Annotated in this window: 51 protein-coding genes, 1 tRNA gene and 2 pseudogenes (2 of these 54 cut by a window edge); 25 read left to right on the forward strand and 29 right to left on the reverse strand. The window is 63.6% G+C overall.

The genetic code is table 11. The annotated features are described in order from the left end of the window. Window positions 1–219, reverse strand: the 5' portion of a protein-coding gene (locus tag NX02_RS05605) for a hypothetical protein (protein ID WP_039996424.1). It extends 216 nt beyond the left edge of the window; only the first 219 of its 435 coding nucleotides appear in the window; its start codon is at window positions 217–219; its stop codon lies off the left edge, out of view. 23 nt (window positions 220–242) lie between these two features. Beyond that, window positions 243–797, reverse strand: a complete 555-nt coding sequence (gene dcd, locus NX02_RS05610; protein WP_025291217.1) for a dCTP deaminase — start codon at window positions 795–797, stop codon at window positions 243–245. Between the two features lie 127 nt (window positions 798–924). On the opposite strand from dcd, the gene NX02_RS05615 reads away from it, so the two are divergent. Together NX02_RS05615 and NX02_RS05620 are read left to right on the forward strand one after the other, a co-directional pair. Continuing rightward, entirely contained in the window at window positions 925–3,132 is a 2,208-nt protein-coding gene (locus tag NX02_RS05615; RefSeq protein WP_025291218.1) for a putative bifunctional diguanylate cyclase/phosphodiesterase, read from the forward strand. Between the two features lie 64 nt (window positions 3,133–3,196). Beyond that, window positions 3,197–3,273, forward strand: a tRNA-Arg gene (locus NX02_RS05620). Between the two features lie 465 nt (window positions 3,274–3,738). On the opposite strand, the gene NX02_RS05625 is transcribed toward NX02_RS05620, so the two are convergent. Continuing rightward, window positions 3,739–6,465, reverse strand: coding sequence for an ATP-binding protein (locus NX02_RS05625; RefSeq protein ID WP_025291219.1), 2,727 nt, complete (start codon window positions 6,463–6,465; stop codon window positions 3,739–3,741). Between the two features lie 313 nt (window positions 6,466–6,778). On the opposite strand from NX02_RS05625, the gene NX02_RS05630 reads away from it, so the two are divergent. From NX02_RS05630 to NX02_RS05650, 5 genes are read left to right on the forward strand one after another with little or no spacing between them, the layout of a single operon-like run. Then, window positions 6,779–7,210, forward strand: coding sequence for a GlcG/HbpS family heme-binding protein (locus NX02_RS05630; protein WP_025291220.1), 432 nt, complete (start codon window positions 6,779–6,781; stop codon window positions 7,208–7,210). 12 nt (window positions 7,211–7,222) lie between these two features. Continuing rightward, a complete protein-coding gene (locus tag NX02_RS05635) occupies window positions 7,223–8,278 on the forward strand; it encodes an NAD(P)-dependent alcohol dehydrogenase (RefSeq protein ID WP_025291221.1) in 1,056 nt (351 codons plus the stop codon). A 39-nt stretch (window positions 8,279–8,317) separates the two neighbouring features. Beyond that, window positions 8,318–9,037, forward strand: coding sequence for a type 1 glutamine amidotransferase domain-containing protein (locus tag NX02_RS05640; RefSeq protein ID WP_211258291.1), 720 nt, complete (start codon window positions 8,318–8,320; stop codon window positions 9,035–9,037). 30 nt (window positions 9,038–9,067) lie between these two features. After that, entirely contained in the window at window positions 9,068–9,367 is a 300-nt protein-coding gene (locus tag NX02_RS05645) for a putative quinol monooxygenase (protein WP_025291223.1), read from the forward strand. A 27-nt stretch (window positions 9,368–9,394) separates the two neighbouring features. Continuing rightward, on the forward strand, window positions 9,395–10,771 hold the full coding sequence (locus tag NX02_RS05650) for an aldehyde dehydrogenase family protein (RefSeq protein ID WP_025291224.1): 1,377 nt from the start codon (window positions 9,395–9,397) through the stop codon (window positions 10,769–10,771). A 461-nt stretch (window positions 10,772–11,232) separates the two neighbouring features. Here the strand turns inward: NX02_RS05650 and NX02_RS05655 are convergent, their stop codons facing one another. Continuing rightward, window positions 11,233–11,781: a fasciclin domain-containing protein gene (locus NX02_RS05655; protein ID WP_025291225.1), complete on the reverse strand. Its 549-nt coding sequence runs from the start codon at window positions 11,779–11,781 to the stop codon at window positions 11,233–11,235. 238 nt (window positions 11,782–12,019) lie between these two features. On the opposite strand from NX02_RS05655, the gene NX02_RS05660 reads away from it, so the two are divergent. Beyond that, window positions 12,020–12,475, forward strand: a complete 456-nt coding sequence (locus NX02_RS05660; protein ID WP_245648769.1) for a fasciclin domain-containing protein — start codon at window positions 12,020–12,022, stop codon at window positions 12,473–12,475. A 78-nt stretch (window positions 12,476–12,553) separates the two neighbouring features. Beyond that, window positions 12,554–13,489, forward strand: a complete 936-nt coding sequence (locus NX02_RS05665; RefSeq protein ID WP_025291227.1) for an NAD(P)/FAD-dependent oxidoreductase — start codon at window positions 12,554–12,556, stop codon at window positions 13,487–13,489. Here NX02_RS05665 and crtI read toward each other — a convergent pair. The 5 genes from crtI to NX02_RS05690 all read right to left on the reverse strand — a co-directional run bounded on the left by crtI (window position 13,486) and on the right by NX02_RS05690 (window position 19,039). Beyond that, window positions 13,486–15,105, reverse strand: coding sequence for a phytoene desaturase family protein (crtI, locus tag NX02_RS05670; RefSeq protein WP_025291228.1), 1,620 nt, complete (start codon window positions 15,103–15,105; stop codon window positions 13,486–13,488). The two genes, NX02_RS05665 and crtI, sit on opposite strands and share 4 nt — an antisense overlap. Continuing rightward, on the reverse strand, window positions 15,102–16,043 hold the full coding sequence (locus tag NX02_RS05675; protein WP_025291229.1) for a Brp/Blh family beta-carotene 15,15'-dioxygenase: 942 nt from the start codon (window positions 16,041–16,043) through the stop codon (window positions 15,102–15,104). Before NX02_RS05675 ends, crtI begins: the two co-directional genes overlap by 4 nt. A 4-nt stretch (window positions 16,044–16,047) precedes the next feature. Next, on the reverse strand, window positions 16,048–16,851 hold the full coding sequence (locus NX02_RS05680) for a bacteriorhodopsin-like (protein ID WP_281178307.1): 804 nt from the start codon (window positions 16,849–16,851) through the stop codon (window positions 16,048–16,050). 219 nt (window positions 16,852–17,070) lie between these two features. Further along, window positions 17,071–17,694 carry a LuxR C-terminal-related transcriptional regulator gene (locus NX02_RS05685; protein WP_025291231.1) on the reverse strand — a complete coding sequence of 208 codons (624 nt, stop codon included), beginning with the start codon at window positions 17,692–17,694 and terminating at the stop codon, window positions 17,071–17,073. 331 nt (window positions 17,695–18,025) lie between these two features. After that, window positions 18,026–19,039, reverse strand: a complete 1,014-nt coding sequence (locus tag NX02_RS05690; RefSeq protein WP_025291232.1) for a hypothetical protein — start codon at window positions 19,037–19,039, stop codon at window positions 18,026–18,028. A 162-nt stretch (window positions 19,040–19,201) separates the two neighbouring features. Here NX02_RS05690 and NX02_RS05695 point away from each other — a divergent pair, with 162 nt between their 5' ends. The 3 genes from NX02_RS05695 to NX02_RS05705 are packed head-to-tail and all read left to right on the forward strand — an operon-like array spanning window position 19,202 to window position 20,787. Further along, on the forward strand, window positions 19,202–19,747 hold the full coding sequence (locus NX02_RS05695) for a TetR/AcrR family transcriptional regulator (protein WP_039996426.1): 546 nt from the start codon (window positions 19,202–19,204) through the stop codon (window positions 19,745–19,747). Window positions 19,748–19,771: 24 nt separating this feature from the next. Beyond that, complete coding sequence (locus NX02_RS05700) at window positions 19,772–20,011, forward strand: nuclear transport factor 2 family protein (protein WP_158013931.1); 240 nt, start codon at window positions 19,772–19,774, stop codon at window positions 20,009–20,011. Next, window positions 20,008–20,787: a DJ-1/PfpI family protein gene (locus NX02_RS05705; protein ID WP_211258292.1), complete on the forward strand. Its 780-nt coding sequence runs from the start codon at window positions 20,008–20,010 to the stop codon at window positions 20,785–20,787. The genes NX02_RS05700 and NX02_RS05705 overlap by 4 nt, the downstream gene beginning before the upstream one ends. A 220-nt stretch (window positions 20,788–21,007) precedes the next feature. Here NX02_RS05705 and NX02_RS05710 read toward each other — a convergent pair whose 3' ends face one another. The 3 genes from NX02_RS05710 to NX02_RS05720 all read right to left on the reverse strand — a co-directional run bounded on the left by NX02_RS05710 (window position 21,008) and on the right by NX02_RS05720 (window position 23,266). Next, window positions 21,008–21,406 carry a nuclear transport factor 2 family protein gene (locus NX02_RS05710; RefSeq protein WP_025291236.1) on the reverse strand — a complete coding sequence of 133 codons (399 nt, stop codon included), beginning with the start codon at window positions 21,404–21,406 and terminating at the stop codon, window positions 21,008–21,010. Window positions 21,407–21,476: 70 nt separating this feature from the next. Continuing rightward, entirely contained in the window at window positions 21,477–22,499 is a 1,023-nt protein-coding gene (locus tag NX02_RS05715; RefSeq protein WP_084717621.1) for an NmrA/HSCARG family protein, read from the reverse strand. Between the two features lie 2 nt (window positions 22,500–22,501). Next, entirely contained in the window at window positions 22,502–23,266 is a 765-nt protein-coding gene (locus NX02_RS05720) for an alpha/beta hydrolase (protein WP_025291238.1), read from the reverse strand. 152 nt (window positions 23,267–23,418) lie between these two features. Between NX02_RS05720 and NX02_RS05725 the strand changes: the two genes are divergently transcribed. After that, complete coding sequence (locus NX02_RS05725) at window positions 23,419–24,348, forward strand: LysR family transcriptional regulator (protein WP_025291239.1); 930 nt, start codon at window positions 23,419–23,421, stop codon at window positions 24,346–24,348. A 657-nt stretch (window positions 24,349–25,005) separates the two neighbouring features. Then, a complete protein-coding gene (locus NX02_RS05730; protein WP_025291240.1) occupies window positions 25,006–28,380 on the forward strand; it encodes a beta strand repeat-containing protein in 3,375 nt (1,124 codons plus the stop codon). A 322-nt stretch (window positions 28,381–28,702) separates the two neighbouring features. Here the strand turns inward: NX02_RS05730 and NX02_RS05735 are convergent, their stop codons facing one another. From NX02_RS05735 to NX02_RS05745, 3 genes are all read right to left on the reverse strand, one after another. Beyond that, window positions 28,703–30,508: an amidohydrolase gene (locus NX02_RS05735; protein WP_025291241.1), complete on the reverse strand. Its 1,806-nt coding sequence runs from the start codon at window positions 30,506–30,508 to the stop codon at window positions 28,703–28,705. Window positions 30,509–30,663: 155 nt separating this feature from the next. Further along, a complete protein-coding gene (locus NX02_RS05740) occupies window positions 30,664–30,969 on the reverse strand; it encodes a GNAT family N-acetyltransferase (RefSeq protein WP_025291242.1) in 306 nt (101 codons plus the stop codon). Window positions 30,970–31,018: 49 nt separating this feature from the next. Further along, window positions 31,019–32,503, reverse strand: a complete 1,485-nt coding sequence (locus tag NX02_RS05745; RefSeq protein ID WP_084717624.1) for an alginate export family protein — start codon at window positions 32,501–32,503, stop codon at window positions 31,019–31,021. Window positions 32,504–32,855: 352 nt separating this feature from the next. On the opposite strand from NX02_RS05745, the gene NX02_RS05750 reads away from it, so the two are divergent. Then, the gene (locus NX02_RS05750; protein ID WP_025291244.1) at window positions 32,856–33,752 is read left to right on the forward strand and encodes a LysR family transcriptional regulator; all 897 of its coding nucleotides are present in this window, start codon (window positions 32,856–32,858) and stop codon (window positions 33,750–33,752) included. Window positions 33,753–34,125: 373 nt separating this feature from the next. Continuing rightward, window positions 34,126–34,734, forward strand: a complete 609-nt coding sequence (locus tag NX02_RS05755; protein ID WP_211258293.1) for an esterase/lipase family protein — start codon at window positions 34,126–34,128, stop codon at window positions 34,732–34,734. Here the strand turns inward: NX02_RS05755 and NX02_RS05760 are convergent. Continuing rightward, window positions 34,723–35,802 (reverse strand): IS630 family transposase, encoded by a 1,080-nt coding sequence (locus tag NX02_RS05760; protein ID WP_025290714.1) that lies wholly within the window; start codon window positions 35,800–35,802, stop codon window positions 34,723–34,725. The two genes, NX02_RS05755 and NX02_RS05760, sit on opposite strands and share 12 nt — an antisense overlap. A gap of 101 nt (window positions 35,803–35,903) precedes the next feature. Here NX02_RS05760 and NX02_RS31320 point away from each other — a divergent pair, with 101 nt between their 5' ends. Beyond that, window positions 35,904–36,065: a hypothetical protein gene (locus NX02_RS31320; RefSeq protein ID WP_211258294.1), complete on the forward strand. Its 162-nt coding sequence runs from the start codon at window positions 35,904–35,906 to the stop codon at window positions 36,063–36,065. Window positions 36,066–36,280: 215 nt separating this feature from the next. After that, window positions 36,281–37,374: pseudogene (locus tag NX02_RS31325) on the forward strand (IS5 family transposase); the annotation flags it as partial. A 30-nt stretch (window positions 37,375–37,404) separates the two neighbouring features. Here the strand turns inward: NX02_RS31325 and NX02_RS05770 are convergent. From NX02_RS05770 to NX02_RS05800, 7 genes and pseudogenes are all read right to left on the reverse strand, one after another. Beyond that, window positions 37,405–38,031, reverse strand: coding sequence for an IS3 family transposase (locus tag NX02_RS05770; RefSeq protein WP_158013932.1), 627 nt, complete (start codon window positions 38,029–38,031; stop codon window positions 37,405–37,407). A gap of 29 nt (window positions 38,032–38,060) precedes the next feature. Continuing rightward, entirely contained in the window at window positions 38,061–39,584 is a 1,524-nt protein-coding gene (gene tnpC / locus NX02_RS05775; protein WP_025290617.1) for an IS66 family transposase, read from the reverse strand. Between the two features lie 31 nt (window positions 39,585–39,615). Then, complete coding sequence (gene tnpB, locus NX02_RS05780) at window positions 39,616–39,942, reverse strand: IS66 family insertion sequence element accessory protein TnpB (protein ID WP_245648858.1); 327 nt, start codon at window positions 39,940–39,942, stop codon at window positions 39,616–39,618. 26 nt (window positions 39,943–39,968) lie between these two features. Continuing rightward, complete coding sequence (gene tnpA, locus NX02_RS05785) at window positions 39,969–40,403, reverse strand: IS66-like element accessory protein TnpA (protein WP_025290615.1); 435 nt, start codon at window positions 40,401–40,403, stop codon at window positions 39,969–39,971. A gap of 92 nt (window positions 40,404–40,495) precedes the next feature. Continuing rightward, window positions 40,496–40,747, reverse strand: a pseudogene (locus NX02_RS05790) (IS3 family transposase); the annotation flags it as partial. Beyond that, window positions 40,744–41,154, reverse strand: a complete 411-nt coding sequence (locus NX02_RS05795) for a helix-turn-helix domain-containing protein (RefSeq protein ID WP_025291248.1) — start codon at window positions 41,152–41,154, stop codon at window positions 40,744–40,746. The pseudogene NX02_RS05790 and the gene NX02_RS05795, both read right to left, overlap by 4 nt. 200 nt (window positions 41,155–41,354) lie before the next feature. Continuing rightward, window positions 41,355–41,645: a transposase gene (locus NX02_RS05800; RefSeq protein WP_047099744.1), complete on the reverse strand. Its 291-nt coding sequence runs from the start codon at window positions 41,643–41,645 to the stop codon at window positions 41,355–41,357. 145 nt (window positions 41,646–41,790) lie between these two features. On the opposite strand from NX02_RS05800, the gene NX02_RS05805 reads away from it, so the two are divergent. After that, entirely contained in the window at window positions 41,791–42,783 is a 993-nt protein-coding gene (locus tag NX02_RS05805) for an IS481 family transposase (protein WP_025291249.1), read from the forward strand. Here NX02_RS05805 and NX02_RS05810 read toward each other — a convergent pair. The 5 genes from NX02_RS05810 to NX02_RS05830 form a co-directional block, all read right to left on the reverse strand. Continuing rightward, window positions 42,780–43,697, reverse strand: coding sequence for a formylglycine-generating enzyme family protein (locus tag NX02_RS05810; RefSeq protein ID WP_025291250.1), 918 nt, complete (start codon window positions 43,695–43,697; stop codon window positions 42,780–42,782). The two genes, NX02_RS05805 and NX02_RS05810, sit on opposite strands and share 4 nt — an antisense overlap. 46 nt (window positions 43,698–43,743) lie before the next feature. Next, entirely contained in the window at window positions 43,744–45,639 is a 1,896-nt protein-coding gene (locus tag NX02_RS05815) for a sulfatase-like hydrolase/transferase (protein WP_025291251.1), read from the reverse strand. Further along, complete coding sequence (locus NX02_RS05820; RefSeq protein ID WP_025291252.1) at window positions 45,636–47,366, reverse strand: sulfatase family protein; 1,731 nt, start codon at window positions 47,364–47,366, stop codon at window positions 45,636–45,638. Before NX02_RS05820 ends, NX02_RS05815 begins: the two co-directional genes overlap by 4 nt. Window positions 47,367–47,461: 95 nt before the next feature. Further along, window positions 47,462–48,949, reverse strand: coding sequence for a sulfatase family protein (locus tag NX02_RS05825; protein WP_025291253.1), 1,488 nt, complete (start codon window positions 48,947–48,949; stop codon window positions 47,462–47,464). Window positions 48,950–48,976: 27 nt separating this feature from the next. Continuing rightward, the gene (locus NX02_RS05830; protein ID WP_158013933.1) at window positions 48,977–50,251 is read right to left on the reverse strand and encodes a spinster family MFS transporter; all 1,275 of its coding nucleotides are present in this window, start codon (window positions 50,249–50,251) and stop codon (window positions 48,977–48,979) included. Here NX02_RS05830 and NX02_RS32245 point away from each other — a divergent pair. From NX02_RS32245 to maiA, 6 genes are all read left to right on the forward strand, one after another. Continuing rightward, complete coding sequence (locus tag NX02_RS32245) at window positions 50,250–50,597, forward strand: hypothetical protein (RefSeq protein WP_158013934.1); 348 nt, start codon at window positions 50,250–50,252, stop codon at window positions 50,595–50,597. The genes NX02_RS05830 and NX02_RS32245 overlap by 2 nt on opposite strands. 71 nt (window positions 50,598–50,668) lie before the next feature. Beyond that, the gene (locus tag NX02_RS05835) at window positions 50,669–52,984 is read left to right on the forward strand and encodes a TonB-dependent receptor (RefSeq protein WP_245648772.1); all 2,316 of its coding nucleotides are present in this window, start codon (window positions 50,669–50,671) and stop codon (window positions 52,982–52,984) included. A 115-nt stretch (window positions 52,985–53,099) separates the two neighbouring features. After that, complete coding sequence (locus NX02_RS05840; protein WP_039996430.1) at window positions 53,100–54,779, forward strand: glycoside hydrolase family 3 protein; 1,680 nt, start codon at window positions 53,100–53,102, stop codon at window positions 54,777–54,779. A gap of 10 nt (window positions 54,780–54,789) precedes the next feature. Beyond that, window positions 54,790–55,854 (forward strand): gentisate 1,2-dioxygenase, encoded by a 1,065-nt coding sequence (gtdA, locus tag NX02_RS05845; protein ID WP_025291257.1) that lies wholly within the window; start codon window positions 54,790–54,792, stop codon window positions 55,852–55,854. After that, the gene (locus NX02_RS05850; RefSeq protein WP_025291258.1) at window positions 55,851–56,546 is read left to right on the forward strand and encodes a fumarylacetoacetate hydrolase family protein; all 696 of its coding nucleotides are present in this window, start codon (window positions 55,851–55,853) and stop codon (window positions 56,544–56,546) included. Before gtdA ends, NX02_RS05850 begins: the two co-directional genes overlap by 4 nt. Next, window positions 56,539–57,174 carry a maleylacetoacetate isomerase gene (gene maiA / locus NX02_RS05855; protein ID WP_025291259.1) on the forward strand — a complete coding sequence of 212 codons (636 nt, stop codon included), beginning with the start codon at window positions 56,539–56,541 and terminating at the stop codon, window positions 57,172–57,174. Before NX02_RS05850 ends, maiA begins: the two co-directional genes overlap by 8 nt. A 21-nt stretch (window positions 57,175–57,195) precedes the next feature. Here the strand turns inward: maiA and NX02_RS05860 are convergent, their stop codons facing one another. Then, window positions 57,196–57,241, reverse strand: partial view of a LacI family DNA-binding transcriptional regulator gene (locus NX02_RS05860; RefSeq protein ID WP_053000605.1) — the 3' end only. 1,004 nt of this gene lie beyond the right edge of the window; the window shows 46 of its 1,050 coding nt (coding positions 1,005–1,050); the start codon falls outside the window, past its right edge; it ends in the stop codon at window positions 57,196–57,198.

Here is a 57,241-nt window from a genome sequence, read left to right on the forward strand (position 1 = left end):
GATGCGATAGCGTTCGGTTTCCGGCTGGCGCGCGCAGACGACGATCTCGTCGGGCGCGCCTTGCGGGCAGGCATCGTTGCCATAGACGGTGACGTTGATCGTCCGCGACGACGACGCGTCTTCCTCGGCGTGCGCCGGCAGGGCGAGGAACAGGGGGGCGACGGCGAGGGCGAGGGCGAAACGCAGGCGGTGCATGCGCGGACTATCGCCCCGGCGCATGAACCCAGCCTGTCCGATGGCATTCACAGCCGCGGCAGGGTGACGCCCTTCTGCCCCATATATTTGCCGGCGCGGTCGGCATAGCTGACCTCGCAGGGCTCGTTGCCCTGCAGGAACAGGAACTGGCAGGCGCCTTCGTTGGCGTAGATCTTGGCGGGCAGCGGCGTGGTGTTGGAGAACTCCAACGTCACATGCCCTTCCCAGCCGGGCTCGAGCGGGGTGACGTTCACGATGATGCCGCAGCGGGCATAGGTGGATTTGCCCAGGCAGATCACCAGCACGTCGCGCGGCACCCGGAAATATTCCACCGTCCGCGCCAGCGCGAAGCTGTTGGGCGGGATGATGCATACGGCGGTCTTGCGGTCGACGAAGCTGTTCGCGGCGAAATCCTTGGGATCGACCGTCGCCGAATCGACATTGGTGAAGATCTTGAACTCGTCGGCGACGCGGGCATCATAGCCGTAGGAGGAGAGCCCGAAGCTGATGCACCCATCCCGCCGCTGGCTTTCGACGAACGGCTCGATCATGCCGTTCGTCACCGCCTGCTCGCGGATCCACCTGTCCGACATGATCGACACGCGTCTCGTCTCCTGCTTCAATCGCCACCCGGCTGCGGGCGGATAAAGGACCGGGGCGGGCCCGTCCATCATGCTTTCCCGTTTCGATGGCAACACATCGTTAAGGCTATCCGGCGAGAAGGGGAGCATGCTGTCTCTGGTCCACGCGTTGACGCGATTGCGCCGGAATCTGCCAGCGCAGTATGTGGCGCCGGTAGTGGCGCTGCTCGTCACCTGTTTCGGATGCATCTTCGCGCTGCTGATCCTCACCAGCGAGGCGCAGGACGACCAGCAGCGGCTGCGCGAGGAACAGACACTGCAGATCGCGCTGCAGACCAGCCTCGACCTGATCGGCCGTGACCTGCGCGACTATGCGAAGTGGGACGACGCGGTCCGCAACATCTCCCGGGATGTGCGGCCCGAATGGATGGCGGACAATGTCACCGCCTATCTCAGCGGCGCGCAGGGCTATCACCACATCTTCGTGCTCGATGGTCGGGATCGCACGGTCTATGTTAATGATGGCCCCGGTCGGGTGCGGGACGCGCTGGCGATGCTGGGGCCGCAATTCGGCCGCTCGGTGGCGGCAGTGCGCGGCATGCCGACCGACGGCGAGCCGATCGCCACGGGCTTCGCGCGGCAGGGCGACTCCGTCTATATCTATTCGGTCGGCGCCGTCGTGCCGCTGACGAACAAGGTGACGCTGCCGCCGGGGCCAACGGCGATGCTGGTGATCGCCGACCGTTTCGACCGGCGCTATTTCGATCGCATGGCCGAGCAATATCATCTGCGCGACCTCAAGCTCGTGCTGACGCCGCCGGCGGAGGAGGATGCGGCCGCGCCGCTGCTCGACCGGGACGGGCAGGCGATCGCCTGGCTGCGCTGGACGCCGAATCATCCTGGCAGCGAGGTGCGGCGGCAGGTGCTGCCCGCGCTGCTGCTGGTGGGCCTGATCGCACTGGTCGTCGCGCAACTCATCGTCAGCCGCGGCAATCGCACGATCCGCGCGCTCCAGCGCAGCGAGGCGCGCGCGACGCGCCATGCCAATCACGATCCGCTGACCGGGCTGCCCAACCGGCGCAAGCTCATCACCCACATCAACGAGATGGGCAAGGACGGCAGCCAGCTCTCGCTGCTCTACATGGATCTCGACGGGTTCAAGGGCGCCAACGACGTCTATGGCCATGCCGTGGGCGACATGCTGCTGCGCAACGCCGCGCGCCGGATCGAGCGCGCCGCGCGGGGGGCCTTCGTGGCGCGCGCCGGCGGCGACGAGTTCGCGATGCTGCTCATCGATACGCCGCAGGCGGAGGTGGAGGCGATCGCCGAGGCGGTGGTCGCGGCGCTGCAGCCGCCCTTCGCGGTGGATACCTACAGCATCAATCTGGGCGTCAGCGTCGGCCTGGCCCACGATACCGGCGAACCCGACCATGACGGGATCGCCGGCGAAGGGGAGGGCGGGCTGATGCGCCGCGCCGACGTGGCGATGTATGCCGCCAAGGCGGACGGCAAGAATCGCTGGCGTGCCTACCATCCCGACATGGACAAGATCCACCATCTGCGCATGCTGATGGAAGCCAATCTGCGCGCCGCGGTGGAGAATGGCGAGATCGCGGTGCTCTACCAGCCGATCATCGATGCGCGCAGCGGCGAGGTGACGGCGGTGGAGGCGCTGGCGCGCTGGACGCACCCCGCGCATGGCGACGTTCCGCCGGACACCTTCGTGCCGCTCGCCGAGATGACCGGGCTGATCAGCCCGCTGGGCCGCCATGTGCTGCACACTGCCTGCACGGCCGCACGCCGCTGGGAGGTCGATGTCGCGGTCAACCTGTCGCCGGCGCAATTCTGGGATCGCAACCTAGCGGGCGATATCCGCGAGGTGCTCGACCAGACCGGCTTCCCCGCGGACCGCCTGGAACTGGAAATCACCGAAAGCTTCCTGCTGCGCCGGCCGGATGCCGCCGCCGCGGTGATCAACGAGTTGCGGAGCCTCGGCATCCGCATTGCGCTCGACGATTTCGGCACGGGGTTCGCCAGCATCGGCTATCTGCGCAAGCTCAGCTTCGACCGGCTGAAGATCGATCGTTCCTTCATCGATCCGCTCGACAAGGATCCGGATGCCGAGGAACTGGTCGCCGCCATCGTCGGGCTCGCCAAGTCGCTCGGTCTCTCGATCACCGCCGAGGGCGTCGAAACCGAGGTTCAGGCGCAAAAGGCCCGCGCCGCCGGCTGCGCGCGGTTGCAGGGCTGGCTCTATGGCAAGGCCGAATCGGCGGAGGCGATGACGGCCCGCCTGTTTCCGGCCGAGCATGCCGTCGTCGGCGAACTGGAACGCGCGACCGATAATCAAGGGTAGATCGGGGAAGGGCAAGATCGGGGCTGGCGGACCCGCTCCGGCTTTGCTAGGGCACCGCCCCTAGGCACCCGTAGCTCAGCTGGATAGAGCGCTGCCCTCCGAAGGCAGAGGCCAGGGGTTCGAATCCCTTCGGGTGCGCCAAATTTTCAGTGACTTAGAGCGATCCGCCCAAGCCCGTACGGAAAACGTACGGAAGAACATCCTGGGACGAGATTCGTGAGATTTCAGGATCTTTCCGCAGCGCTTGAAGAGGTTGCGCGGCTCTCCGACGTCGAACTGTTTGCCAGCGCAGAACTGCTCGCCGGCGGCTAGGCAACCACACAGCAGGTACTCCATGGTCCGCGACAGTTGAGGGAGGGCAGTGATTTTGTGAAGTCGCGCGTCAGGCGCCTCGTGCACGATGCTCGTCATATGGCGGCTGGCGGATGGAGGTCACTGGCGCGATGATGATCTGCAATTCGCCTTCCACGAAAGATCGCTTCGCCGCTCGACCATTGGTGCTGGTGTGCCACCGATTAAAAGGCGAAATGAAGCTGCACCGATCATCGGAAAAAAAAGCGAGCGACGATCGCTGTGAACGAAAGGCGCGATCCACGCTTCGTCAGCTTAAATGCCCAACGTCGCGATGGTATTGATCATGCGCGATTCGAAGCTGGCGGCTCCAGAGCATTTTACGATCTGCAGCGCGCGTTGGAGCATTTGGCCGGCACCGAGAGCGTCACCCTCTTGCCATCGAACAAGGCCGCGGATGCGTAGCAGCTCGCCATCATACCAATGCTCGCCGTGACGCTTTGCATGGTCCAGTCCCTGCGCGACGGCACTGTGTGCGATATCAGGGCGACCATGCGACAGTGCAGACCGGGCGAGCATTGCCATCCGCATCGGGAAATGAAGAAGCAACGCGCCGCGAACAAGCCGGTCAATTGCCGACTGCATGCGATCGAGGGCCGTGTGATCGCCGCTTTCGGCGTCGATCGTGGCGCGATAAAACTGGGCAAACGGCTCCCAGGTGCCGATCTCGTAGCGGTCAAGAGCTACGAACAACGCCGAGATGTGCTGCTCCGCTAAATCCAGAAGCCCGGACTCGATAGCGACCGGGATCGCCCCCACACACAGTGCATAGGCATTCGAAAGGACGTGGTCCAAAGTCACCGCGCCGGCGACTGCGTCTTCGGATGCGTCCAGGGCCTGGCGCTGATCGCCGATCATCCATGCGCTGAGGGCCAGCAAAGTCCGGATACTCACGCAGCGGTCGACCACCAGGCGAGACATCCCGGAGCGATGGGCAACGGTCGGATGTTCAGCAGAAAGCTTCGTCAGGCCGCGATGCGCGCGCCGAACCTCCCCGCAACACAGGCGACTGCTAAATTCCACTTTTTGCAGATCCGGGCCCAATGGGTGGGTGGCCGCCGTGTCCAGAATGTCTCGCGTCCGCCTGATCGTCGCAAGCGCTTCACGCGACCGGCCGGAAAGCCAAAGATTGCCTGCGACAAGATAGGTCAGGCGGATACGATATTCGGCCGCGTTCAATTCCGTGGCCATGCGCATGCCCGTTGTCAGTGCGGCATTCAGCGACGGTCTGGAGGCTCCGTCAAAGCGAAGGTTGACGATGTGCGCCACGATCAATTTCAACTTCAGCAAGTCGTCGCGGAGCGGCAGCGTCTCGATTGCCTCCAGGGCCCGATCGACGCGCGTGCGATTTTCAGCGAAGGACGATAACTCATGCCACAGCGGAATTCCGGCCGCCGTCAGTCTGATGCCGAGTTGCATATCACCGTCGGCCCCGAATGCCCATTCGATCGCGCGCCGCAGTTCGATTCCGCGGTAGCCATAGAGGGCAATCCAGTCCTCTCGCGCGCGCCAGTACCACTCCCCTTCGGCGCGGTTGAACAGCGCGAGCAGATAGTACGCGTAGCCTGCCATCGCCTTTGGCTGTTCGCCGTGCACCAGCAGCCGCTGCGCGGCGAAATGGCGCGAACTGTCCAGAAGGCGATAGCGCAACTGCCCACCCTGATAGGTAGTAGAGAGCAGCGATTTCGCGGCAAGGTTTTCGAGCCATGCGGCAATATCCTCCGTCCTCAGGACATGGCCACAGGTGCCGACGACGTCATCAAGCGCGAACGCGCCGCCGAACACCGACAGATGGCGGAACAAATACGCTTCGTTTGGAGAAAGCAGTCGGTAGCTCCAGTGGAGCGTGGCGGTCAGCGTCCGATGCCGGGGCGCCCCGGCATCCGTGTGCCCGACAAGGGATTCGAAGCTGGTCTTGAGAAGCGCGAGCAGCCGGGATGGGCCACCGGACGCGAGGTGCGGCGCCGCCAGTTCGATCGCGAGCGCAATACCCTCCAAGCGGCGGCTGATGGCAGCGAGTTGGGGAAGGTCAGCCTCCGCCATGCGATAGCCTTGGCTTTCGGCCCTGCGGGCCAGAAGCTCCACGGCCGCAAAGCTCAGCGCGGTCGCCGGTCGGTCCAACTCCTCCTGAACAGGATAGTTGAGCGCCGCCAGGCGAAAAACGGACTCCCATCGGCATCGAAGCGGCTCACGGCTCGTCGCGAGAACCGTAAGCTTGGGCAAGGCGTGCGTGAGGTGATCTGCAACGGTGGCGGCCGCGTTGAGCAGATGCTCGCAATTATCGAGCACGAGCAGCAAGCGCCGGTCGTGCAAGGATTCGACGATCCCGGACAGGATATTGGTTCGATCGATGTCCAGGCCGAGTCCAAAGGCGATCGCGGGAACGATGAGCTGCGGATCCTCGATGGGAGCGAAGTCGATGAAGAAAAGTTCATCGCGCAACCGCTCGTCGGAACGCTGCGCTGCGGCGATCGCAAGGCTCGTCTTGCCGACGCCCGGAGAGCCGACAATTGTCAGCAGCCGCACTTCGTTCAGTGCATCAATGATCTCCGCCAATGCCTCGTCGCGACCGATGAGCATCGGGATGGAGGGCAACTCCCCAGTAACGCCCCTGATCGTATCAGGGATTATCGTGCCGCCGGCCCGACCCAGGATTTGAAGCGACGCGACGAACTTGTACCCTCGTCCTGGAATGGTAGCGATGATCGGCAGATCGGTACCGGCCTGCAAAGCGCGCCGCAACGCCGAGATGTTGACCTTCAGGTTGCTCTCTTCGACGAAGATATTTGGCCAGGCTGCGCGAAAGAGTTCGTCCTTACTGACAACCTCCCCCGGGCGGCGCACAAGCGCATGAAGCAGATCCATCGCGCGGCCACCCACGCGGATTGGCACTTCGCCGCGAAGCAAGGATTGGCGCGCGGGCGTGAAGCGATAGTCGCCGAAACAATAAGTCGTCACGTCGAACGCTTCGGCCCCTGCCACCGCACCCCTTTCCACGACTGCAGTTGTGAAAGCACGATATGCCGCGCAACGCGCCCACGCAATCTTGATGCACCGAACGAATGTCGGTTCCTTTCGGATATCGTCTCTATACCAGCAGATTCTCCTTTTTTTACCGGTTATGCCGGCGCCTCGATGCTAATCGGGTGACGGCAGACTTTGCGAAAGCGATCAGACGCGAACCCGCAAGTCCGCCCGTATGAGCAGGTTCGAGCTTCCTGTGGTCCGTTAAGGCTACGAACGCTCGCGCCTTGGCTTGAACGGTCGAGGGACCATCGGACCAGGGACACAAGGCATGCCGCGTGCGCTCACCACATTGACCCTTTCGGACGCCAAGCAAATGCTTGAGGCAGCTGAAGCGAAGGCCGCCGACATCGGCATTCCCTACAACATTGCCGTCGTCGATGCGGGCGGCGCATTGATCGCGTTCGCGCGCCAGGACGGCGCGCTCGAGGGGAGCATCGACCTCGCCATCGGCAAGGCAAAGACGGCACGGATGTTCGACAAGACGACCGAATATCTCGCCGAGCTCGCGCAACCGGGCGCGCCTCTTTTCGGGATAGAGCAGAGCAACGGCGGACATATCGTGATTTTCGGTGGCGGCCTGCCGATCACGATCGACGACGAGATCGTCGGTGCGGTCGGCACGAGCGCCGGCTCGGTCGAGCAGGACATCGCGGTCGCCTGGGCGGCGGCCGCTGCCATTCCATCAAACTCAGCATCGTGAAGGAGACCTGCGATGAAGGCGGCTCGAATCCTAGAGTATCACAAGCCCCTCGTCCTCGAGGACATTCCCGTTCCTGACATTCAGGCGGACGAGGTTCTGATCAAGGTCGCCGCATGCGGCATGTGCCGCTCCGACGTATTGCTGATTGACGGATTTTTCCAAGGCTATGGCGACATCCCGCCGCCGGTCATTCCCGGTCATGAGATTACCGGCACGATCGAAAAGGTGGGGAGTGTCGTATCGAAGGCCGCTGGTCTCGAGGAAGGCGATCACGTCGTCGTGTCGCCGGGCTGGGGCGACGGAGTCTGCAAACATTGTCAGGTCGGCAACACGCATATCTGCCCGAATGTCCGCTGGCCGGGCTTTGGTCCCTATGGGGGCTTTGCGGAGTATATTCCGGTTCCGGCCCGCTATGTGATCAAGGTTGCCAAACACCTCAAGTTCGAAGAGTTGGCGCCGCTTACCGATGCGGGCCTCACACCCTATCGCGGCCTCAAGAAGATCCGCGATGCCGGGGGCCTCGGACCGGACCGGGTGATCGGTGTATTCGGCATCGGCGGACTCGGCGCCTACGCTGTCCAATATGCCAAACTGCTCGGCGCTGGCGGTCCTGTCGTCGCGTTGGCGCGCAATGAGGAAAAGCTGCAAGTCGCACGGAGATACGGCGCCGATCACATCATCGCCGTCGAGGGTAAATCGTCCGAGGACGTCGGCAAGGAACTTAAAAAGGCCACTGGCCAGGACAAGTTCGACGCAATAATCGACTGTTCTGGTGCAACTGAAATGATGCAGCTCGCATTTTCCCGACTCGCAATCGGCGGACATTATGCGGACGTCGGCTTCATCGGCGATCGGATCGATGTTCCATTATTTCCACGCGTGCATGGCGAGCAGACATTCCACGGCTCATTCTGGGGCAATAATGCCGACCTCATGGAGGTCATGGCCCTCGCCGCCGAAGGCAAGATCCAGCATACCATCGAGACCATCTCTCTGGAAGACATCAACGAGAATATCGATCTTATGCGCGACAACAAAATTGTCGGGCGCGCGGTCGTCAAGTTCTAGCGGCTTGACGCGCGCCAAGCGCAATTCAGGTACTTGGCGATGTCGGTCATCATCGGCTTACGTGTGGAGGAAGTAATGACCCAGCATGTCCTGTTCATCGTTACGAACGCCGCTGTCATCGGCCCACATAATCGCAAGACCGGCTTCTTCTTTGCCGAGGTTGCCCATCCCTTCGAAGCGCTCGACAAAGCGGGGATCGCAGTGGAATTTGCGTCCCCCGCGGGTGGATGGACACCCCACGACGCCTATGAGGAGTCGGACCCGGCGCAAAAGGCGTTCATGGAGAGCAAGGCCTTCCGCCGGCTGAATCATAGCCGCAAATTGTCGGACGTGGACGCGGCGGATTATGACGCCATTCTGATACCCGGAGGGCTTGGACCCATGGTCGATATTCAGCACGACGCTGACGTCCAGAAGGCAGTCGTCCGCGCCTGGACCACGGGCAAGCTGGTTACCGCGGTCTGCCACGGTCCGTGCGCCTTGCTCGGCGTCGATCTCGGTGACGGCACACCGTTCGTCCAGGGCAAGAAACTCACCTCATTCTCGAAGGCAGAAGAATATGACTATGCCCGAGAGGATGTGCCCTATGAGCTCGAGGACGCGCTGAGAGCGGAAGGGGCGGAATACTCGTCCGCGGCCAACTGGGAGCCTCATGTCATCGTCGATGGCAGGCTCATTACGGGCCAAAATCCAGCGTCAGCGGGGCTCCTCGGGCAAAAGTTGGTTGACGCTCTGGCGCAGGCCGCTGCGCATGCTTGAAGGAACGAAGCTCAGCCGGGAGCCATGCGCATGAGCCAGCCACAGGCCAAGATCACAGCTATCCTCACGGCTCACCCCGGGAAGGCCGCAGACGTGCAATCCCTGCTGGTCGGCATGGCGCCGCATTGCAGGGCGGAGCCTGGCAATCTGCGCTGGGACATCTGGCAGGATCCATCCCACGACGGGCGTTACGTGATCGACGAACTCTATGTCGATATCGCCGGCCTGGAAGCGCACAGGACAACGCCGCACTATCTGGACTATCTCGGCAGGATACCGGACCTTGCGGATCGCATGGCCTTCATCGTGGGGCCGGTCGACGTGCGCTGATTGCGCCGGCAGGAGCGGAGAAACAGCATGATAGAGGTTGTGCAAGCCTATGATAGCGCGCGCATCGCCGAACTTCCGACAGATGATGCCGCCGCTCTGGAAAAGAAGCTGACGATCGCGCAAGCGCGATTCCAGGACCGGTCGGGATGGCTTGCTCCGTACAAGAGGATCGCAGTCCTTCATAAGCTGGCGCTTCTGGTCGAGCAGCAGCGTGAGGCGTTCGGCATGCTGATCGCCCGTGAAGGCGGCAAACCCTATAGCGACGCGCTGGTCGAGACGGATCGTGCGATCGACGGCATTCGCAATGCCGCAGACCTACTACGCACGCGAGCGGGCGTGGAAATCCCGATGGGCCTCACACCCGCCAGCGAGAACCGGCGCGCATGGACGATCCAGGAGCCGATCGGCGTGGTGGCAGCCATATCGGCCTTCAATCATCCGCTCAACCTCATCGTCCATCAGGTCGCGCCGGCAATCGCCACGGGATGTCCTGTAATCGTCAAGCCTGCGATGGCGACGCCGCTTTGCTGCCAAGAACTGGTGAAGCTTGTCCTTGAGGCGGGCATGCCCGAAGGATGGGTGCAGACGCTGATTCCGGAAAGTCGACCCTTGTCCGAAGCGTTTGCGGCAGACCCGCGGATTGCGTTCCTGAGTTTCATCGGCTCGGCGGAGGTCGGCTGGCGTCTGCGCTCGATGCTGGCGCCCGGAACGCGATGCGCGCTCGAGCATGGCGGTGTCGCCCCTGTCATCGTGGACGGGAGCGCCGATCTCGATGCGATCATCGAGCCGATCGTGAAGGGCGGCTATTATCATGCGGGTCAGGTCTGCGTCTCGGTGCAGCGCATTTACGTGCATGCCGCGCTCAAGCAGGATTTCGTCGAGCGGATGTCCGAACGCGTTGCGCGGCTGCGCACAGGTGATCCCAGGCTTCCCGAGACCGAGGTCGGCCCCCTGATCAAGCCCGCCGAGGCGGATCGGGTCGAAGGCTGGATCGAGGAAGCCGCCTCTGGCGGTGCACGCCGGATCGGGGGCGGACGCATCAGCGATACCACGCTCAGGCCGGCAATCCTGGTCGATCCGCCACGCGATGCGAAGGTTTCGACCAAGGAGATTTTCGGCCCGGTCACCTGCATCTATAGCTTCGAGCATCTCGATGACGCAATCGGCGCGGCCAACGCGCTGCCAGTGGCGTTCCAGGCCAGCATCTTCACGCGCGATCTCACCGTCGCGCTCGATGCCGCGGAGCGGCTCGACGCCTCGGCCGTGATGGTTAACGATCACAGCGCATTTCGGACCGATTGGATGCCATTCGCCGGCAGGCGAGTATCCGGCTACGGGGTGGGGGGTATTCCCTTCACCGCTCGTGAAATGACTGCGGAGAAGATGATCGTCTTCAGGCGATGAGACCGGTTCCCGTTAGCCTTATGCCTGCTCATTGTCGTGCATGACGGCACAGCTTTGCGCCCCAAACCCCATCATTCATCGGTTCGATCGACTGTACCATAAGCTGCCTTTGATGGAGCCGCGCACCGCATTTGATGATAGACTGCGTCTGGGAGCTTCCTGTCGTTTGGACAGTAACGGCGAATAGAATTTTCTGTCAGGAGCATAAGTCAAACTAAAGAAACCGAGTTCTGTGCCGCAGACGCACAGACTGGCCGGCAATTGGGCTTCCCGTCGGCGCCCGGGCTGACGATTGGATCGCTCAAGCGCTCGACCCGGAGCGTGACCCCTGTTCCGGCGTTATTGGAGAAGACCGCTTAAGCGTGGCTCAAATATCCGGCTGCGCTTGATCAGTTGGCAGCCGCCGAGCGATCGAAGCCGGCCCGGCCGCGGTTTATCTTGGCGGGCCGGCGCCGTCGCCATCAGGCTGGAAGCGACACAGCTTCGGTTACATGGATTACGCCGTTGGATTGCATCATGTCGGCGGCAGTCACCGTCGCGGTTCCGCCAGCTTCATCGCGAAGCATCACTTTGCCGTCCGAGATGGTTGCGGTGAGAGTGCCGCCCTGGACCGTCATGAGCACAGCCTGGCCGCCGCCGGCGCGTATCTGATCCACGAGCATGGTCGCAGTCACCTTGCCGGGCACGACATGATACGTAAGGATCGAGGCCAGCTTGGCCTTGTTCTCGGGCTTCAGGAGGGTATCGACCGTGCCCGCAGGCAGCTTGGCGAATGCCGCATCGGTCGGCGCGAACAGCGTGAACGGGCCGGCCGATGTTAGGGTGTCGACCAGCCCGGCCGCCTTGACCGCGGCAACCAGCGTCTTGTGCTGCGGCGAAGCCATCGCGCCCTCGACGATCGTGCCGGAGGATGCAACGGCTTGCTTTTGATCTTGCGCGGAGCCCGGGGCCGCAGCAAGCGGCATGGCCGCGGCGGCAAGCACCAGATAGGCGAAGCGATTAGAGCGCATGTCCTGTTTCCTTTTTAGCCCCCGCAGAACGAAGGGTAGAAGAGGCGCCGGCACGCGGTCGATACGGGCTTTAGCCGGTATTCGGAGGCCGGCTGCCACCGGGATGGCCATCTGTGATTTCAAGGTGACCCAAAGGCCGTATTGGGCATGAAGTTCGGCAATGCGACGGCGGTTCGTGGGAACTGAAAGCCGGCTAGCGCCACCCCCCCATGCTAGAAATTGGCCATTCTTCAGCCCCATGAGCCATCGCTATTTTAGAGGACGCGAAATGACCGATTCCTTACATGATATCTTAGACACAGCCGTTGCCGCCGGCTCCTTCTCGACTCTCGTTGCTGCCGTGACCGCCGCCGACCTTGTCGATACCCTGAAGGGAGAGGGCCCGTTCACCGTGTTCGCGCCGTCGGACGACGCTTTTGCGGCGCTTCCGGAGGGCACTGTCGAGACGCTCGTCAAGCCGGAGAATAAGGATCGGCTGACAGCGATCCTGCTGCTCCACGTCTTGCCGGGCAAGGTAATGGCCGCGGATGTCGCTGGACAGGTGCTCGACCCGGGCACCGCTGGCGGCGCGACGGTGCATATTGATGGCAGCAACGGCGTGACGGTAAACGCCGCCAACGTCGTTACCGCCGATATCGAATGCACGAACGGCGTGATCCATGTGATCGACGCCGTTCTGCTGCCCAGCGGCTGACCCGAGATGCCAGCGACCGGGGGTATCGCTGCCCTCGGTCGCTGGCGCGAAATGACGTCGAACCGGACTGGACGACACATGAGGATCGGCATTGTCGGCGCGGGAATTGCGGGGCTTTCGTGCGCCGAGCTGCTGCAGGCAGCCGGGCACGCGGTCACGGTGTTCGACAAGGGGCGCGGCGCTGGCGGGCGTATGGCGACGCGGCGTGTACCGACGCCATCGGGCGACGTGGCGTTCGACCATGGCGCGCAATACTTCACTGTTCGCGACCCGGTCTTCGCGGCGTCTGTGGCGGGCTGGCAAGCATCCGGGATGGTGGCACCCTGGCCCAGCGCCGGCGATGACGCGTGGGTTGGAACCCCTGGAATGAACGCGGTGGTGAAAGGGTTGTCCCGGTCTCTGGCGGTCCAGTGGAACAGTCGCGTCGATGCGCTTCGCCGCGTCGACCGGTCATGGTTTGCCGAGTCGGTTGCTGACGAACCGTTCGACGCGGTGATCGTCGCGACCCCCGCCGAGCAGGCGGCACCGTTGCTGGTGCCGCACGACCCGGCAATGGCCGCGATGGCGCAAGCCTGCCCGTCCGCACCATGCTGGGCGGCGATGGTGGCGTTCGCGGAACGGATCGCCATCGCCGGGGACATTGTTCGTGACGCCGGCATCATCGGCTGGGCGGCGCGCAACAGCGCCAAACCCGGCCGAAGCGGCACCGAAGCGTGGGTGATTCAGGCGACGGCGGACTGGTCCCGCGATCATCTCGAGGACGAGGAGACCGACGTGGTCGATGCGCTGCTGGCGGCGTTCGCGGCGGCGGCAAGGCAGGCGTTGCCCGTTCCCGTCGTACGGATCGGCCATCGCTGGCGCTATGCGCGCGCCAACGCCGCGCCGCACGGCTCACTGTGGAACGACGCGACACGGATCGGGGCGGTCGGCGACTGGCTGCTTGCACCGAGGATCGAAAGCGCCTGGCTATCGGGGCGAATGCTGGCCGACCGGATCATTTCGGCGCATCGCTAACCCGGCATCCCCGCTAAGATGCGCGGATCGATCGCATGATCGCGCGCGATTTCGCGTGCGGTCATCTTGGCGGACATCATGACAGACGGCGTGCCGCCGCCCGGCTGCGTGCCCTGTCCGACGAGATAGAGATTGGTGATGTCCTCGCTGCGGTTGTGCGGGCGAAAGAACGCGGTCTGGGTCAGCCGCGGCTCGACGCCGAAACCGTTGCCGGCATAGGCGGCCAGCGTCTGCTCGAAATAATCGGGCGTGACGAAGCTGCGATAGACCAGCCGTTCGCGCAGGCCCGGGATATAGTCGCGGTCGTCCAGGAAATTCAGCACCTTTTGCGCAAAGCCTTCGCCGACCGCGTCCCAGTCGATGTCGCCGAGCGTGTTGGGCACCGGGATCAGCGTATAGGCGGCATGATGGCCCGGCGGCGCGAGGCTCGGGTCGGTTAGAGTCGGGATATGCAGATATTGCGAAAAGTCCTCGGCAAGGATCTTGCGTTCGAAGATGTCGGTCAGCAGGTCCTCGTAGCGTGGCCCGAGGATGATGTTGTGGTGGCGCACATCGGGGTCGCCATCGCGCTTCTCATAGCCGAAATAGATCACCATCAGCGACATGCTCTGCTTGCGGAACTTGACCAAGGCGTCGCGATTGATCCGGCGATGCGCCTTGTCGATCAGTCGCAGATAGGTGGTCGCGTAATCGGCATTGGAGACGACGAGATCGGCCCTCAGCGTCTTGCCCGATGCAAGTGTAACGCCGGTCGCGACGCGCTTGCGGCCACGCTTCTCGACCTCGATCCGTGCGACTTCGGCGTTGCGTTGCACCGTTCCGCCGAGTTCCTCGAACTTGACGATCAGCGCGCGCACCAGCGCGCCGGTGCCGCCCATCGCGTAATGTACGCCCCAGGTCTTCTCGACGAAGTGGATCATCGCATAGATGGCGGGCACCTTCAGCGGATTGCCGCCGATCAGCAGAGGTTCGAAGCTGAACACCTGCCGCATCTTGTCGCTCTTGAAATATTTGCTGATCAGCGAGAATAGCGGCTGCACGGCGCCCAGCTTGAGCAGGTCGGGAACGACCTTCAGCATCGAGCCGAGGCTGCCAAAATAGGTATAGCCGAGTTCGAGGAAGCCGCGTTGGAAGATCGCGCGCGCGGCCTCGTGGAAGCGATCGTAGCCGTCGAGGTCCTCGGGCGCGAGCCGGGCGATCTGCGCGCGGACGTTTACCGGGTCGGCGTCGTAATCGAAGAAGCTGCCGTCGTCGAAATAGATGCGGTAGAAGGGCAGGATCGGGACGATCTCCAGATAACGGCTGGTATTGGGACCTCCGCTGATGCCGCTGACGATCCGCTGCCCATCGCCCAGCACGTCTTCCGGAAAATCGGGCGCGCCCAGCATCGCGACGTCGCGTTCGAGCGAGAACAGCTCCTCGATGAAATGCGGCACGGTCAGCACAGTCGGCCCCATGTCGAAGGTGAAGCCCTGCGCGCACCGGACGTAGGCACGCCCGCCGACATCGTCGAGTTGCTCGACGATGCGGGTGTCGAAGCCGAGGCTCTGAAGGCGGATCGCGCAAGCGATGCCGCCGATGCCCGAGCCGATCACGATCGCAGTACGACGGGTCATGAAATCGCTGTCTTTTCTTGAGAGAGAGGGATGGAAATCAGCCGCCCTTCGAGCCAGCGCGACAGCAGCAGGTGCGGCACCGCCACCGACGCCAGTAATTGGAACGCTTGTGCAACGACTGTCGGATCGAAGCGAGACGGTGCCATGGAGCGCAACCCCCAACCGCCGAGGATGGCGAAGCCCGACAGCAGAGCGCCAGTGCCAAGCCATCGCACGAGCGACATATCGCGCAACAGCGCGCGTGTATGCGCCAAGTGCCGCGGCGAATGCAGGAAAACGAAAAACAGCGCGAATCCCGCGACCGGCGGCAGCACCACCAGCAGCACGAGGCACGACGCCATCGCGGCGGCCCAGTGGCCGCCATCCCGCCAAGCGACGGCCATGCCGACGATGGTGACCAGCAACGCGACCGGCGCGGCCGCGGTGACGATTTGGGCAATGATCGCAGCGCGCGGATCGCTCATCGCGACGAACAGCGACGAAACCTCGGCGGGATGGCCGATCGTGGCCGCCGCGATTACCGCCGCCCCCGCTGCAAACCGGAGCAGCGGCTCCTCGAGCATCGGCCAGTCCTCGCCGAAATGCACCGACGCAACCGCCAGAAAGAGGACCAGAGCGACCAGCGGCACGGTCATCCACAGCGATACCATCAGCAGGGCAACCGCGACATAACCGCCGACCGCGAGCGCGAGGGCGGACCGGTCCAGCGCGACCGAGCGCCGCAACAGCGCGATGTCATAGGCCCCGTGCGGCAGCCCCCCGCCAAGGAACACGATCGTCGCGGCGGCCACCGCCGCCGGTTGCCCCAGCGGCATGCCGAGCAGCGTCACCACGATCAGCGCCGCCGCCGCAATCCAATAGGCCGGATGGACAAAATCGCCGCGCCGCAGCGGAGCAAAGCGACGCGATGACGGGCGTGGGTCAGCAAGTGCTGCCATGGGATCAGGCGGCATAGCCCTTATGCCCACCGGCTTCGGCCTCGACCGCCGACTTGCGGACCGCGATCAGGAAGATCAGGATGCCCAGCCCGGCCTTGGCGACGATATCAGCGATCGTATAGCCGATCTGGATCGTCGTGGTGACGGTGCCGCCGGTCAGCCCGGCATAGGGCGCCATGTAGACGATCGGATAGAAGCCCCAGGAGGCGAAGGTTAGCAAGCGTGCCTTGCGCACCAGGTTCTGCGCGCCGGCAGGTTGTTGTGCGATCGACTTTCCGAGCCCGCTGAACAACTCCCACACGATGTACACGAACGGGATCGCCGACAGGGTACCCCACAGGACGCGCGTCGAAATGTCGCTCGAGATCTCGCCTGGATAGCCCAGGACAATCATCAGCGCCGCAGCAGAGCCCAGCCGGACCGACTTGGACATGGTTTCGTCACGCGAAAGACGCATGACCAGAACCAGTTCGATCAGCAGCAAGGGCACGGTCAGCAGCCAGTCGACGTACCGATACGCATCGTTGAACGCGAAGGGGGTCGCCGTGACGACGCCATTGCCGAACGTATAGGCGGCGATCCAGCTCTCGAATATTCGGTAATAGTGATAGGCCGCGATACCGGTGACCAGCCCCGAAATGGTCAGCGCCGTCCGATAAGCCGGCGCGACTTGTGACCGGCTCAACCAGAGAAACGCCGTTGCCGCGCCCATCGTCGCAAACGTGAAGGAAAAAGCGTTGTAGATGAGGGAGTATTGAAAGGGTGTGACGATATCCAAAGGAGCCTCCGTCGCATTGATCCGCGGCACGGGCGCGCCGGGCAGGGATGATGCGGGATCTCACGCAACCGCGCGGAGAAGTCCTTCCTATCCCGATGTGTCGCCACGGCGGCGCCGGTTGGGGGGGGCACCCAACCGCAGACCAAACGGCCAACGGGATGTACAACACCGCCGTGGCGACGGAAGATCAGTAGGATAGGGCAGGTTTTGGAGCGATACGGACTTTGTGCCGTAGCGACGGATGGGCCTTTACAGGCCGGCCTCCACGGCGAGCCGGATGAGGTCTGCCGTCGTATTCAAACCGAGCCGATTCATCAGAATGGCGCGGTGCATCTTGACGGTTTTCTCCGCCAGATTGAGCTCTGCAGCGATCTGTTTGTTGAGCAGGCCGTTGGCAACACACTTGAGCACCTGACCCTGCCGCGGCGACAGGGCCTTGACCATTTCCGCCGCGCGAATGCGGCGCATGCTCGACGGTGTCGCCGCTGCGGGATCGATCTCGAGTTGCGATCCCAGAAAATACAGCAACGCGTCCTGCTCGTCGTAGATCGGCGCGACGAGAACGGCGTTGCGGAATGGCTGGCCGTTGCGCTTGTAGTTGAGGATCTCGACAAGCACCGGGCGATGCTCGCGAACGCCGCGGCGGATTTCTTCGGTCAGCCATGGTTCGGTCGCCGGCCCCGACAGGAAACGGCAGTTCCGCCCGACCACCTCGTCGGCGGGATAGCCCGTCAAGTCGCAAAAGGCGGTGTTGCACGCGACTATGGGATTATCCGGAAGCCGGGGATCGCTGATGACCGACGGTATCGGGCTGTCGGTCACGAGCCGGACATGACGGTTCTCGATGGGAAGGATATTGGTCACTTGGGCCATGTCAGCAGCGTGTTGCCATCATCGCTAGGGTCATAGCGGCGGCGCGATGCGATGACACCCGAATTAACGGCCGGTCGGTCAATACCGGGCGGTTCAATTTGGGGATCGTGGGAACGTTTTCCATCTCCCGGATGCGGCGCCAGTTGAGGCGTATGAAGCAAACCGCTCGAACGTTTCGAAGCACCAACAAAAGTGGCGACCGAGCGAAGCTGAAGAGGCGTATCGATGCGCCGCGGTCTGCGCCGCTGGCCATGCGGGTCCCTTCGACATCGCCCGGGCCGACACCGACAGCGAGCGGCTTGGGGCTTGGGGCTTAAGCGGTAATCCGCGTTCAGTGGCCGATAGGATTGAGCGCCACGATACTGCCGCCGGCCTGCTGCAGCCTTGCAAGATAGGTGGCGTGATCGACGATCTGATACGGGAAGTACAGGCCAGGAGGGGTTGGAGCAGCACCGTCGAGCCCGCCCAGCCGCTCGAGGATCATGCTGACGCCGAGCGCGGTCAACGGCGCCGCCCCGCCCGGATGGAAAACCGCATGGCGCGTGCGCAGCCGGTTGCCCTGCGGGTCTTCGCCGGCCAGCTCGATGATGATCTCGGTCGACATGGCTTCGCCGCGCCGGCGGCTCGAAGTGACACCATTCGCGATGTTAAATTCCACATTGGGGGCGCCCGTTTCCGTTGCGAGGCCGACGACATCGATGGAGGAGAAACCCGACGCCTCCATCCGCGTGCCGTCGATGGCGTTGAACACGGCCTTTGCCTCGTCGTCGCTGCGCCAGACATAGGCGCCATCGCGACGTGTGAGTGCGGCTGGCAGCATGCTGGCAAGGCGCTCAAAATCCTCCGAGACCGCCGGGCCAGGCTGCTCCTCATCGTCGACCAGCGCGCCGATGCTGATGTGATCGAGTTGCTTGAATGCCTTTGCGCACAAAAGCGTCGCAATGGTGGTCGCGCCGACCAGCCATTCGTAGCCGAGCACGATCGCCGCAGCGTCCGGCTTGTGCATATGGATCGCGATTTCGGGCGCGATCTCGTAAATGCCGGACGAGATACCGAGATGCGGAATCCGGCGGCGTTGCGCGAAGCGCAGCCCGGCGAGGCGGTCGTCCGCATAGAAGACGGCGACCGCCCGCACGCGGCGGTCGCCGAGCCCGAGATCGTCCGCCCGCGGGTCCAGAATCACGCCTTCGGCGTTACCGATCACCTCGGCTGCCTTGCGGCTTCTCGCCAGGTCGCGCCCGCCCACCAACACCGGCACATCGGGGTGAACCGCGCGCAGCGCCTGAATGGTCTGGCGCCCGATCGCGCCGGATCCGCCCATGAGAAGAATGGGATCTGCAGTCATTGGCTCATCTCCATAACCTGTCTATATAACCTACCGATGGTAGGTTCGCGCCTTAACCTACTATTGGTAGGTTGTGCAACAGGAGAGCGGATGGACACAAACGATCAGGCTGCGCCGCAGGTGTCAGCGCGCAGGCTTTCCAGGGCGGACCGACGACGTCAGTTGCTCGATACCGCGTTGCGGATCATCCGCGAGGAAGGCGCGGATCGGCTGACGCTGGGGCAACTGGCGACGCGTGCCGGCGTTTCGAAACCGGTCGCATATGAGCATTTCGGTACGCGGTCGGGCCTGCTCATCGAACTCTACCGGTGGATCGACACCGAGCGGGTGAATGCCTTCCGAAATGCGATGGCCACCGGCGAACAGGATCTTGGGGAAACGATCGCGGTTCTGGCTGCTGCCTATATCCACTGCGCCGCAGACATGACGGACGAGTTCCATATCGTCGGCGCCGCGCTCGCAGGCAGCGAAGAAAAGGCTGCGGTGTTCCAGGAGTTGCTGGATTATTCGGTGCAGATGTTCGTTGCCGTGCTCAAACCCTTCAATGTCCTTCCGGTGACGGCACTTGAGCGCCGTTGCATCGGTCTGGTCGGCGCAGGAGAGGCGCTGTCGGCCGCAATCGTGCGCCAGACGCTGCCGAAGGACGAGGCTGTCGCCGTTTTTGCGGCGTTGATCCGGGGGGCAATGACCGCTCCGGTGCAGGGCTGAGTGCGCTTTGAGGAGGAGGGTCGGATGGCTGGAAACGACGGAGACGATATTCTCGCGATGCTGCACGCGCGGGACGCGGCCACCGCTCGCGGGGATGCGCGGCGACAAGAAGGGGAGGGGCCGATGGACGCCTGGAACCGCAGGACCATCGTGCTGCGCCGAGGCGATGATGGATTGCGCATCGTCCATGAGCATAGGTCCTATCCGATGGAGAAGGACGGCAGCGGACGGGCAGCGACCGACCTCAAGGCATCGGGCGAATGATGGACGGTGATTTCACCCGCCGGAGGCTGATGCGGCTCGGCTCGGCCATCGCATTGCTTCCGCTTTGGGCGCAGCAGGGTGCCGCTGCCGCTGCCGCTGCCGGCCGGAGAGATCAGGCAGCGATGCACCGCAAGGGAGATCCCGAGGCAATGAAAGACGATGATGCCAATGCCGGGCCCAAATCCAGGGTGATCGGCATCGTGCTGTTCGACGCATTCGAAACGCTCGACGTCTTCGGGCCGGTCCAGATGTGGGGCAGGCTGCCAGACCATCGTCTGATGTTCGTGTCGCAGGATGGCGGCGCGGTCACCTCCGCGCAGGGGACGGTTGTGAACGCCGATGCGTCTTTCGCGTCCGCCCCCCAGTTCGACATATTGATGGTGCCCGGTGGTATGGGGACGCGGCCGTTGGTGAGGGATGGGGCGCTGCTCGATTTCGTTCGCCGGCAGGATCGCGCGACGCGTTGGACCGCGTCGGTCTGCACCGGGGCAGCCATTCTCGCGCGCGCCGGCCTGCTCGACGGGCGTGAGGCGACGACGAACAAGCTGGCGTTCGACTGGGTGGCCGGCCAATCCGACAAGGTCCGTTGGCAGCGCAAGGCGCGCTGGGTGTTCGACGGCAAATACGCGACCTCGTCCGGCGTATCGGCTGGCACCGATATGGCGCTTGCGCTGGTCGAGAAACTGTATGGCCGCAAGGCGGCGGAACACGCGGCGACGATCGCCGAGTATCGGTGGCATGACGATGCCGCCGATGATCCCTTCGCATCATCCTGATGTCCCGGTGATGATGATCCAGATGGGCCTTCTCGGAGCGCTGATCACTTTCGCGCCCGCACCGCTTTATGCGCCGCATTTGGGAACGACGCATGAATGGGGGCTGTCGCCGTTTGAAGATCAGCAACTCACCGGAATGTTGAGCAACTTCACGCAGGTGCCTTTCCAGAACCGCAGGCGCCTGACCCGCGACAAATGTCAGCCAAAAATGTTCGAAATGTCAGCCGAAAATGTTCGCGATCAGGAGCGTGTCCGCATACTCTTTGACCTCGACGACCTTGCCCCGCCGAAGGGTGAAGAGCATGTGGTACTGGTTTTCGTAGACCCTGCCGTCCGTCAGGTCGGCGTGGGACCGGATCTCGGCCGCGACCCTGTTCCCTTCGGCGACCATGCCGATGACGGTCATCTCAAGGCCATCCTTCATGTAGCCGAACAGATTGTCCCAGATGCGCTCCATATCGGCTTTCGACTTGGTGCCCGCGCCTGAGAACAGACGAGGCTGGCCCAGAATCCACCAGGTCGCATCCTCACTCATCGCGTCCGTCAGCTTGGCTACGTCAGCGTTCCTGAAATGGGCAAGGTAGTCTCGCACCGTCTGCTTGTTGTCCTTGAGGCTCATAACCGGCTCTTTCTGTTGCCAATGTCACGGAAAGCCCATGTTGACGGGCCTCCGCCATGCCTGGTTCGGTTCAGATCCCGAACGGAAGCTTCTCACCGCGCCACCTGGTCGCGCGCAGGAACTGCTCCCAGCTCAGGGAAGCCTGGTTCAGTCGACGACTCCATTCGAGGTCGTGATCGGCGGCGAAGTAGCCGTACTCGACCGCGTATTCGACCATGCCGACCAGTTCATCGACCAAAAGCTCGTTGGCCGCAAAATCGGGAAAATAGTGCAGCAGGCCTTCCCGGCTATAGGCGTTGCGGTATTCGGCCTCGATGCCGGTCACGCGTTGGAAGGTCTCCACCATCTCACGAGGTGAGATGATGTCTCCGACGACCGGGAGCGTTGCGCCGTTGTACCGATCCGGATTCGAGAATATCTCGAGCACTGCCGGCCCCGTAGCCGTAAGAGGGTCCACGAACGGCGCCCGGAAATCCTCGGGGAGGTAGATCGGCATCAGCAGCTTGCCACCCTCCATGCGCGGGACGTAGTATTCGAGAAAGTTCGTATAGAAAAACGCGAGCATCACGAATGAGTGTGATACCGCCAGGCTACGGATATAATCTGCGACACGGGCCTTGCTGGTGAAATGCGGAGCCGGCTTCTTGCCGTCTGTGATCTTCTCGACATCTTCCAGTGTGCTGAAGACGATATGACTCGCACCGGCATCTACCGCTGCATCGGCGAGTTGCTTGCCGAGGGCGTATTCCACATCGTCCTGCGGATTGCTCTGCGGCGTCATCAGGTAGACGCCGTCCGCACCGGTGAATGCGGTAACGAGCTCTTTGTGGTGGCCCAGGCCTGGTGGGACAGTCGCGATCTCAGCGCCGAGCTTTTCCAGGCTCTGCGCCTCCCTCGAGTCCCGGTTGCGCGTGAGGGCCCGGACCCGGAAGCGGCCACTTCCCAGCAGCGTAACCACGACGCTGCGCCCCTGTTTGCTGGTCGCACCGTAAACCGCGATGAGCGGCTTGCCGTTTGCAGGCGTGGTCGCTCGCAACCCTGGTGCGGTGCTCGCACCCGCGTTGCGGGCGGCTCTTTCATCGAGTTGGCCCATCGTCATTCTCCTGTCTTTGAATGCTGCGCAACGGCGCCCCGAGCCGCATCCGCGGCCGCGTGAGGCTTGGTCATGAAGAGGACGTGGCTGCCCTCGATCTCGCTGGTCCTGGCGCCGATCCGACGGGCGGTGCTGCGCAGCAACTTGGGATCGATCGCACCGTCTTCGGTCGCCACGACATACCAGTTCGGCTTCGAGCGCCATGCGGCAACGGTGACCTTCGCCTTCAGCGCCGCCATCGCGACCGGAATCTGGGAATCCCCCAGGAAGGCGGCGTCCGCATCGCTCGCATCGGTTGCGAACCCGGCTTTGAACTTGTCGCCGTTCGGAAACGCCAAGCCGTCCGCCTGCTCCTCCGGCGCGAAATTCGCCGGCGGCGCCACCTCGGCATATTGGTCGAGCGTCGATTGGCCGATCTCCGGGGCGAAGGCGGCGACGTAGACGAGGCCGGCGACCTTGGGGTGAAGCCCGGCCTGGGTGATCACGCTGCCACCATAGAAATGACCGACGAGGATGGTCGGTCCGTCCTGGCGCGCCAGCAGCCGGTTGGTGGCGGCGACATCGGCGTTCAGGCCGGTCAGCGGGTTCTGGACGATGCTGACCTTGTATCCGCGAGCGCTAAGCCGGTCATCGACCCCGCGCCATCCCGAACCGTTGGCAAAGGCCTCGTCGACAATGACGACGTTGCGCACGGGCAGGGGCTGTTCGGCGACTGCGCCCGACCCGGCGAGAACGGCTGCTGCGAGGAATGGAGCAAGCTTCGTCATGACATTCTCCTTGCAGTGATGAGGGCGGCTCGTGGGCAGTCGGCATCGGATCTTCGCGGTAACCTGAACTTGAGGTCGGATTGTCCTCGCTTCCGAGACTGAGTTAGTTCATGCATATCACCTTGAGAATTCGCCGTTGAAGCAAATGACTGATGCAGATCATGCACGAAAAATCCGGTGGGCAGCTCGATGAGATCGAGACCTTTGCGGCCGTTGCCGAGCATGGCGGCTTCGCGGCGGCAGCCCGTGTTCTCGGCAAGGACCCCTCAGTTCTGTCCCGCCGGATCGATGCGCTGGAACGGCGTCTGGGTGTACGGCTCCTCGCGCGGACGACCCGCAAAGTCGCTCTGACCGAGGTCGGTGCAGCCTATCTGCGGAAGGTCAGGATCATTCTTGCGGAGCTGACCGTTGCCGACCTTGAGGCAGCCGAAGGCGCGGCTCGCCCGCGTGGCCTGCTGCGGGTGACCATGCCGAGGACCTTCGCGCGGTTCTGGGTCGTGCCTTGGCTACCTGCGTTCCTCCGCGAGTACCCCGAGATCGAGATCGAACTCCAGCTTGGCGACCGCTTCTTCGACCTGGTTGCAGAAGGGTTCGACCTTGCCATCAGGTTTGGTGGTCTCGCCGACAGCTCGCTGACCGTGCGTCAACTTGCATCCTTCGAGACGGTCCTTTGCGCCTCGCCTGCCTATCTCGCCGAGGCTGGCACACCGCACACGCCCGGGGATTTGCAGAACCACCGCTGCCTTGGGCTGACCGTGCCGAACTTCTGGCCCGACTGGCGTCTTCGCCGCGGCGAGGAACGCGCCACGGTGCACGTGCCGAGTCAATTTCGAACCGACGACGGCGGCAGCATGATGTTGGCAGCACTCGAGGGAGGCGGTATCATGCTCTCCGCAGAATGGTCTTGCGGTAGACATCTTGCCGAGGGCCGTCTCGTCCGCGTCCTTCCGGACTGGAGAATGGACCACGAGGGCAAAGCCCAGATCGTGCTTCCGCCAGGACGGCTCGTGCCTGCCAAGACGCGCGTCTTCATCGAGCGGGTGGTTGCCGAGTTCAGCCCATCGGCACCTTGGGCCCGCTAGTTATGTTACCAGCCTGCGTGTTGTGGCGCTCCCCCGGGCTCTGCACACAATCGACCACTGGCAGCTGCTGTCCTGCCAGCTCGTCCGACACGATGTCCGGTTCCGCAAGAACTGAGTGGTAGGCGGGAAGCCCGAAAACGGCCCAGTTGCCGTCGCCGTGCGTGGCAGCCGACCGACCGCAGGGTGGCAGGTTTTGGCGTGGAACCTGCCGCTGTACACGTCGCCCGGCGGCCGCCCGCCCCGCGGCGAGGATCAGCAAGCCTATCGTCGCGCCGGGCGATCAGCCACACCAGCCCGATCCGAACGCAATCTGCGGCGCTGCGCCGCAGCCGGCATCCTGCCACAGGACCGAGTTATGTGTTAAAAATCAATAACTTTGACCTCAATCAATGATAATTCGGCCGCCGTTTAAGATAAACTGAAATAAACATGTGCTTGTCGCCGTAACGATCCTCTCCGATACTGTGACCGGGATCACAGCATGCGCAGCCGCGCCGGGATCATTGGGGGCACGGCCGATGTCGTGGCGCAGCGGGAACGCACCCGAACCAAGGGGGAGGACAGCATGCGAGTCCATCGGATCGGCTTGCGCCCAGTGCCGCACCGCCCGTTCCCCAATGCCTTTTACAAGCGTGACGCAGGACGAAGGAGAGAAAAATGCCCACCTATAACGGAACGCCCGGCAATGACGTGATCGACGGCGACCAGGGCGGTCCCGCCCAGGACGTCATCAATGGCCTCGCCGGAGACGATGTGCTGTCCGGCGGCGATCTCAACGACACCCTGAGCGGCGGCGACGGTAACGACATGCTGGTCGGCGGCAGCGGCAATGACGTTCTGGTCGGCGGCGGCGGGGTCGACACCCTGTCCGGCGGCGACGGCGACGACGTGCTCGGCCTCACCTATATCGAGGGCATCTACGGGCCCGACGCCGGCGAGACGTTCAGCGGCGGCGACGGCGTCGACACCCTCGTGATCGAAGGCAACACCTATATCGACGGCTTCGGCCCGCCGCCCACCGACACCATCGACATCAGCGCGGTGATCATCGACGGCACGATCGAGCGGCTGCTGCTCCAAGCCGACTGGACCGAACTCGATTTCTTCATCTACAACTACAACCTCAAGCTCACCGCCACGCAGCTGGGCAATTTCTCGCTGATCGAGGCGTATAGCAACATCACGCTGACCACCGCCGGCACCGCCGACCTCGGCGGCGCGACGCTCTACATGAACGGCGGCAGCTTCAACCTCAGCGATGCCGGCAACAGCTTCATCCTCACCGGCGCGATCAACGGCGCCTTCGGCAGCACCGGCTTCGTGGTGAACGGCGGCGGCGGCGCCGACACCATCCTCGGCGGCCTCGGCGGCGACACGCTCTCGGGCCGCGACGGCGACGATGTGCTGAGCGGCCAGGAGGGCAATGACATCCTCGCCGGCGGCGCCGGTGCCGACCTGATGAGCGGCGGCGCTGGCGACGACCGGTTCGTCGTCGCCGCCGCCGCCGAGATCGCCGCGGGCGAGCAATATGACGGCGGCGACGGCACCGACACGCTCGCGCTGACCTTCAGCGGCGGCACCGCCGATCTCTCCGGCGCGAACCGCATCGAGCGGCTGACCGGCAACGGCCAGGCGGTGACGCTGTCGGCCGCGGGGCTCGACGGGCTCACCACCGTCACCGGCATCACCGCGATCACCATCTCGACCGCAGGCGTCGTCGACCTCGCCGGCGCGCAGCTCCAGGTCACCAGCTTCACCCTCGCGGCCGGCGGCAACACGCTCGACCTGGCCGGCCTTGCCACCGCCTTCACCGTCAACGGCGGCGCGGGCAACGACATCGTGACCGGCGGCATGCTGGGCGACACCTTGTTCGGCGGCGCCGGCAACGACCGGCTCAACGGCGGCGATGGCGACGATCTGCTCGTGAGCGGCGCCGGCACCGACATCGTGAACGGCGGCGCCGGCATCGACGCCGTGAGCTATGCGACCAATCTCGATGGCGCGGTCGTCGCGAACCTCGATACCAGCGCCGGCACCGACACACTGATCGGTATCGAGAACCTGATCGGATCCTCCTTCGCCGACGTACTGATCGGCGACGGCGGGAACAATGTGATCGATGGCGGCGCGGGCACGGGCAACGACAAGCTCGACGGCCGCGCGGGTATCGACACCGTGACCTATGCCAACGCCGCCGCCCGGGTGATCGTCAACCTCTCCGTCGCCACCGCGCAGTCGACCGGCGGCGCCGGCGTCGATACGCTGCTGGGCTTCGAGACGCTGATCGGCTCCGCCTTCGACGACCGGCTGACCGGCGACGCCGGCGTCAACACGCTGATCGGCGGCAATGGCGCCGACACGATCGACGGCCTCGCCGACAACGATACGCTGACCGGCGGCGCCGGCGACGACATGTTGCAGGGCGGCGACGGCAATGATGCGATCGACGGCGGCGTGGGCGCGGCCGACATCGCCTCCTATGCGGCGTCGGCATCGGGCGTGACCGTCGATCTCGCCGTCGCGGGCGCGCAGGCCACCGGCGCCGCCGGCACCGACACGCTGACCGGCATCGAGGGGCTGATCGGATCGGCGTTCGCCGACACGCTGGCCGGCACCGCCGGCGACAACCGCCTGACCGGCGGCCACGGCAACGACACCATCCGCGGCGATCTCGGCAACGACCTGATCGACGGCAGCCTGGGCGTCGACACGCTGGACTATTCGCTGGTCGGCGCGGGCGTGACGCTCAACCTGCTGAGCCAGGCGGCGCAGGACACCGGCGGCGCGGGCATCGACACAGTGCGCAGCATCGAACATGTCATCGGCACCGCATTCGACGACCGGCTGACTGGCAGCGACTATTCCAACATCCTGCAGGCGGGCGCGGGCAACGACATGCTGGTGGGCGGGCTCGGCAACGACACGCTCAACGGTGGCGACGGCATCGACACCGCCAGCTACGCCGCGGCGACCGCGGGCGTGCGCGTCAACCTCAACCTCGCCACCGCGCAATATACGGTGGGGGCGGCCACCGACACGCTGCTCGGCATCGAGGCGCTGATCGGCTCCGGCCATGATGACCAGTTCACGGGCAACGGCGCTGACAACAGCCTCGTCGGCAATGGTGGCAACGACACGCTGGTGGGCGGCCTGGGCGACGATATGCTCAACGGCGGCGCGGGCAGCGACACCGCGAGTTATGCGACGGCAACCACCGGCGTGGCCGTCTCCCTCGCGCTCGCCGGCGCGCAGAACACCGGCGGTGCCGGCACCGACACGCTGGTGTCGGTCGAGAATCTGGTCGGCTCCGCGCAGGCCGATACGCTGACCGGCAGCGCGCAGGTCAACAGGATCAGCGGCGGCAACGGCAATGACGTGATCGACGGCGCCAGCGCCGGCGACATCCTCGATGGCGGCGCCGGCAACGACCTGCTGAAGGGCGGCGTCGGCGACGACCTGATCACCGGCGGCACCGGCAACGACATGATCGACGGCGGCGCCCAGATCGACACGCTGAGCTATGCCGCCTCAGGCTATGGCGTCACTGTCAACCTCGGCCTCACCGTCGCACAGGCGGTCGGCGGCGGGCAGGGCACCGACACGATCCTCAATGTCGAGAACCTCCTCGGTTCGGCGCTGGGTGACACGCTGACCGGATCGGCACTCGCCAACAACCTGACCGGCGGCGGCGGCAGCGATGTGCTGGCGGGCGGCGCGGGCAACGACCACTTCGTCTACCTCGCCGCCGACGACAGCGGCATCGGCACCGCCGCCGACCGCATCCTCGACCTCGCCGCCGGCGACATCCTCGACCTCGCGCTGATCGACGCCGACGCCACCACCGGCGCGGCCAACGAGGCCTTCACGCAGGTCGCCGCCTTCACCAATGCCGCGGGCCAGCTCACCCTGGCGTTTGACGCGGGCAGCAACACGACGACCCTGCTCGCCGACACCGACGGCAACGGCACCGCCGACTTCGCGATCCTGTTCACCGGCGACGTCACCGCGCTGACCGGCACCTGGGTGCTGTAGGCCGCGCCTGGGCACCCCCTGCCGCCATCCCGAAAGGGGATTCGGGATGGCGGCAGGGGGGAGGGGTGATGCGCGGTGTTCGGTAGCGCCCGGAAGGGGCGCTCCGTGGCTATCGCCCTCGCCCGCAAGCTGGGGCGGCGTTCGCGATAGCCTGCGCCGAGTGCCATGATCATGCGGAGAGATCGCTTGGAGTGGTCTACAGATCGCGGGCAGGCCGGGCTCAGCCAGGCTCAACTCGCATCCCTTGCCGGCATGCGCCCGGAGCCCGCATATGGCCGATCTTGCTCAGATCGGCCTTTGCCGTCTCGCCGCGCGCCGGGGGTCATTTTTCCCCGTGGTAGGTCCCGAAATATTTAACGGGCGACCACGCCGGAAGGACCTCGGGAAGTTTTGGCGATTGATCGCTATATTCCTGCGCACCGAACACGACCTTGCCGTCCATGACGGTCAGTACGGCGGACACCGATTTTATCTGCTCTTCCGGCACCGTGAAATAATCCCTGTCGAGCACCACGAAGTCGGCCAGATTCCCCGGGGCGATGGCGCCGACCTCGGATTCTGCATTCATGAACCATGCTGCGCCACCGGTGAACAGTTTCAGCGCCTCGGCGCGGGAAAGGCGGTTCTCCGTTGCGAGAACCTCCGATCCGGAGACGGACTTGCCGGACACCATCCAGCTGATTCCGACCCAAGGATTGAACGTGGCTGCTCGGAATGCGTCGGTACTCATGGCCAACGGAATCCCGCTGTCCACGAGCGGCCGCAGGCGCGGCGTCTGCAACGCCTTTTCGCGACCATATGTCTTGATGAAACCGTCGGCGTGCAGCGCCATTTTGGCGTCCACGGCGATACCGCCGCCCAGCTTCTTCACGCGATCGATGTTCTCGGGGCTGATCGTCTCGGCATGTTCGAGGCTCCATCGCAAGCCATCGAGCGGGATCGTTTCGTTCACCTTCTCCAGAGCGTCGAGAAAGGGGGAGATGTTCTCGTTGTAGCTGATGTGCATACGGAACGGGATGCGTCGCTGCACGAGCTTCATCACATCCTGCTCGACGAAGCGCTTCATCTTCTCAGGCGCGATGATGACCGCCGGACGATCGAAATTCTCATGATCATGCACGTCGCCGCTCAGAACTTCCCCGGCCCCTCGATATTCATGGCCATGGGCCAATGTGGGGTGCAGATTTTGTCCCGGGCTGATCGGCGCCGTTTTCGTGATCGCCTCGATCTCCAGATCCACCATATTCACCGATCCGCCGTTGCCGAGCTGCAAATCCACAAAAGGCATGCGGACGTTGAGGCGGTTGTCGCGCGCCAGCACATTCACCCTTGCCTGAGCCTTCGGATATGCCCACCTGCCGCCATTATCGATGATCGACGTTACGCCGAACCGGTTCAGTCCCCGGATGCTGTAGACCAACGAACTCACTTCTTCGTCGAAGGTGGGTTGCGGCACCATGGTCTCGAGGGCGAGAAACACCCAGGTGTAGCCGTGGACCACGCCGGTCGGGGTGCCGCGGCTATCCTTTTCGAACTCGATGTCCGGCAGTTTGGGGAACCGGTCGGTGCCCACGCCAAGCGCGTCCATCGCCGGCTTGTTCAGGAAGGCGCGGTTATAGGCATATTGCACGATCATGGGGCGATCGGGCACGGCCTTGCGCAGTTCGGCCAGCGTGGGAAAGCGGTTCTCCTTGAACTGGTAGGGAGACCAGCCTCCGATCACCTTGACCCATTGTCCCTCCGGTGTGCGGCTGGCCTGCTCGCTCAGCATCGTCAGCGCCCGACTCAGCGTCGGCACGCCATCCCATCGTATATTGTAGGTATAGGCCAGGTCGTTGAGGACGTGCGTATGCGCATCGACGATGCCGGGAATCAGCCTGCGGTTGTGCGCATCGATCAACCTGGTCCTGGAATTTCTCAGCGCCAGTATGTCCGCATCGGGACCGACGAAGTAGATGCGGCCGTTCTTGACCGCCAAAGCGGAAGCCTCGGGCTGCGCACGGCTGCCCGTGAAGATCTTTGCGTTGAAAACGATAAGGTCGGCGCCAGCCTCATCCTGCATCGATTGGGCCTGGACAGCGCAGAACGACGACATCGTCAGGAATGCAATGGCTATCTTCTTTATCATATATCCTCGCTCAGCTAGGTTTTTGAAACAGGGTCAAGCGGAAGCCGGTGCTCAGCGGGCGCCTACGACACCGGATGAAGTGCGGCGCCAGTAAGACGCAGCGTTCGCGGACGTTGAAACCGCGGTCCGTCGTGCGTGTTCGCCGGGCATCTCGATCATGCGTTCCGACCCGAACCCGGTGAACCCACGACGACGTCGGCATATTCCGGATGGCGCGCGTAGAAGGCGGTCATGAACGGGCAGACGAGGAACACCTTGCGGCCGCTCGCGCGAATCTCGTCGAACACGCCGCAGGCCAGTTGTGAGCCGATGCCGCGTCCGGAAAGCCGTTCGGGAACGATCGTATGCGTCAGGACGAACCTGTCGCCGTGCATGCGATAATATGCCGTTGCGATCTCCTGGCTGTCGTCGATTGGCAGTTCGAAGCGTCGTTCGGCGCGGTTGTCTTCGACGAAGCTCATGTCCCGTCACTCCCTGTTCGTACGGGCGTGGCCGCGGGCGGGCGCACCGTCAGAACCGGAAGGTCCCTTGTGCACCGGCCATCTTGATGGTGCGCGCGGGCCCGGTGTCGCGAATGAACGGCCCGGGATCGAAAGCACTGAGCGACGCGGTCAGGTTCAATTCGGGTGTCGCCTGCCAGCTCGTGGCGATTTCGATCTGCTTGCCGATGAACCGCGCGTCGCTCTCCCCGCCGCTGCGCGCGAGCAATCCGGAGATCGCGTAGATCCCGTCGCCAAGGCTCTGCCGCCAATAGGCGACCCCGGTCAGCGATAGTGCGAGGGTCTTATGCGGGTGAATTGCCGTCGAGGGACGCAGGTGGATGAGGTTTCGCGGGCCGATCGGCGACAGCGCTCCGAAATATTTCCCGTTCGGGAAAAGCGCATTCAGCGTCCCCAGCTTCGCATCGTTCGGGTCATCGTCGCCCGATACAACGTCGGCCGTGAGGGCAATTTCCGGTCGCAGCTGCGCGTTCCGAAACCGATAGCCGGTCTCGGCCCCGACCCCCCAGGCCGACGAGCGGTGACCGGCAAACGTGCCACGCTGGAGCGCGGCCTCCGCGTTCCAATACCAGTCGCCATCATCCCCGAATATTCTCGTGCCGAAGGTGTGCGCCAACTGACTGCCGGCGCCCTGGTCGAAGACGGCATTTCGATCCCGCAGCCCGATATAATAGAGGTCGATACCATGCGCGTGTTTCGCGTCTAACCACTGTGTCGCGTAGACGCCCCACACCGCTTTATCGCGCGAGCGTCGATCGTTGAAATCCCCTTGCCTTGTGTCGACCGGCTGAAGATAGAACCCCGTCACCCGGCGTGATTTGCCCGTGACGATGGCTTCGAATCCGTCGAACGGCAGCGGAACGCCGGTGCCATAGCGCCGGTCGATGAAGCGCCCCGATCCAAGTGAAACCAGTTTTCGCCCTGCAGACAGCCGGAGTGAAGCGTCACCCGGCAACGCAAGATCGACGTCGACGAAGGCCTGCAGCATGTCGGTTCCCGTCGTGTCCACCGGCCGCTTGGGTCTGTCCGCCCCTGAGATCACCGACAGGATCGGCTGCGCGAAAAACCGGACGTTTCCGATGTGAAGGTCGGCGTAGGGCATCAGACGATGCCAGGCAAAGTCATCGTTTGGCGATGATCCCCAGTTCACATTCTCATAGCTTTCGTAGCGCGACCGCGCTTCGAGGCCTATTGTGAGGTAGACCGCGTCGTCGTCGCTAAAAGGGATATACTTGAACGGCTCCGTCCAATGTCCTGTGCGGTTCCCAGGATCGGCGAGGTCGGACCAGTCTTCCGAATAGCGCTCGATAGTCAGTGTCGGGGCTCGCTCCAGGTCGGTCGATACCTGCGCGTAGGCCACGAAGGGTGAGGCCGAGGCTGCGGCTCCTGAGATCAGTCTTGTCAGCAGACGAATCTTGCACCGATCGCGGTCGTCAGACGGCGGCCGCCGCGAAACGGTCCTCACCTCATGCGGGCGGGTGGCAAGTTTCGACATTCTATTGGCTTGCCGCAGCGCGCATGCCCGATGCTCGCCACCCACGCCGATCAGCCCGCGTGACTTTCGACGGGCGTATTTTGGAGTTGCTGCGCTGGCGGATAAGCGCGTTGCCCGTTCCCTCAAGGCGAAACGCGTAACGATTGACCAGCACAAGAATTTAATCTTCAGAACGAATAGATAACATGACGCCATTGTGAAAGGACATGACTTTTCCCGCTTGTTAGTGTTGAGACGCAATCTGTCAGATGACATGAAGATTTGCGACGATGTCTAAAGGGATAGTGCCATTGCCATTTGTATCGGGCTAGGCCATCAGAACGCTACACCGTGTCGCGTAAAAGGGAACGATATGGATATCGAGGAACTGCGCACCTTCGTGGAGGTGGCTGACGCCCGCGGTGTTACGGCGGCAGCACGCCGGCTTGGCGTTTCCAAGTCGATCGTCAGCCGGCGGCTCGCTCGGCTCGAGCAGCATCTGGGTGTTCAATTGCTCGCGCGAACGACGCACGGTGCCGCCTTGACCGAGGCCGGTGCGACATTTCGCGATTACGCAGCACGGGTCTGCATCGAGATCGACAATGCGAAGGAGGTCATTCTTCCCTGGGAGGATGTTCGCGGCCGATTGCGCGTCGCCGCGCCGCTCTCTTTCGGCCCGACACACTTCTCCCCGGTTTTTTCGCAGATGGCGCAGCGGCACCCCGATCTCCATATTCACGCCGACTACAGCGATCGGTTCGTGGATCTTGTCGCCGAGGGCTACGACTGTGCCATTCGGGTTGGCCACCTTCGAGATTCGACACTGATCGCAAGACGTGTCGGACCGATCTTCGGCAAGCTGGTTGCTAGCCCTGCCTATATCGAAGCGCACGGTGCACCCGAAACGCCGGACGAGATCCTGAGCCATCAGGCCGTTACGCAGGGTACCGAAACGTGGCAATTCATGGACGGTGACAAGATCGTGATGGTGCATCCACAGGGACGCTATAAAGCGGACAACGGAATATCCCTCGTCGCCGCTGCGCTCGACGGGGTCGGAATTGCCTATCTCCCGGAAGGGCTCGTCGCGGAACATATCGGTTCGGGCGCGCTCGTACCGATCATGACGCGCCACCCGATTCCGCCAGCTGGAATCTTCGTGCTGAGGGCGCCCAGCCAGCATCCCGCCCGAAAAGTGAAAATTCTCACCGAGATGCTCATTGAGCGCTTCGGACATTCGGGCATCAGCGCGGCGGACCAAGGCAAATGATCAGCGCAAATATGGTGTAACAGTGCGAGCGGGCCGGGTCGCTTCGTCAATGACCAGGAGCGCTTGCGCTCTTGTCTGCGATGTTCATCGTTACTCTCCCGGGACCGTGTGGCCATCACGGAACATGATCCTGCTGAGGGTATCCGTCACCCGTCATCCACCGCGGCAGCGCAGAACAGGCGGGATGGCGGAGATTGGCGCGAAGCGGACGCAGGTCTGCTGCGCCGCGCCGGAATTGCTGTCATCGGGAAATCCCTATCCCGCGCTGCACTGCAGGATCGTTCAAAACCTGACCGGTAGCCGTCTGTAATCAGAACCCCGGCCGCGGCCGGGCTGCGTGCCCGCTTGCGATTCCACCTCAGGGAGACGGTTTTTGCGTAAAGCAGCAGCAACAATAGCATCATTGAGCCTTGGCGCGGGCCCAGGTTCGGCACTCGGCGAGATGGCATCCGACCACCCGGCCAAAACGATCGTGCTCGTGCATGGTGGGTTTGTCGATGGCTCGGGCTGGAGCGGCGTCCACCGCATCCTTGCTGAGCGCGGCTACGAGGTAGTCGTCGTCCAGAATCCCACGACCTCGCTCGCCGATGATGTTGCGGTCACCAAACGGGCTATCGCCTCGGCCAGCGGAGAGGTTGTGCTGGTTGGCCACCCCTATGGCGGCGTCGTCATCACCGAGGCGGGCCGGGAGTCCAAGGTGAAGTCGCTCGTCTACATCGCTGCCTTCGCACCAGACCAAGGAGAGTCGGTGTCGTCGCTGATCGCCAATCCGCAGCCAGGAGTGCCAGTGCCCCCGATCCTGCCGCCGGTCGATGGATTCCTACAGCTCGACAGGACAAAGTTTGTCCACTCCTTCGCGGCCGACGTGAGCCCGGATGTCGCCCGATTTATGGCGGACTCGCAGGTACCGTGGGAAGTGTTCGCGCTCGAAGGAAAGGTCACTCAACCGGCGTGGAAGACAAAACCTAGTCTAGTGGATTGATTCCAACGTTTGGTGCCCGCGCCTGACGGCAGCGATAATGTGATCGGGATCAGCCTTCCATACAAACGGCCTGGGTTCCTGATTATGCTCTTTGATGAAGCGGTTGATGGCGGCCTGGAGATCGACGACGGAGCAGAAGACGCCGTTCTTCAGGCGCCGGCGGGTCAGCTTGGCGAAGAAGCCCTCGACGGCGTTCAACCAGGAACACGACGTAGGCACAAAGTGGAAAGTCCAGCGCGGATGCCGGGCGAGCCAGGCGCGAACCTTCGGCTGTTTGTGGGTGGCGTAGTTGTCAAGGATGACGTGGACGGCCTTGTCTGACGGCAGTTCGGCCTCGACCGCGTTCAGGAAGCGGATGAACTCCTGGTGCCGATGCCGCTGCATGTTGCGCCCGATCACCGAGCCGTCGAGGACGTTCAGCGCCGCGAACAACGTGGTCGTCCCGTTGCGCTTATAATCATGCGTCATGGTCGCCCCCCGGCCGCGCTTGAGTGGCAACCCCGGCTGTGTGCGGTCGAGCGCCTGGATCTGGCTCTTCTCGTCCACCGACAGCACGATCGCGTGCGCCGGCGGCGAGACGTAGAGGCCGACCACGTCGTGCAGCTTCTCGGCAAACGCCTTGTCGTTGGACAGCTTGAAGCTGCGCCAGCGATGCGGCGCGAGGCCGTGGTCGTGCCAGATCTTCACGACCGAGGACGCTGCGATGCCCGCCGCCTTGGCCATCGCGCGCACCGTCCAGTGCGTCGCCTCCTGAGCCGGCGCCTCGAGCGTCAACGCCACAACCTTGTCGACGAGCGTCGTCTCGAGCGGCGCGATGCCAGGGGGGCGGGTTTTGTCGCGGAGCAGGCCATCGACACCTTCGGCCATGTACCGCTCCTGCCAGCGCCACACGCACGTTTTCGACTTGCCCGTCTGCGCCATGATCGCAACGGTGCCCAGCCCATCATCCGTCAAAAGGACGATCCGCGCGCGCCATACATGCTTCTGGGGCGACCCACGGGCCGAAACGAGAGCTTCAAGCCGCGCCCGATCCGGTGCCGTGACGACGAAGGTGATACCACTACGCATACCGACTCGTCGCACAATGTCGCGCTCAGCGGAATCCACAAAACGGACTCTTCCGTTCCGATCAATCCACTAGCTGGTATCTGGTCGCGACGGACGATCGGATGATTCCGCCGCCCGCGCAGCGGATGATGGCGGAACGTGCCGGCGCGACGGCGCGCGAGGTCGCAGGAAGCCATGCTGTTTACGTCGCGGATCCCAAGTCCTTCGCCGCGCTGATGGAGGATGCCGCGAACGCCGAACAGGTTGCCGGTCAGGCGCAATGAACGATAGACCTGCTTGTGCTTGTGCTTGTGCTTGCGCAGGCGGGGTGCCGTGGGGAAACGCGGATGAGCGAGTGCCGGATGATCAAAGCTCCCACGGTGGCATTGGACTTTGCCGCCAAGGCTCCGTTGAGGCTTAACAGGCTGCGGAAAAAGGCACTTTTGTCGAGCTCTTTGAGGTGATTCATACGCGTTCGGCTGAGGTTGAAGGATTTGAGATGCGCGGCGGCGATTACCGGAGCGAAGGGCTGTTTTCCTACGTGAGCTGCGAAGCGCGGGTTCCGGCAGACCACCCCCTTCGGGCGATCCGCGCGATCGTCGACGAAGCTCTCGAGGTGATGTCCGCTGATTTCGATGCGATGTATTCGCGCATTGGCCGGCCATCGATCGCGCCCGAGAAGTTGCTGCGCGCATTGCTCCTGCAGGCTTTCTATACGATCCGCTCGGAACGCCAGCTCATGGAGCAGATGGATTATAACCTGCTTTTCCGCTGGTTCGTCGGCCTGGCAATGGATGCGCCGATCTGGGATGTGACGGTCTTCACCAAGAACCGGGAGAGGCTGCTGGCCGGGGACATCGCCGCCAGGTTCCTGTCCGCGATCGTAGGCCAGTCTCGTGTGCAGGCGCTCCTGTCAGACGACCACTTCTCGGTGGATGGCACCCTGATCGAAGCGTGGGCCAGCATGAAGAGTTTCAAGCCCAGGGACGGCGAGGCTTCGAGCGGTGACGACGACGACAGCGCTTCGGGCACCGGTCAGAGCGCACAGGCAAAGGCCAGGGGGCGGAACGCCGAACGTGATTTCCATGGCGAGAAGCGAACCAACGCCACCCACGCCTCCACCACCGATCCTGATGCCCGCCTGTTCAAGAAGGCACGCGGCCAAGCCGCGAGGCTGTGTCACTGGCCCACGTCCTGATGGAGAACCGGCATGGGCTGGTCGTCGATGCGACACTCACTCACGCCACGGGCACGGCCGAACGGGAGGCCGCGCTGACTATGCTTTCCCGCATGAAGGGGCGCCATCGCATCACGCTGGCGGCGGACAAAGCCTACGATACAGCCGGATTCGTCGCCGCCTTACGCGACATTGGCGTTACCCCGCACGTCGCCCAGAACAATGCCAACAGGCAATCCGCTATCGATAGACGCACCACCCGGCACCCTGGCTACGCCGTTTCGATGCGGATCAGGAAACGGATCGAAGAGGTCTTTGGCTGGACCAGGACCAGCGGAAACCTGCGCAAGACCCGGCATCGAGGGCAGGACCGCGTAGGATGGAACTTCACCCTGACCGCTGCGGCGTACAATCTTGGACTGCACCCCATCGATGAGACACGACAATTAGGGACAGCGGTTTTCCGTTACGTCCAAGGGCTGCTGCGCAGCAGCCCTTGGCAAGATATCTTCATACTCATCGGGTGATCTGTACGCCAAGGCGGAGTGGAGCCGCTGGCGATTGTAGATCTGGTCGAGGAATGAGCCGATGCGTTGCGTGGCATCGGCGAGGTCGCGATAGCCGGCGCCGTTCACTTCCTCCTGCTTGAGCGTCTTCATGAAGCTCTCGGCCATGGCATTGTCATAGGGGCATCCGACCCGGCTCATGCTCGGCAGGATACCGGCTGCTTCCAGCCGGGCGATGTAATCGCCGCAGGCATATTGGATGCCGCGATCCGAATGATGGACGAGGCCACCCGCCACAACGGGGCGCCGTTCCAACGCCATCGTCAGCGCATCGAGCGCCAGTTCGGCGCGCAGATGATCCGCCATCGCCCAACCGACCACCTTGCGGCTGAACGCGTCGAGGATCACCGCCAGATAGACGAACGCCTCGGCCAGGCGGACATAGGTGATGTCCGCAACCCACAACTGGTTGACCTCGCTCGGATCGAGGTGGCGCGCCAGATTGGGCCATATCCGCCAGCCATGGCGCGAGTCCGTCGTCGCCGGCCGGAAGATCGGCTTTCTCACGCACAGCAGATTATCCGTAAGCGGTGTGCTCAGGCCACGGCGGTCCACGGCATGAGTTCGCCGACTTTGTTCGCGGGATGCCCATGAGCCAACTTGGTCAGCGTCTCGGTCAGCCAGGCATGCGGGTTGATGCCTGATATCTTGCAGTTCTCGATCACCGTGGCGATCACTGCCCAGTTGTCGCCACCCTCGTCAGAGCCGGCGAACAGCGCATTCTTGCGATTGAGGGCCAGCGGCCGGACCGACCGCTCGACTGTGTTGGAATCCAGCTCGACGCGGCCATCGTCGAGGAACAGCGTCAGCCCGGCCCAGCGGGTCAGCGCGTAACGGATCGCATCGGCGAGCTTGCTCTTGGCGCTGACCTGACGGAGCCGTGCCGCGAGGTAAATGTGCAGGTCATCGACGATGACGCGGGCCCGTTCGGCGCGCACGGCGCGGCGCTGCTTCGCCGAGGAGCCGCGAACCTCGTCCTCGATCGCGTAGAGCATGGCGATCCGGCGTAGCACCTCGGCCGCGACCGGCGAACTCTCGGCCAGTTCGTAGAACTTGCGCCGCACGTGCGCCCAGCAGAAGGCGAGGCTCACTTGCTGCCGGCGCCTGGCCAGGGCGGCATAGCCGCCAAAGCCGTCGACCTGCAGGATGCCGGCGAAGTCACCGAGATGGGCCTCGGCCCGCTCACCCTTGCGGTCAGCGGCGTAGACATAGGCAACCATAGGCGGATCTTCGCTGCCCCATGGTCGATCGTCCCTGGCATAGGCCCAGAGCTGGCCGGTCTTGGTCCGACCACGCCCGGGATCGAGCACTGGCGCCGTGGTCTCATCGGCGAACAGCCGCTCGGATCGTCGCAATCGCTCTAGGATCTGATCGCGCAAGGGGCGCAAGTACCAGGCTGCCCGGCCGACCCAATCCGCCAGGGTGGACCGGTCAAGCTGGATACCTTGGCGGGCGTAGATCTGGGCTTGGCGGTACAGCGGCAGGTGATCGGCGTACTTGGCGACCAGGACCTGTGCGATCAGCGCCTCGGTGGGGATACCACCCTCGACGATCCGCGCCGGCGCCGGTGCCTGGACAATCGCGCCCTCGCACGAGCGGCAGCCATAGCGCGGGCGGCGCGTGACCAGCACGCGGAAGGTGGTCGGCACGACGTCGAGCCGTTCAGCCACGTCCTCGCCGATCTGGTGGAGCGCGCCGCCACAGCAGGGGCAGGCCTTATCTTCGACATCGACGACCTGCTCGATCCGCTCGAGATGGGGCGGCAGCGAACCGCGGTTGGCCTTGCGCGGGCGATCCGCAGATGCCCGGCTCGCCTTGTCCACGGCGTGCTGGGCCTGGGCCAAGGCCGTCTCGACTTCCTCCAGAGCAAGCTCGAACTGATCGGGATCGAGCTGCTCGGACCGGCGGCCGAACCGGTGCCGCTGCAGGGCCTCAATGATCGCCTTCAGGCGTTCAACCTCGGCCTGGAAAACCTTCAGTGCATCGAGCTCGCGGGCCTGCTCGAGGACGAGCGCACGGAGCGCTTCGACATCGTTGGGAAGGTCCGCTTCCATGGGCATGGAAGCAGTGAATCAGGAGCAGAACATCCCGTCAACCAGCAATCTGCGGCGCAATCGGGCGGCGTCCGCCGTGCACACGGCGCCAGTCCAGCCCCTCAAGCAAGGCGCCCAACTGCGCCGCCGTCAGCCGCATCACGCCATCCTGGATTGCCGGCCACTTGAACCCGCCGGACTCCAGCCTCTTGGCCATCAGGCACAACCCGGTGCCGTCCCACCAGACGAGCTTGATCCGATCGCTGCGCTTAGCCCGGAACACGTAGATCACGCCGGAATAGGGATCACCGCCGTACTCGACACCTACCAACGCAGCCAGCGCATCTGGGCCTTTGCGGAAGTCCACCGGGCGCGTGGCGACCATCACCTTCGCACCTGATCCGGGTCCGATCATCGGGTGGCCCGGAGCGCTTCGATCACCGCGGCAATCACCCCGGCGTCGGCACCGTGGCTGATCTTCACCGCTACGCCGTCGATCTCCAGTTCCACGGCGCTCGCCTTCGAGCGCCGCCGCTGCTTCGGCCGCTGGATCGCTGCCCCAGGCTCCTCTGCCGAGCCAACATCGACCACGGCGGGCACGAATGCCGGCACACCCGCACCCTGGCTCTCCATCTGCTTGCGGAGCTGCCGGCGCCAGGTGAACAGCTGCGACGGGCTCATGCCATGGCGCCGCGCGACCGAGCAGACCGTCTCCTGCCCGGAGAAGCTCTCGGCCACGATCGATGCCTTCACATCCGGCGGCCAATCCCGACGGCGCCCCGCGCCGGTGAACACTTCGAAGCGCGTTACCCGGCTAGTGCCAGCATCATCACATGACATCGTCATAGCACCAGCGCCTTCCACCCAATCAGGGCGCGGAGACTCGGCGCTGTGCTTCAGCGCCGCAAGGTGGGGTCGCGGACCCGCTTACGATTATCCTCCCGCATCAGCCGCTGCACCCGCTTGTGGTTGATGTGCCAGCCTTCGCGCTTCAGCAGCGCCGTGATCCGCCGATAGCCATAATGCCGGTTCGCCACGCACAGCCGCTGAAGCCGGTCGCGCAGCGCCGTCTCCTCCTGCTTCGGCGCATGATCCTGCCATTTTCGATAGAAGGCCGCGCGGTTCACCTCGGCCAAGCGGCACAGCCGCTCTACCGACAGCGCCGATCCGGAGCCTTGCAGACCCGTCATCGCCTGGATCTGGGCGATGACCCCGTCACGCCACCGCCGTCGCTCGGCGGGGGTGACGCCTCGATGCGCTGCAAGGCACCCTTGAAAAAATCCAGCGCCACCTGCTGCTCGCCGACCTTGCGCTCCAACTCGGCGATCTGGCGGCGAGCCTCGGCAAGATCGCGTGCCCGTGCCGCCGGCCCACGCGCCAGCGCCATCGCCGCTTTCTCTGCCCGCTTCGGCCGGCCGGGGCCGTCCCGAAGTGCCTCCTCCCCGCCATCGCGAAACGCGTCGCGCCAGCGGTACAATATCGTGCGCTTGACGCCCAACTCTCGCGACAACGCCGTCCCGCTCTCGCCGGCCACCATCCGCCGGACAACCTCAAGCTTGAACGCCCGGCCAAATCTTCGTCGAACAACCTTGGACATGCTGCCCTCCCCATAGGGCCGTCCCTTATTTCACTGTCTCAATCTAGGGGGGCACTCCAATCTGGTTCGTCTGCCAAAACTGATGGCGAGGGCGTAGCTATGCAAGGAATCCGCCACACGGCGGGTTCTGGCAGCCAACGACTGCCACCTGATGCCGACTTCCCCAAACCGTTCCCCGATAAACCCCTCGATCCCGGCGATCACCGGGCCTCAAGAAGGGTTTTTCCGCGCCCTGTTAAAAACTCCAGCTCGAGAGCCTGCTTGCCAACCAGACGCTCCAGTGTCGCAATTCGCGCCTCGTACTGCTGGACCAAGTCGGCAGCGCGGGCGTCGTCGTCAAAGGCTCCGGCTTCGTACTTCTCGATCCAGATGCGGATCAGCTGGCGGGAAATGTCATGGCGCTTGGCCAGGCCGTGGAGCGTCTCGCCGGCGAGATACTCTTCGACGACCTGGCGCTTGAACTCCACATTATGGGATCGATGTCTTGGCATAGGCTCTTCTCCAAAAGCCCTGTCTCATGGTCAATCTTTTCAGTGCTGCCTGTCCGACCCAAGGGGCCCACTCCAACTCAGCCTCTAGATGTTTGATCCCAGGCTTTGATGGTGCATTATTCACCGGCAGCTGGAAGGAAGCGCTATGGGCCAGGTACTCCACGGGAGCGCCACAACGACTGAGGCAGTCCGTCGAGCGATACAGCGTAGTCAAGCGAGCCTGAGGGCGCTGGCGAAGCGGCACGGCATCAACCAGAAGACGGTCGTCAAGTGGAAGAAGCGAACCTCCACAGCCGATCTGCCGACCGGACCGAAGGTCGCCAGATCGTCCGTGCTGTCGGTCGAGGACGAGGCGGTGATTGTCGCCTTCCGCCGACATACGCTACTACCGCTGGACGACTGCCTGTATGCCTTGCAGGCCACCATCCCGCACCTGACGCGCTCGTCGCTGCACCGATGCCTCCAGCGCCACGGCATCTCGCGGCTTCCCACGATCGAGGGCGATGCGCCCAATAAGCGCAAGTTCAAGAGCTACCCGATCGGCTATTTCCATATCGACATCGCCGAAGTTCGTACCGAGGAAGGCAGGCTCTACCTGCTCGTCGCGATCGACCGGACCTCGAAGTTTGTTTTCGTTGAACTGCATGAAAAGGCCACCACGAGGGTCGCAGCCGACTTCCTTCGGCACCTCATCGCCGCTGTCCCGTACAAAGTGCACACCGTGCTCACCGACAACGGCATCCACTTCACTGATCCGAAGTATCCGGGCTCCGCAGTCGAAGAGGTCAAGCTCGCGATCACGGCTGGCGAACGGTTCCGCTGCCACTCCTTCGCGCTCGCCTGCGCGCAGAACGACATCGATCATCGGCTCACTAAGCCGCGTCATCCTTGGACCAACGGGCAGGTCGAACGGATGAACCGCACCATCAAGGAAGCCACCGTCAAACGCTACCACTACGACAATCATGACCAGCTCAGGCAGCATCTTGGCGACTTTGTCGCCGCCTACAACTTCGGCCGCAGGCTCAAGACCCTCAAGGGCCTCACACCCTACGAAGCTATCTGCAAAACGTGGCTCAAAGAGCCACACCGCTTTACGTCAAATCCGACCCACCAAATCCCGGGACCAAACATCTAACGCGAACGAGAAATGCAACGAAAGCCGATATGGCTGGTCGAACTGTCGATCGCCTGCGCGTGGCGTGCGGCTGGGCGGTAGCGCTGGCAGTAATTGGCGGCGCACAGGTGGGAACCGCCTTTCAGTACCTTGCGCGGGATCGCGACCTTCGGTGTGACTGGATCGAGACTCTCGCGCTTCGTCGCGCCGCGTGGATTGGCGGGAACGCAGCAACTGCCCTTGCTCTTGCGTTCGACCCGGGGCTGGCCATACCAGTCGGACGTCCATTCCCAGACATTGCCGATCATGTCGAAGAGGCCGTAGCCGTTGGCAGGATAGCTGCGCACCGGTGAGGTGCGCTCATATCCATCCTCCAGCGTGTTGCCGTAGGGGAACGCGCCTTGCCAGTAATTGGCGAGCATAGCTCTGCCCGGCGCCAGTTCGTCGCCCCAGGCATAGTCCGCGCCGTCCAGTCCGCCGCGCGCCGCAAATTCCCATTCCGCCTCGGTCGGAAGCGACTTGCCAGCCCATCCGGCATAGGCTTCCGCATCCTGATAGGCGACATGGACGACGGGATGATCCTCCAGCCCCTCGATGCTGCTGTCCGGGCCATGGGGGTGCCGCCAGTCCGTTCCGATGCTGAACGACCACCACTGGCTGTAGTCGCTGAGATCGACCGGACCCCGCGTCCGCTGGAACAGCAGCGATCCGGCAACCGCCAGCGCCGGGTCCATGCCGGGATAGTCCTTCGGGTCGGGAGGAATTTCCGCGAAGCTGCGATATCCCGTCGCGTCGGCAAAGGCGGCGAAGTCCCTGTTCGTAACGGGCGTCTCATCGATCCAGAAGCCGTCGACACGCACGGTGCGCACCGGCGCTTCTTCGGGATAGAAACGGTCCGATCCCATCCGGAACGTCCCGCCTTCGATCCACCGCATTCCGTTCGTCGCGACCAACCCGTTCATCCTTACATTCGCGCCGGCTTCAGGCAGCGCCGCCACCTGCCCTCATCGCCTCGAGGTCAAAGATCGGCGTCGACGGCCGATACTGGCCGGTCAGCTTCAGCCTCAGATATTTGGCCGCATTGGCAAGATAAGGTTTGGGATCGGTTTCCGCCACCGTTGCGGTACCCAACGCAGGCCTAGCCGCATCGCCAATGAAGGTCAGCGCGTTGATCGCGTGAAGCCGGACCTGCCATGATCGCGATGGCGCGCACAGTTCGATCAGCGCCGGCACCGACGCTCCCGTCTCCCCCAGCCGGGCCAGCGCCTCGGCGAGCTGGATGCGCACATGAGGTGACGGGTCCGCTTCCAGCCGGGCCAGCATATCGGCCTGGGCCGGACGGGCAGCCTCGCCCCGGATGAGAAGGCCCATCGCGCCCCAGTAGCGGATGACCTCGACAGGGCTGGCAAGCGCGGCGCGCAGCTGCGGCAGTCCGTCCGGATCGGCTGCGGCAGCGACGCGGGCAAGCGCCATCACCTCCTTCAGGGGATAGAGCTTCGGGTCACGCGACGGTCCCCATCCTTCACCGTTCATATCCTCCGGCAGAAAGCCGTTGTCGTTGATCGCGATCATATGCTCGTCGAGCATCCGCGCGAACCGGGCGAGCGTTGCGGCATGGGCCGGATCACGCGCGAGATCCTCGATCTCATGCGGATCGACGGACAGGTCGTACAATTCCTCATAAGGCTTGGTCTGGAAGAATCGATCCTGCACGGCGTTCAGCGTGCCGTCGATATGCGCCTGTTCCCACTCCTGATAGCCGACCGCCAGCCACTCGAACGCCTGATGTTGGCCCCATGGCCGGTGCGGCATGTAATTGCGGATGTAGCGCCAGCGGCCGTCGGTGACGGTCCGCTGGAAGTCGATCCGTTCGTCCATGCGGTTGCGCATGCCGAAGGCGACAGCCTGCGGCCGCGCCTTCGGGCCGAGGAACGGCGTGCCACGCATCTGCGGCGGCTGTGCGACGCCACCCAGTGACAGGACGGTGGGCGCAAGGTCGATGAAGCTCACCGGCGTCCCGATCTCGCTGCCGGGCGCGGCCGGCATCAGGTGCCGCCATTTGGGCGGGACATACACCACCATCTCGCACCGCAGGCCTTCCTCGTAGCAGTAGCGCTTCGAGCGACCCAGCACGCCGCCATTGTCGGAATAATGGAAGACGATCGTGTCCTCGGCCAGGCCGTCGGCCGCCAGTTCTGCCAGCCGCTCGGCCAGTTGGCCGTCCATCTTTTCCATGAGATTGTAGTAGCTGGCGAAATCCTGCCGGATACCGGGCGTATCGGGCAGGAAGGGGGGCAGGCTCACCATATCAGGCGTCACCCGGCCTGCGGTCGGCTTGAACAGGCGCGATTCATGTGTCGTCTCGTAATTGAAGACCGCCATGAAGGGTTGCGTCTTGTCCGTGCGGGACCGCCAGTGCGCCGCCTTGCCCTGACCGTCCCAGATCGCGTTGGGATCGAGGCCGCAATTATAGTCGGTCTTGGCGTTGTTAGTGCAGAAATAGCCCGCTTCGCGCATCAGTTCGGGATAGGTCCGGAAGTCCTTGGGCAATGCGGCGACTGCGCGCATCTGGTTCGCAGGCGCGCAGCTTTCAGGATAGACGCCGGTCAGGATGCCGAAGCGCGACGGTGCGCAGACCGGCGCGTTGGAATAGACGTGGCGGAACAGCAAGCCCTTTTTCGCAAGCCCGTCGATCGTGGGCGTATGCGCGAGTTTGTCGCCATAGGCGCCGACATAGGGATTATTGTCTTCGCTGACGATCCACAGGATGTTTGGGCGGTCGCCCTTCGCCGCCTTTGCCAGTGCGCCCGATCCGGCTGCAGTGGCAAGACCGGCTGCCGTTCCCAGCACCGCGCGTCGGGACATGTCCTGGGTCATCGCTTGCCGGCTCCTTCAACCTGCCGGCTAAGCTCTTCCTTCAGCGGGGGCGTGTAGACCAGCGGCTTGCCCGCGGCCTTTGCCTTCAGCTTGGCGGGGCTGTCGGGCAGGATTGGGTCCAGCCGGTCGATCGGATTGGGCTTCACATACCAGTCCGCCGGGAAGTCGGCGGCGTGCTGGCCGTCGACGTCGCGGCGCACCGCACCGATCGACAGGCGCGCGCCATAGGGAATGACATGTCGGCCGTTGCGGTCGGCCAGCTGCTGGAAGAGCGCCACGCGCAACTCCTGCTTCTTTGCCGCCCAAGCCGGATCGTCGACGAGATTGTGGATCTCGTCCGGATCCATGTTGAGATCGTACAGCTCGTCCGTGTCCCAGACGCCATAATACTGGATATATTTGATACCGTCACGTTCGATAGCGAAGGTTCCCGGCGTCATCGGGAAATTATACTCCCAATAATATTCGTAGATGAAGTCGCCCGGCTTCCAGTCATTGGCCGCCTTCTTGCCTTCCCAAAGTTCCCAGGCACTTTTGCCCTCGAACTGCTTCGGCTGCGCTGCGCCCGCGACATCGAGGAAGGTCGGCGCGAAATCGAGGTTGCGGATGCGGCCTTCATTGACTGTGCCGGCGGGGATCGTGCCCGGCTCCCACACGACCAGCGGCACGCGCACGGACGCCTGATAGGCGTTGCGCTTGTCAATCAGGCCATGTTCGCCGATCATATAGCCATTGTCGGACGTGAAAACGACCAGAGTGTCCTGCTCGAGCTTGTTCTTGCGCAGATAGTCCATGATGCGGCCGAGGCTGTCGTCGATCGCCGAGAGCGTGCCGTAATAATATTTCAAATATTCGGTCATCGGCACATCGGCATTGTAGAAGAAGTCGATGCCGTGCCAGCTGTTGCGCTGGTTGCGCACCCAGACCGGTTTGCCTTCGTTGTTCTCTGGCGTGTCCGCCGCGCTGTCCGGCAAGCTGAACCTGGCCTTGTCATATTGATGCGCATGACGCGGGGGCGGCAGCGGATCGGAATGAACGCCCTTGTGACTCAGATACAGGAAGAAGGGCTTGCTGGGATCGCGTTCCTTCGTCAGCCAATTCATCGCATAGTCGGTCAGTTCGTCAGTGATATAGCCCTGTTGCGGCACAGCCTTGCCGTCGACATTGAAGTTCGGGGAAGAATGTGCGCCTTCCGTCTTCGCCGGCCAATAATTTCCCTGGCCCTTGAAGCTCACCCATTTGTCGAAGCCGGGGCGCGGACCGTCGGTTTCGCTGCCCATGTGCCACTTGCCGAAGAAGGCCGTATTGTATCCCGCCTGCTGCAGATAGCTCGGGAAATAGGTGAGGCCTGTTTCGCTGCTGTCATTATTATCGACGATGCCATGATTGCGTGCGGTCTGGCCGGTAAGGATGGTCGCGCGGCTGGGGCTGCACAGCGATGAGGTGACGACAGCGTTCGGGAAATAGCTGCCTTCCTTGGCCATGCGGTCGATGTTGGGCGTCTTGAGCACGCCGGGCTGGAGGAAGCCCATGCCATCGTAGCGCAGGTCGTCGACCAGCACGAAGATGATGTTGCGCGGTCGCTGCTGCTGCTCGGCCGGCGCGGCTTCGTCCGCGTTCGGGGCGGCTGAGACGGGGACGGGGGCCGCAATGGCGCAGGCGACGATGCATGCGGCGCCGGTCAGGGCGCGGCGCAGCGTGGATGCCCATTTCTTCTTTTTCGACATCGTGCGGTCCTCTCAAGCTCTTGTCATCGTGCGCAGCCTGTTCGCTGCCGGATGGGGATGGGGGGCCATTCCCCTGGGTGGCGCGAGCGCGTTCATCAGTAGACCATCTCCGTCTCGTGCCCGTTCACCGTCACCTTGCGGGTGTTGTGCAGCTTCCAAAGGGGCGCTGGCAGGGACGTGCGGAACTGGTCGATTGCTTTGCCCAGATGCCTGACGCTTGCCGGATCATGCGCCGAAAGATCCCGGTCTTCGGCGATGTCGGCCTTCAGGTCATAAAGGTACGACATGTTCCAGTCGCGCGAGAGCCACAGCTTCCTATCGCCCTGCCGGGCGGCATAGACCGGCTCCTGCCCCCAGACCAGCAGGCGGTCGGGTTGCGGCCGCCGAGCGGTCGTCACCAGATCGTGCCCTTCCAGCTCTTTCGGCAACGCATGGGCCGGATCGGCGGCGCGCATCACCGTGGCGGCGATATCGACCGACGACACGGGGCTGGCGCTGACGCCGCGCGTCTCCATGCCGGCCGGCCAGGATAGGATGAAGGGAACGCGCGTCCCGCCCTCCAGATAGGTGAACTTGCCGGCACCCCACGGATGGGCGGGGTTGCAGAAGCCGAACCGGTGCGGGCAGCCATTGTCGGACAGGAACACGACCATGGTGTTGTCGCGCAGTCCGCGCTGCTCCAGCGTGTCGAGTATCTGCCCCACCCCGTCGTCCATCGCCGCGATCATCGCGACATAGGTCCGGCGCACAGGGTCCTCGATATGGGCGAAGCGGTCGTAATAGGCCTGCGGCACCTGAAGCGGCCAGTGCGGCGCGTTGTAGGCGACATAGGCAAAGAAGGGCCTGTCCCTGTTGGCCGCCCCCCGCGTGATGAAATCAATGGCGCGATCGGTAATCTGATTGGTCAGATAGCGACTGAAGTCATCGGCCCCGCGCGCATCCGGTCCTTCGACGATTGCGTGATTCCCGGTGCGCGGGCCGATGACATATTTGTCTTCCTCCGTAGGCGTCGTCACGATTCCGGGGGTGGCCGGATCGACATAGTTGGTCTCGCCGGCGAGAAAGCCGAAAAATTCGTCGAAGCCGCGCCGCGTGGGGTAAAATTGCGGATCGGAACCCAGATGCCATTTCCCGAACGCAGCCGTGCGATAACCGAGCGGACGAAGCCGATCGGCCAGCGTCTGCTGATCCACGGGTAGCCCGGCGCCGCGGTCGCCCTCGTCATTGATATTGTAAGTGAAACCGAAGCGCTGCGGCATCCGGCCGGTCAGCAGCGCAGCGCGGCTGACGGCACAGACCGAAGCCGCGACATAGCCGTCCGAAAACGCCACGCCGCTCTTTGCGATGCGGTCGATGTTCGAAGTCGGTACATCGCTGCGACCGTAGGTCGACACATCCGCCCAGTCGAGATCGTCCACCAGTATGATGACGATGTTGGGTCGGCCCTTCGATATGGGCACAACTGCGCGCACGGCTGCACGCGAAGAGGTCGCGTGCGTATCGGCGCAGCCCGTAAGGCCGATCGACAGGGCGCTGGTGGCGAGGGCGACGGTGGAGAGGAAGCGGCGGGCGCGCAGGAACATGACGGAGGCCTTCCAGATGGGTGCGGATCAGGCCGCTTTCGGGGCGGCACGCGGCCCCGCAATGGTGCGGCTATAGCCTTTGAGGCCAAGCAGCAGGGCGGCGACCGATAGCGGCGATGCGATGGCGCACACCAGGGTGATGGCATTGGGAAGCGATTGCGGATCGCCGTACCAGTAGTCCGTCACCAACGCGATGGCGAACGGGCCGCCAGCCGCGCCGATCAGGTTCACCATCAGCATATAGCCCGCCGAAACCGACGCCCGCATGCGGTTCGGCGTGATTTCCTGCAAGGCTGCGAGCCCACCGCCGAAGTTGAAGCCGGCGAGGAAGTTCATCGCTCCGATCAGCGAGAAAGAAAGCGCGGCTGTCGGCATCTGCGGGAAGAGAACCGTGACCGGAATGAGGCTGACGAAGCCAAACAGCGCGGTGTAGAGATTACCATTCGCCATCCCGCGTCGGCGCAGAGCCGCGGCGACGAAGCCGCCGATCAGGGTGCCGCTGACGCCGCAGACAGCGGTGATCGATCCGTAGAGACCTCCGATTTCCGCCGTTGTCAGGCCGAATTTCCTTTCCAGAAAGGCAGGAATCCAGGCACCGGTCGCGTTGCCCACCAGGATCATCAGGGCGAAGCCGAAGCTGATGCCCACATAGGCCTGCCAATGCTGGCCTATGTGGGCGAAGACCTGCGAAAGCGGCGGACTGGGCTGCTGCCCGCCTTCGCCCATGCGTGCGGGCTCGCGCACGAGGAGCATCAGCATCGAGAGCAGCAGGCCCGGCAATCCCAGCATGAGGAATACAAGGTGCCAGCCCTTCACCGCACCGATCACCGGCGCGGTCACGATGCTCGAAGGTGGCACGACGCTGGCGAGCAGGCCGCCGATCAGGAGGGCGGCGGCTCCGCCCACATAGATGCCCATCTGATAGACGCCCATGGCGGCGGGCAGCCGATCCTTGGGGAAATAGTCGGAAAGGATTGAATAGGCGGCGGGACTGAGGCCACCTTCGCCCGCGCCCACGCCGACGCGCGCGATGAACAGCGTACCGAAACTACGGGCAACCCCGCACAGGGCCGTTGCGACACTCCAGACAAAGATGGCCGCCGCGACGATGTTGCGGCGATTGGCGCGGTCGGCGAGGCGGGCCACTGGAATGCCGACAAGGACATAGAATATCGTGAAGCTGAGGCCGTAGAGCAGGCTCATGGCCGTGTCGCTGACCTGAAGATCGTCCTTGATGGGCTGGACCAGAAGGGCGAGCGCCTGGCGATCGACGAAGGCGAGGGTGTTGGCGGCAGCGAGCATGATGGCCGCGAACCAAGCCTGTCTGGACGATGGCCACGTTTCTCTGACAGCCGATTCGGCCATTTCAACCCCTCTCCTCTATATTTACCGCTACAATGCGAAAATCGATGCGACTGTCAATATCGATGACGGGCGCCGCCATGGCGCGCGGGGCGTGCCTTTCATCGCAATTGCGGCAATTTCTGGAAGCCATGTTGCAGGAAGGGCGCTGATCCGCCCGCAGCAACATCCAGCGCGAGAAATCGGATTGACAAAGTGGTGGGAAAGTAATGTAGCGGTACATCAGCGAGGACGCGACGCCGGGCGCCGCCGCCGCCAGCCTCGACGTGAAAAAACGTTCAAGTGAGGGGATCTGAAATGGGCAGGCAGAACGGTATGAGGATATCGGCGGTTTCCGCTATCGCGTTGGGTGCAGCGATGCTGGCGGCGCCCGCCGTGGCGCAGGACCAGGTCATGACTGAAAGCCAGTCGGAAGACATCGTCGTGACCGCACAGAAGCGCGCGGAGCGCCTGCAGGATATCCCTCTGGCAGTCACGGCGGTGAGTGCCGACACGCTGGCCTCGCGCCAGATCAACGATACCAACGGGCTGGTGCAGGCGGTGCCGTCGCTGTCGTTCCAGCAGGGCGCGAACCCCACCAACACCAGCTTCCGCATCCGCGGCGTCGGCACCGCGCTCTTCGGCCAAGGCGTAGAGCCTTCCGTTTCGGTCGTGGTGGATGGCGTCGTCGCCGTGCGTTCGGCGCAGGGATTCTCCGAACTCGCTGATGTCGAGCGCGTCGAAGTCCTGCGCGGTCCGCAGGGCACGCTGTTCGGCAAGAATGCGTCGGCCGGCGTCATCAGCGTGACGACGGCGCGTCCGTCGCGTGACTTCGAGGGCAGGGGCGACATCACCATCGCCGAGCATAATGAATATCGCGCGCGCGGCACGGTTTCGGGTCCGATCACCGACACGCTGCGCGCCCGCGTTTCCGGCTTCTACAGCGATGTCCAGGGCATCACGCGCAACATCGCCACCGACCAGTGGGTGAACGGCACGAAGAGCTGGGGCGTTCGCGGCAAGCTGGAATGGGACGTCACGGACAATCTGACGCTGCTGTTCGCCGGCGAATATCGCAAGACGGATGCGGATTGCTGCGCCTCCACGCTGATCCAGATCAGCAATCCGGTGCTCCAGTCGCTTGTCGGACCGATCAACGCCACGCGCGACAACCGGGAGATCAGCGACGACGCCGAGACCTATGCGAACAGCGAGGCTCAGAACTATTCGCTTCAGGCCGACTGGGATCTTGGCGGCGCCACGATCACGTCGATCAGCGCGTTCCAGAAATATGATCTGGAGGTCAACCAGCCGATCGACCGCATCGCCGCGACGTCGCCGATCTTCCTTGGGACTGCGGCCTTCGCGCCCTACACGTTCTGGAATCAAAATCACGGCGCCGTTGACCTGAAGGGCTGGTCGCAGGAACTGCGTATCGCCAACAATGGCAGTTCCGATCTCAACTATGTCGCTGGCATATTCTACATGCACAGCGACATCCTGCGTCCCTTTGACCGTCGCCGGGCGCGCTGCACTGCGGGTGTCGTGGGCGAGCCTTGCGCTCCCGCCAACATTGTTTGGCAGTCCGCTGCCAGCCGCATCCGGCTGAAGCAGGACAGCATCGCTGCATTCGGCCAGGCGGACTATCGCATCGTCGGCGGGCTTCGCGCGATCGGCGGCATCCGCGTGCAATATGAAAAGGGCACGAACAGCGGCTATCGCATCGCGCCCATCGTCGCCGGCGACGCGATCTTCCCCGGCAACCCGCCCCGTAGTGGCAGCTTTTCGGCGGATGACACGGCCATTACGGGCAAGGCGGGCCTGCAATATGAATTCAACCGCAACGCGCAGATCTATGCCAGCTACACACGTGGCTATAAGGGGCTGGGCTATGAAATGGAGATCGGCGGCGATCTCGCCAATCAGAAGGCCATCCAGCCCGAACATGTGAACGCCTATGAAATCGGCTTCAAGGGCAGCACCGCCGATCGCACGCTCAGCATCTCGGCCGCGCTGTTCCAGGCCGACTATTCCGACCTTCAGGTTCAGGCCAACCGCTCCGATCCCGCCACGGGCGTGATCCAGTTCGTGACCACCAATGCCGGTTCGTCACGCAGCCGCGGCTTCGAGATCGAAGCCACGCTGCGTCCATCCGACTCCTTCTCGGTCAACGCTGCCGTCACCTACGCGCAGTCGCGCATCAACATCGATGGCCTCAATTGCGCACTTCAGCTCCAGGCGGCGGCGCCCGTCATGAGCGGCACGCCGCTGAACATCTGCTATCGGACGGCGCCCGGCGCCACGCCGCAGCAGAATCTGCGCAATCGCCCGCTGCAGGCGAGTCCGGACTGGCGCATCGGCGTGACGCCGCGCTACGAGTATGAAGGCGATAATTTCAACGCCTTCGCGCAGGCCAGCGTCAACTTCACCAGTGCGCAATATTTCACGTCGGAACTCGATCCGCTGACGATCCAGCCTGCGTATACGCTGGTCGATGCGACGGTCGGTGTCACGACGGCGGATAAGCGCTATGGCGTCTCGCTGTTCGTGAAGAACATCTTCGACGAGAACTACCTGACGAACATCGGGCATAATTCTCTGATGTCGACCACCGCCAACCCGCTCGATCTGGTGGGGACGTACAATAAGGATAGCAGCCGATACTTCGGCGCCATCTTCAGCGCTCGCTTTTGATCCTGTGGGGGCCGGGCTTTTGAAGCCCGGCCACGCCTTTTCCTCTACCAGGGATTATTATGCCTTCCTTCTGGCCCATCACCCGTCTGACGTTGCGAGCTGAGGGGTGATCGTCATGCCGACCGCGACGGCCGAGCCCCTCCATATCGATGCGGCCGCACGCCAATGGGTGGAGCGCACGCGCGACACCATGAGCGTGGAGGAGATGGTCGGACAACTCTTCCTCTTCTCGACGTCGCAGGACAGCCGCGAGGAACTGGACCCGCTGCTGAAGCTGAGGCCCGGCGGCATAAACCGTTTCCCGCGCCCGGACCTCGCCACGTTCCGCGATGCAACGATGCATATGATCGAAGGCTCTGCGGTGCCGCCGATCTTCACCGGCGACATCGAGGGCGGCACGATCAGCTATCCCTTTGCCACCGCCGTGCCCAACATCATGGGCATCGCCGCCTGCGACGATCTGGCGATGACTGAGGCTATTGCCCGGCTCGTCGCGCGGGAAAGCCGCGTGCTCGGCTACGACTGGTCCTTTGGTCCCGTGGTGGACATCAACCATGCCTTCCGTAGCGCCATTGTCGGCACCCGCTCCTTCGGGTCGGAACCGGATCGGGTTCTGACCCAGGCCAGCACCTACGTCCGCGCGCTTCAGGAGGAAGGCATCGCCGCCTGCCTGAAACACTGGCCGGGCGACGGTTTCGACGACCGGGATCAGCATCTCGTCACCAGTGTCAATCCGCTGTCGGTCGAGGAATGGCATGGTCTTTTCGGCCGCATATACAGCCAGCTGATCGAAGAGGGCGTGATGACGGTCATGTCCGCCCATATTGCTTTTCCGGCCTATATCCGCGCGCACATGCCCGAAGCGGGGAGGGAAGCGTTCCAGCCCGCCACCGTGTCGCATCTGCTGAACCAGCGTTTACTGCGCGATGAGCTGGGCTTTCGCGGTCTCATCATCTCCGATGCGACCGGCATGGGCGGGCTTACCGGCTGGATGGAGCGCTCGGAGGCGGTACCAGCGGTGATCGAGAACGGGTGCGACATGTTCCTGTTCAGCCGCGCGCCGGAACGGGACTTTGGCTTCATGCTGGACGGTCTCCGCCAAGGGCGTCTCTCTGAAGCCCGGCTTTACGAAGCGGTGACCCGCATACTGACGCTGAAGGCTCGTCTCGGGCTGCACGCGGTTAACCCGGCCGAACGCATCATGCCGCTCGAATCCATGCGCGATGCGTTGCAAACGCCGGCCAACCGTTCCGTGGCGGTGGACGCCGCAGGCCGGAGCGTCACCCTGGTCAAGGACACACAGAGACTGCTTCCGCTCGATTCCGAAACCCATCGACGGATCGTCATCATCGCGGATGAAGGCTTCAGTTTCTGGGACGGCGCGATTTTGCGCAGCTATGATCCTGTTCTGGAAGAGCTGCGGGCGCGGGGTTTCGAGCCGCGGATGCTGGAGATGGAGCAGTGGCCGACGCCGGAGGACACCGACCTCGTCCTGTACCTCGTCGGACAGGAAGCGACCCCCAGCGCGTCGCGCATTTTTCTGGACCTTGCGAAGCTGCACGGCTCCAATCGCAAGGCGATGACGCAGTTCAGCCGGGAGATCCCGACGGCGCTGGTGTCCTTCGGCCAGCCTTATTATCTCTACGACGCCCCACAGATGATGACCTGCGTGAACGCCTATAGCGCGATCGAGCCGGTCCAGCGGGAGACCGTCAAGCGGATGGTCGGCGAAGCGTCGTTCACCGGGGTCAGCCCGATCGATCCTTTTTGCGGACAGGAGCAGTTGCGGTGGTGAGGACGACGCCGTGACGAGTGACGATCGAGGCCACGGCGCGAACGAACAGCGCGTGCAGCTGGACGCGCTCTATGCGGCCATGAAACCCAAGGGGCTGCTGCCGCTTTGGGAAAGCCTTCACGCCCTGGTCCTCCCCGAACCCCGGTCGCCTGCCCGGCCATGGCGCTGGAGCTATGAGGAAGTACGCGACTATCTGATGCGTGCAGGCGACATCATCAGTGCCGAGCAGGCCGAACGTCGCGTGCTGATCATGGAAAATCCCGGCCTGCCGGGTCTCTCGGCGATCACGCCCAGCTTATATGCCGGGTTGCAACTCGTTTTGCCCGGCGAAGTCGCGCCCTGCCATCGCCACACGCAGAATGCACTGCGCTTCGTCATGGAGGGAAGCGGCGCGTTCACTGCGCTGGACGGTGAAAGGGCGGTCATGCAGCCCTTTGATCTTGTCCTGACACCGGGTGGCCAGCGGCATGACCATGGCAACCAGACGGGACAGCCGATGATCTGGCTTGATGGCCTCGACATCCCGATCGTCCGCCTATTCGACGCAAGCTTTGCCGAACGGCTCGACGTCGCCGCTCATCCTGAAACCGTACCGCCCGGCGACACGCTTGCCCGCTACGGCCATAATATGCGTCCCATGCGTGGTCGTGTCGCCGATCGTCGCCCGGCCGCGCGGCCGCTGTTCCACTATCGCTATGCCGACTGGTGTCCCGCGCTGGAGGGGATGGCGGCCAGCGCCGAGATCGACCCGCATCTGGGCCATGCGCTCGAATTTCTCAATCCGGCCGATGGCGGCCCGATCCTGTCGACCATATCGGCGCATGTGCGCCTGCTCCCCGCCGGCTTCGAGACGCGGTCCCGTCAGTCGACCGACGGCACCGTTTTCGTGGTGGTTGAGGGTGAGGCGACGCTGCTGCTGGGCGAGCAGGAAATGCTGCTCGGACCGCGCGATCTGGCGGTTGTGCCCTCGTGGGTGCCTCACCGCTTTCAGGCGCGGCCGCAGACGATATTGTTCGGCTATTCCGACAAAGCTTCGCAGCTGAAGCTGGACCTCTATCGGGAGTACAATCATTGACCCTTCTGTTCGATCCGCAGCCTCCGATCCTCGCACAGACCAGTGATGGCCATGACTATCCGGTCCGCCGCCTATTCTGCATCGGCCGCAACTATGCCGACCATGCCAAGGAAATGGGCGTGGAAGTCGACCGGGAAGCGCCCTTCTATTTCACCAAATGGGCCGAAACAGTGGTGCCCAGCGGGCCGATCGCCTACCCTTCGATGACAGGCAACTATCATTATGAGGCCGAACTGGTCGTTGCCATCGGAACGGGCGGGCGCGACATCCCGATGCATCGCGCGGCCAAGCATATCTACGGTTATGCCACTGGTCTGGACATGACCCGTCGCGACCTTCAGCTCGAAGCGCGGGCAAAGGGGCGTCCATGGGATGGGGGCAAGAACGTCGAGCAGTCTTCACCGCTCGGCCTTATTCACCCCATCGGCGAAACCGGCGAGCTGTCGGCAGGTGCCATCCGCCTTACCGTCAACGGCGACGTGAAGCAGCAGGCCGACCTTGCCGACTTCATTCATCCGGTGCCGGACCTGATTGCCTTCCTGTCGCGCGCCTATCGTCTGGAGCCGGGCGACCTTATCTACACGGGTACGCCTGCGGGCGTCGGCGCCGTAGTTCCGGGTGACGAGATCGTCGTGTCGATCGATGGCCTGACCGACACGAAGGTGAAGATCATGCCTGTGGCGGATGACTGACATGATCCTCCACGGCTTCTGGCGATCCTCGGCAGCATGGCGCGTTCGGATCGTCATGGGACTGAAGGGTCTTGACCGGACGGATCGGACTTACCGTCTCCGGGCGGGTGAGCAGCGTTCGCCGGACTATCTGGCGCTCAATCCGCAGGGGCTGGTGCCGTCGCTGGAGGTAGGGGGGGCGACCCTGACGCAAAGCCTCGCCATCTGCGAATATCTGGACGAACTGTACCCTGAGCCGCCGTTGCTGCCCGCCGATCCGATCGAACGGGCGCATGTGCGCGCCTTCTCGCAGGCGGTGGCGTGCGACATCCACCCGCTCCAGAACCTCAGGGTGTTGCGCATGCTCGGGCAACGCGGACTGGACGAAGATGCCGCCAGCGACTGGGCACGCGAGGTTATCGAGACGGGCATCGAAGCCTGCTCACGGCTCATCGCCGGCCGCGGCGGCCCCTATTGCTTCGGCGACCGGATAACGCTCGCCGATATCTGCCTCATTCCACAACTCGGCAACGCCCGCCGTTTCGGCGCGCGCATCGACTTCCCGCGGATCGAAGCGGTTGAAGCAGCGTGCAACGTCCTGCCGGCATTCGCAGCCGCTCTTCCCGCCCGGCAGCCCGACGCGGAATGATGCGGGACGACCCGGGCTGGGTCAGGCGGGTGGCGGTCCGACGGACTGGCGCTCTACCATCATGAAA

The sequence above is a fragment of the Sphingomonas sanxanigenens DSM 19645 = NX02 genome, from assembly GCF_000512205.2.
Lineage (GTDB): Bacteria > Pseudomonadota > Alphaproteobacteria > Sphingomonadales > Sphingomonadaceae > Sphingomonas_D > Sphingomonas_D sanxanigenens.

Excerpts from the sequence above, each read along its gene's own strand:
- NX02_RS05615 (WP_025291218.1), top strand. The coding sequence starts at position 925 with ATGCTGTCTCTGGTCCACGCGTTGACGCGATTGCGCCGGAATCTGCCA.
- NX02_RS05630 (WP_025291220.1), top strand. The coding sequence starts at position 6,779 with ATGCCGCGTGCGCTCACCACATTGACCCTTTCGGACGCCAAGCAAATG.
- NX02_RS05635 (WP_025291221.1), top strand. The coding sequence starts at position 7,223 with ATGAAGGCGGCTCGAATCCTAGAGTATCACAAGCCCCTCGTCCTCGAG.
- NX02_RS05640 (WP_211258291.1), top strand. The coding sequence starts at position 8,318 with ATGTCGGTCATCATCGGCTTACGTGTGGAGGAAGTAATGACCCAGCAT.
- NX02_RS05645 (WP_025291223.1), top strand. The coding sequence starts at position 9,068 with ATGAGCCAGCCACAGGCCAAGATCACAGCTATCCTCACGGCTCACCCC.
- NX02_RS05650 (WP_025291224.1), top strand. The coding sequence starts at position 9,395 with ATGATAGAGGTTGTGCAAGCCTATGATAGCGCGCGCATCGCCGAACTT.
- NX02_RS05655 (WP_025291225.1), bottom strand. The coding sequence starts at position 11,781 with ATGCGCTCTAATCGCTTCGCCTATCTGGTGCTTGCCGCCGCGGCCATG.
- NX02_RS05660 (WP_245648769.1), top strand. The coding sequence starts at position 12,020 with ATGAGCCATCGCTATTTTAGAGGACGCGAAATGACCGATTCCTTACAT.
- NX02_RS05665 (WP_025291227.1), top strand. The coding sequence starts at position 12,554 with ATGAGGATCGGCATTGTCGGCGCGGGAATTGCGGGGCTTTCGTGCGCC.
- crtI (WP_025291228.1), bottom strand. The coding sequence starts at position 15,105 with ATGACCCGTCGTACTGCGATCGTGATCGGCTCGGGCATCGGCGGCATC.
- NX02_RS05675 (WP_025291229.1), bottom strand. The coding sequence starts at position 16,043 with ATGGCAGCACTTGCTGACCCACGCCCGTCATCGCGTCGCTTTGCTCCG.
- NX02_RS05685 (WP_025291231.1), bottom strand. The coding sequence starts at position 17,694 with ATGGCCCAAGTGACCAATATCCTTCCCATCGAGAACCGTCATGTCCGG.
- NX02_RS05690 (WP_025291232.1), bottom strand. The coding sequence starts at position 19,039 with ATGACTGCAGATCCCATTCTTCTCATGGGCGGATCCGGCGCGATCGGG.
- NX02_RS05700 (WP_158013931.1), top strand. The coding sequence starts at position 19,772 with ATGGCTGGAAACGACGGAGACGATATTCTCGCGATGCTGCACGCGCGG.
- NX02_RS05705 (WP_211258292.1), top strand. The coding sequence starts at position 20,008 with ATGATGGACGGTGATTTCACCCGCCGGAGGCTGATGCGGCTCGGCTCG.
- NX02_RS05710 (WP_025291236.1), bottom strand. The coding sequence starts at position 21,406 with ATGAGCCTCAAGGACAACAAGCAGACGGTGCGAGACTACCTTGCCCAT.
- NX02_RS05715 (WP_084717621.1), bottom strand. The coding sequence starts at position 22,499 with ATGGGCCAACTCGATGAAAGAGCCGCCCGCAACGCGGGTGCGAGCACC.
- NX02_RS05720 (WP_025291238.1), bottom strand. The coding sequence starts at position 23,266 with ATGACGAAGCTTGCTCCATTCCTCGCAGCAGCCGTTCTCGCCGGGTCG.
- NX02_RS05725 (WP_025291239.1), top strand. The coding sequence starts at position 23,419 with ATGCAGATCATGCACGAAAAATCCGGTGGGCAGCTCGATGAGATCGAG.
- NX02_RS05730 (WP_025291240.1), top strand. The coding sequence starts at position 25,006 with ATGCCCACCTATAACGGAACGCCCGGCAATGACGTGATCGACGGCGAC.
- NX02_RS05735 (WP_025291241.1), bottom strand. The coding sequence starts at position 30,508 with ATGATAAAGAAGATAGCCATTGCATTCCTGACGATGTCGTCGTTCTGC.
- NX02_RS05740 (WP_025291242.1), bottom strand. The coding sequence starts at position 30,969 with ATGAGCTTCGTCGAAGACAACCGCGCCGAACGACGCTTCGAACTGCCA.
- NX02_RS05745 (WP_084717624.1), bottom strand. The coding sequence starts at position 32,503 with ATGTCGAAACTTGCCACCCGCCCGCATGAGGTGAGGACCGTTTCGCGG.
- NX02_RS05750 (WP_025291244.1), top strand. The coding sequence starts at position 32,856 with ATGGATATCGAGGAACTGCGCACCTTCGTGGAGGTGGCTGACGCCCGC.
- NX02_RS05760 (WP_025290714.1), bottom strand. The coding sequence starts at position 35,802 with ATGCGTAGTGGTATCACCTTCGTCGTCACGGCACCGGATCGGGCGCGG.
- NX02_RS31320 (WP_211258294.1), top strand. The coding sequence starts at position 35,904 with ATGATTCCGCCGCCCGCGCAGCGGATGATGGCGGAACGTGCCGGCGCG.
- tnpC (WP_025290617.1), bottom strand. The coding sequence starts at position 39,584 with ATGCCCATGGAAGCGGACCTTCCCAACGATGTCGAAGCGCTCCGTGCG.
- tnpB (WP_245648858.1), bottom strand. The coding sequence starts at position 39,942 with ATGGTCGCCACGCGCCCGGTGGACTTCCGCAAAGGCCCAGATGCGCTG.
- tnpA (WP_025290615.1), bottom strand. The coding sequence starts at position 40,403 with ATGACGATGTCATGTGATGATGCTGGCACTAGCCGGGTAACGCGCTTC.
- NX02_RS05795 (WP_025291248.1), bottom strand. The coding sequence starts at position 41,154 with ATGTCCAAGGTTGTTCGACGAAGATTTGGCCGGGCGTTCAAGCTTGAG.
- NX02_RS05800 (WP_047099744.1), bottom strand. The coding sequence starts at position 41,645 with ATGCCAAGACATCGATCCCATAATGTGGAGTTCAAGCGCCAGGTCGTC.
- NX02_RS05805 (WP_025291249.1), top strand. The coding sequence starts at position 41,791 with ATGGGCCAGGTACTCCACGGGAGCGCCACAACGACTGAGGCAGTCCGT.
- NX02_RS05810 (WP_025291250.1), bottom strand. The coding sequence starts at position 43,697 with ATGCGGTGGATCGAAGGCGGGACGTTCCGGATGGGATCGGACCGTTTC.
- NX02_RS05815 (WP_025291251.1), bottom strand. The coding sequence starts at position 45,639 with ATGACCCAGGACATGTCCCGACGCGCGGTGCTGGGAACGGCAGCCGGT.
- NX02_RS05820 (WP_025291252.1), bottom strand. The coding sequence starts at position 47,366 with ATGTCGAAAAAGAAGAAATGGGCATCCACGCTGCGCCGCGCCCTGACC.
- NX02_RS05825 (WP_025291253.1), bottom strand. The coding sequence starts at position 48,949 with ATGTTCCTGCGCGCCCGCCGCTTCCTCTCCACCGTCGCCCTCGCCACC.
- NX02_RS32245 (WP_158013934.1), top strand. The coding sequence starts at position 50,250 with ATGATGGCCGCGAACCAAGCCTGTCTGGACGATGGCCACGTTTCTCTG.
- NX02_RS05830 (WP_158013933.1), bottom strand. The coding sequence starts at position 50,251 with ATGCTCGCTGCCGCCAACACCCTCGCCTTCGTCGATCGCCAGGCGCTC.
- NX02_RS05835 (WP_245648772.1), top strand. The coding sequence starts at position 50,669 with ATGCTGGCGGCGCCCGCCGTGGCGCAGGACCAGGTCATGACTGAAAGC.
- NX02_RS05840 (WP_039996430.1), top strand. The coding sequence starts at position 53,100 with ATGCCGACCGCGACGGCCGAGCCCCTCCATATCGATGCGGCCGCACGC.
- maiA (WP_025291259.1), top strand. The coding sequence starts at position 56,539 with ATGACTGACATGATCCTCCACGGCTTCTGGCGATCCTCGGCAGCATGG.